39 protein-coding genes and 1 tRNA gene (2 of these 40 only partly in view) are annotated in these 57,671 nt (G+C 57.4%); 28 read left to right on the top strand and 12 right to left on the bottom strand.

Annotated features, from left to right (window positions below; all coding sequences use genetic code 11):
• Positions 1-257 carry the 3' portion of a MoaD/ThiS family protein gene (locus HDF14_RS26945; protein WP_260698510.1) on the top strand. Its footprint begins 31 nt before the window's first position, so 257 of the gene's 288 nt are visible here — the last part of the coding sequence; the start codon falls outside the window, past its left edge; the stop codon is at positions 255-257.
• A gap of 81 nt (positions 258-338) precedes the next feature.
• Entirely contained in the window at positions 339-1,562 is a 1,224-nt protein-coding gene (moeB, locus tag HDF14_RS22835) for a molybdopterin-synthase adenylyltransferase MoeB (protein WP_260698509.1), read from the top strand.
• A 50-nt stretch (positions 1,563-1,612) separates the two neighbouring features.
• On the opposite strand, the gene HDF14_RS22830 is transcribed toward moeB, so the two are convergent.
• Both HDF14_RS22830 and HDF14_RS22825 read right to left on the bottom strand, forming a co-directional pair.
• A complete protein-coding gene (locus tag HDF14_RS22830; RefSeq protein ID WP_183981063.1) occupies positions 1,613-2,929 on the bottom strand; it encodes a homoserine dehydrogenase in 1,317 nt (438 codons plus the stop codon).
• 3 nt (positions 2,930-2,932) lie between these two features.
• Entirely contained in the window at positions 2,933-3,406 is a 474-nt protein-coding gene (locus tag HDF14_RS22825) for a nucleoside deaminase (RefSeq protein ID WP_183981062.1), read from the bottom strand.
• Positions 3,407-3,462: 56 nt separating this feature from the next.
• Here HDF14_RS22825 and allB point away from each other — a divergent pair, with 56 nt between their 5' ends.
• From allB to hmgA, 9 genes are all read left to right on the top strand, one after another.
• Positions 3,463-4,809, top strand: a complete 1,347-nt coding sequence (allB, locus tag HDF14_RS22820) for an allantoinase AllB (RefSeq protein ID WP_183981061.1) — start codon at positions 3,463-3,465, stop codon at positions 4,807-4,809.
• A 13-nt stretch (positions 4,810-4,822) separates the two neighbouring features.
• The gene (gene uraD / locus HDF14_RS22815; protein ID WP_183981060.1) at positions 4,823-5,338 is read left to right on the top strand and encodes a 2-oxo-4-hydroxy-4-carboxy-5-ureidoimidazoline decarboxylase; all 516 of its coding nucleotides are present in this window, start codon (positions 4,823-4,825) and stop codon (positions 5,336-5,338) included.
• A gap of 2 nt (positions 5,339-5,340) precedes the next feature.
• On the top strand, positions 5,341-5,679 hold the full coding sequence (gene uraH / locus HDF14_RS22810; protein WP_183981059.1) for a hydroxyisourate hydrolase: 339 nt from the start codon (positions 5,341-5,343) through the stop codon (positions 5,677-5,679).
• Between the two features lie 4 nt (positions 5,680-5,683).
• Positions 5,684-6,532 (top strand): factor-independent urate hydroxylase, encoded by an 849-nt coding sequence (gene pucL, locus HDF14_RS22805; protein WP_183981058.1) that lies wholly within the window; start codon positions 5,684-5,686, stop codon positions 6,530-6,532.
• 19 nt (positions 6,533-6,551) lie between these two features.
• The gene (locus HDF14_RS22800; protein WP_183981057.1) at positions 6,552-7,802 is read left to right on the top strand and encodes an allantoate amidohydrolase; all 1,251 of its coding nucleotides are present in this window, start codon (positions 6,552-6,554) and stop codon (positions 7,800-7,802) included.
• A complete protein-coding gene (gene allE / locus HDF14_RS22795) occupies positions 7,795-8,529 on the top strand; it encodes a (S)-ureidoglycine aminohydrolase (protein WP_183981056.1) in 735 nt (244 codons plus the stop codon). The genes HDF14_RS22800 and allE overlap by 8 nt, the downstream gene beginning before the upstream one ends.
• A 50-nt stretch (positions 8,530-8,579) precedes the next feature.
• Positions 8,580-9,839 carry a M20 family metallo-hydrolase gene (locus tag HDF14_RS22790; RefSeq protein ID WP_260698508.1) on the top strand — a complete coding sequence of 420 codons (1,260 nt, stop codon included), beginning with the start codon at positions 8,580-8,582 and terminating at the stop codon, positions 9,837-9,839.
• A 13-nt stretch (positions 9,840-9,852) separates the two neighbouring features.
• Positions 9,853-11,289, top strand: a complete 1,437-nt coding sequence (locus tag HDF14_RS22785) for an NAD-dependent succinate-semialdehyde dehydrogenase (protein WP_183981054.1) — start codon at positions 9,853-9,855, stop codon at positions 11,287-11,289.
• Positions 11,290-11,403: 114 nt separating this feature from the next.
• Positions 11,404-12,696 (top strand): homogentisate 1,2-dioxygenase, encoded by a 1,293-nt coding sequence (hmgA, locus tag HDF14_RS22780; protein WP_183981053.1) that lies wholly within the window; start codon positions 11,404-11,406, stop codon positions 12,694-12,696.
• Between the two features lie 70 nt (positions 12,697-12,766).
• On the opposite strand, the gene HDF14_RS22775 is transcribed toward hmgA, so the two are convergent.
• From HDF14_RS22775 to HDF14_RS22755, 5 genes are all read right to left on the bottom strand, one after another.
• Positions 12,767-15,727 carry a TonB-dependent receptor gene (locus HDF14_RS22775; protein WP_183981052.1) on the bottom strand — a complete coding sequence of 987 codons (2,961 nt, stop codon included), beginning with the start codon at positions 15,725-15,727 and terminating at the stop codon, positions 12,767-12,769.
• 43 nt (positions 15,728-15,770) lie between these two features.
• Complete coding sequence (locus HDF14_RS22770) at positions 15,771-16,943, bottom strand: DUF5666 domain-containing protein (protein ID WP_260698507.1); 1,173 nt, start codon at positions 16,941-16,943, stop codon at positions 15,771-15,773.
• Between the two features lie 274 nt (positions 16,944-17,217).
• Positions 17,218-18,978, bottom strand: a complete 1,761-nt coding sequence (treZ, locus tag HDF14_RS22765) for a malto-oligosyltrehalose trehalohydrolase (RefSeq protein ID WP_183981051.1) — start codon at positions 18,976-18,978, stop codon at positions 17,218-17,220.
• Positions 18,971-21,670, bottom strand: coding sequence for a malto-oligosyltrehalose synthase (treY, locus tag HDF14_RS22760; RefSeq protein WP_313899668.1), 2,700 nt, complete (start codon positions 21,668-21,670; stop codon positions 18,971-18,973). The genes treZ and treY overlap by 8 nt, the downstream gene beginning before the upstream one ends.
• Positions 21,671-21,869: 199 nt before the next feature.
• Entirely contained in the window at positions 21,870-23,717 is a 1,848-nt protein-coding gene (locus HDF14_RS22755; RefSeq protein ID WP_313899667.1) for a glycoside hydrolase family 15 protein, read from the bottom strand.
• Between the two features lie 436 nt (positions 23,718-24,153).
• On the opposite strand from HDF14_RS22755, the gene HDF14_RS22750 reads away from it, so the two are divergent.
• The 9 genes from HDF14_RS22750 to HDF14_RS22710 all read left to right on the top strand — a co-directional run bounded on the left by HDF14_RS22750 (position 24,154) and on the right by HDF14_RS22710 (position 34,803).
• Complete coding sequence (locus HDF14_RS22750) at positions 24,154-25,356, top strand: hypothetical protein (protein ID WP_183981050.1); 1,203 nt, start codon at positions 24,154-24,156, stop codon at positions 25,354-25,356.
• 49 nt (positions 25,357-25,405) lie between these two features.
• Complete coding sequence (locus HDF14_RS22745; RefSeq protein ID WP_183981049.1) at positions 25,406-26,152, top strand: hypothetical protein; 747 nt, start codon at positions 25,406-25,408, stop codon at positions 26,150-26,152.
• Positions 26,153-26,458: 306 nt separating this feature from the next.
• Positions 26,459-28,207, top strand: coding sequence for a S53 family peptidase (locus tag HDF14_RS22740; RefSeq protein ID WP_183981048.1), 1,749 nt, complete (start codon positions 26,459-26,461; stop codon positions 28,205-28,207).
• A 295-nt stretch (positions 28,208-28,502) separates the two neighbouring features.
• Positions 28,503-29,213, top strand: a complete 711-nt coding sequence (locus HDF14_RS22735) for a hypothetical protein (RefSeq protein ID WP_221304842.1) — start codon at positions 28,503-28,505, stop codon at positions 29,211-29,213.
• Between the two features lie 299 nt (positions 29,214-29,512).
• Positions 29,513-30,421: a hypothetical protein gene (locus HDF14_RS22730; protein ID WP_183981046.1), complete on the top strand. Its 909-nt coding sequence runs from the start codon at positions 29,513-29,515 to the stop codon at positions 30,419-30,421.
• Positions 30,422-30,474: 53 nt separating this feature from the next.
• Positions 30,475-30,708: a hypothetical protein gene (locus HDF14_RS22725; RefSeq protein ID WP_183981045.1), complete on the top strand. Its 234-nt coding sequence runs from the start codon at positions 30,475-30,477 to the stop codon at positions 30,706-30,708.
• Positions 30,709-30,997: 289 nt separating this feature from the next.
• On the top strand, positions 30,998-33,343 hold the full coding sequence (locus HDF14_RS22720; RefSeq protein ID WP_183981044.1) for a xanthine dehydrogenase family protein molybdopterin-binding subunit: 2,346 nt from the start codon (positions 30,998-31,000) through the stop codon (positions 33,341-33,343).
• 73 nt (positions 33,344-33,416) lie between these two features.
• Positions 33,417-33,899, top strand: coding sequence for a (2Fe-2S)-binding protein (locus HDF14_RS22715; RefSeq protein WP_183981043.1), 483 nt, complete (start codon positions 33,417-33,419; stop codon positions 33,897-33,899).
• Positions 33,900-33,945: 46 nt separating this feature from the next.
• Positions 33,946-34,803, top strand: a complete 858-nt coding sequence (locus HDF14_RS22710; protein ID WP_183981042.1) for an FAD binding domain-containing protein — start codon at positions 33,946-33,948, stop codon at positions 34,801-34,803.
• 122 nt (positions 34,804-34,925) lie between these two features.
• Here HDF14_RS22710 and HDF14_RS22705 read toward each other — a convergent pair whose 3' ends face one another.
• Positions 34,926-36,053 (bottom strand): XdhC family protein, encoded by a 1,128-nt coding sequence (locus HDF14_RS22705; protein ID WP_183981041.1) that lies wholly within the window; start codon positions 36,051-36,053, stop codon positions 34,926-34,928.
• 404 nt (positions 36,054-36,457) lie between these two features.
• On the opposite strand from HDF14_RS22705, the gene HDF14_RS22700 reads away from it, so the two are divergent.
• The 4 genes from HDF14_RS22700 to HDF14_RS22685 all read left to right on the top strand — a co-directional run bounded on the left by HDF14_RS22700 (position 36,458) and on the right by HDF14_RS22685 (position 45,896).
• Complete coding sequence (locus HDF14_RS22700) at positions 36,458-41,695, top strand: MBG domain-containing protein (RefSeq protein ID WP_183981040.1); 5,238 nt, start codon at positions 36,458-36,460, stop codon at positions 41,693-41,695.
• An 89-nt stretch (positions 41,696-41,784) separates the two neighbouring features.
• Entirely contained in the window at positions 41,785-43,425 is a 1,641-nt protein-coding gene (locus tag HDF14_RS22695; RefSeq protein WP_183981039.1) for a hypothetical protein, read from the top strand.
• 367 nt (positions 43,426-43,792) lie between these two features.
• Positions 43,793-43,869: transfer RNA gene (locus HDF14_RS22690), tRNA-Pro, on the top strand.
• A gap of 284 nt (positions 43,870-44,153) precedes the next feature.
• The gene (locus HDF14_RS22685) at positions 44,154-45,896 is read left to right on the top strand and encodes a L,D-transpeptidase family protein (protein ID WP_183981038.1); all 1,743 of its coding nucleotides are present in this window, start codon (positions 44,154-44,156) and stop codon (positions 45,894-45,896) included.
• Positions 45,897-45,924: 28 nt separating this feature from the next.
• Here the strand turns inward: HDF14_RS22685 and HDF14_RS22680 are convergent, their stop codons facing one another.
• Positions 45,925-46,449, bottom strand: a complete 525-nt coding sequence (locus HDF14_RS22680; protein ID WP_183981037.1) for a L,D-transpeptidase family protein — start codon at positions 46,447-46,449, stop codon at positions 45,925-45,927.
• Between the two features lie 1,083 nt (positions 46,450-47,532).
• Here HDF14_RS22680 and HDF14_RS22675 point away from each other — a divergent pair.
• The gene (locus HDF14_RS22675; protein ID WP_221304832.1) at positions 47,533-49,542 is read left to right on the top strand and encodes a glycoside hydrolase family 3 protein; all 2,010 of its coding nucleotides are present in this window, start codon (positions 47,533-47,535) and stop codon (positions 49,540-49,542) included.
• A gap of 137 nt (positions 49,543-49,679) precedes the next feature.
• On the opposite strand, the gene HDF14_RS22670 is transcribed toward HDF14_RS22675, so the two are convergent.
• A complete protein-coding gene (locus tag HDF14_RS22670; RefSeq protein WP_183981036.1) occupies positions 49,680-50,330 on the bottom strand; it encodes a 5-formyltetrahydrofolate cyclo-ligase in 651 nt (216 codons plus the stop codon).
• A 1,642-nt stretch (positions 50,331-51,972) separates the two neighbouring features.
• On the opposite strand from HDF14_RS22670, the gene cas1 reads away from it, so the two are divergent.
• Positions 51,973-53,214, top strand: coding sequence for a CRISPR-associated endonuclease Cas1 (gene cas1, locus HDF14_RS22665; RefSeq protein ID WP_183981093.1), 1,242 nt, complete (start codon positions 51,973-51,975; stop codon positions 53,212-53,214).
• Positions 53,215-53,435: 221 nt separating this feature from the next.
• Here the strand turns inward: cas1 and HDF14_RS22660 are convergent, their stop codons facing one another.
• The gene (locus HDF14_RS22660) at positions 53,436-53,789 is read right to left on the bottom strand and encodes a hypothetical protein (protein ID WP_183981035.1); all 354 of its coding nucleotides are present in this window, start codon (positions 53,787-53,789) and stop codon (positions 53,436-53,438) included.
• Positions 53,790-54,469: 680 nt separating this feature from the next.
• Here HDF14_RS22660 and HDF14_RS22655 point away from each other — a divergent pair.
• Both HDF14_RS22655 and HDF14_RS22650 read left to right on the top strand, forming a co-directional pair.
• Positions 54,470-55,264 (top strand): HEAT repeat domain-containing protein, encoded by a 795-nt coding sequence (locus HDF14_RS22655; RefSeq protein WP_183981034.1) that lies wholly within the window; start codon positions 54,470-54,472, stop codon positions 55,262-55,264.
• A 137-nt stretch (positions 55,265-55,401) separates the two neighbouring features.
• Positions 55,402-55,935, top strand: a complete 534-nt coding sequence (locus HDF14_RS22650; protein WP_260698506.1) for a hypothetical protein — start codon at positions 55,402-55,404, stop codon at positions 55,933-55,935.
• A 993-nt stretch (positions 55,936-56,928) separates the two neighbouring features.
• Here the strand turns inward: HDF14_RS22650 and HDF14_RS22645 are convergent.
• Positions 56,929-57,671, bottom strand: the final stretch of a protein-coding gene (locus HDF14_RS22645; RefSeq protein ID WP_183981033.1) for a TonB-dependent receptor. It continues 2,551 nt past the right edge of the window; 743 of the gene's 3,294 nt are visible here — the last part of the coding sequence; its start codon lies off the right edge, out of view; it ends in the stop codon at positions 56,929-56,931.

Raw genomic sequence — 57,671 nt, 5'->3', positions numbered from 1 at the left:
CCTACACCGGAGGACTCGAAACCGTCAGCGTCGCGGGAACCACCGTCAGCAGCGTGTTTCAGCAGCTCACCGTCCAATACCCCGAACTCAAACCGCACCTGTTTACCCCCGAAGGCAAGCTCCGTTCGTTCGTGAACGTCTACCTGAACGACGACGATATCCGCTATCTCCCCAACAAGGAAGAGACCGCGGCAAACGATTCTGATGAGCTCACCATCATTCCCTCCATCGCCGGGGGAACGAGCTGTCGACTCTAAAATTTTCCTATTTGTAACCGTCAAGGCGGTTTTATGAAGTGAAGATTTTGACGCCCTCCAAGTGAGGCAGAGGAAAAGAAAATGCCAACAGCAATCGAAGAGACTGTAGAACTCCCAAAGCTCTCCAATGACGAGATCGCCCGCTACTCCCGTCACCTGATACTGCCCGAAGTAGGAATGGAAGGCCAGCAGAAGCTCAAAGCCGCGAAGGTACTCTGCGTCGGCACCGGCGGTCTTGGCGCACCCCTCGCACTTTATCTCGCTGCCGCAGGCGTCGGCACCATCGGCCTCGTCGACTTCGACACCGTCGACGCCAGCAACTTGCAGCGCCAGATCATCCACTCCACCGCAACCGTCGGCAAGCTCAAGGTCGATTCCGCCGAGATCATGCTCAAGGGCCTGAATCCCACGGTCAAAGTAATCAAGCACAACACCATGCTCACCAGCGCCAACGCGCTCGAGATTCTGAAGGACTACGACGTCATCGCCGACGGCACCGACAACTTCCAGACCCGCTACCTCGTCAACGACGCCTGCGTACTGCTGAATAAGCCCAACGCCTACGGCTCAATCTTCCGCTTTGAAGGCCAGGCCAGCGTCTTCGGCACAAAAGAAGGCCCCTGCTACCGCTGCCTCTACCCTGAGCCGCCACCGCCGGGCTTGGTCCCCTCCTGCGCTGAAGGTGGCGTCCTCGGCATTCTTCCCGGCCTTGTTGGGGTCATCCAGGCGACCGAGACCATCAAGCTCATTCTCGGCATCGGCGAGCCACTCATCGGCCGGTTGCTCCTGGTCGACGCTCTCGGCATGAGCTTCCGCACCCTGAAGCTGCGCAAAAATCCGGAGTGCCCCGTCTGCGGCCCCAATCCGACCGTAACCGAACTGATCGACTACGACCAGTTCTGCGGCATCACGCCGCCGAGCGAAGTCGGTCCCCTCGAAGTCGCCCGCGACAAGGCTGTCACCGACCTTCCCGTCGTCGATGGCATCCCACAAATCTCAGTTCAGGAACTCAAACGCAAGCTCGATGCCAAGGAAGACGTCTTCGTCCTGGACGTTCGCGAGCCACACGAGTACAAGATCGTAAATCTCGGCGCCCCACTTATTCCCGTCGGCGAGATCGCTCTTCGCACCGCTGAACTAGCTGACAAGAAGGACAGCGAAATCGTAGTCCACTGCAAGTCCGGCGCTCGCAGTCAACGAGCCGCACTCGCTCTCAAACAGGCTGGATTTACGAACGTATCGAACCTCACTGGCGGAATCCTCGCCTGGGCAGACAAGATCGACCCTTCCCTGCCAAAGTACTAAACCCACACCAGCAACGCGACAAGGCGGCGCACTCACTCTGCGCCGCTTTTTCATTCTGCCTTGTCTTCGACCTCAAGCATCTGTAGGCACAACGGCTTCTCCAGCATGCAATCCATACGAGCAACCGAAGCCAATGCACGCTCAATGGTCGAGCTCAGGCACGGCTCGGTCGTCACTACAAATGGCAGTCGATGCTTCGGGTACCCGCGCCGTTGCAGCAGCGAATCAATATTCGCCCCAACCTTCGAAAGAGCACCCGAAATCGCAGAGACAATCCCAGGCTTGTCATCAACGACAAACCGCAGATAGTGCGGCGCAAAAAAATCACCTGTCACCTCGCGTCTTCGCAATGGCAGCTCCACGCTCTTACAACCCTGAGCCACGGCCAACAGATCGGACACCACCGCGACCGCCGTTGGCTCCCCGCCTGCACCATGCCCCGAGAAAACAACATCTCCGCCGAATCTCCCACTCACGACCACCATATTCTGCGTCCCATGCGACCACGCCATAGGCGAAGCCAGCGGCACCAGCATCGGCGCCACGCGCGCATGCACGAGCTTCCCATCTAGCTCCGCTCGGGAAACCTGGCGAATCGTGCAGTTCAGTTCTTTCGCATAAGAAAAATCGATCGCCTCAATCGCCGAAATCGTCTGCATCGCCACCGCATCCGGGTCCAGTTCAGCGTGCATCGCAATGCGCGACAAGATGCAAAGCTTCGCACGCGCATCATACCCATCGACATCAGCCGCCGGATCAACCTCCGCATACCCAAGCTGCTGTGCATCAGCCAGAACGGTGCTGTAATCCGCTCCAGCTTCCATGCGGCTAAGAATGTAATTGCACGTACCATTGACGATGCCGCTCAGCCGCGTCACCTGATCGCCACACAACCCCTGCAACATCCCGGGAATCACCGGCACACCACCCGCGACCGCCGCACCGTGCAGCAGATGAACGTTGTGCTTCTCGGCGAGCTTCGCCAGGCCGGTCCCTCGGTAAGCGATAAGCTGCTTATTCGCCGTAACTACAGACGTACCCGCCGTGAGAGCTTTGCGCAACCACCCTTCCACCGGATTGAGGCCACCCATCAATTCAACAACAACATCAACATCCGACCGCAGAATCACATCGATGCTATCGGTCCACACAACTGAAGCCGGTACGGCCTTCGCGGCTGCCGAGCTACGCTTCCGATCCACATTGCGATTGAAGATATGCGTCAGCTCGACACCCTGAAATCTCGACGCAGCAAGCACCCGTGCTACCGCCCCTCCGACGGTGCCGAATCCGAGCAGCGCAACCTTCACACCAGAATTCGCTCTATTTTTTTTGACCGCAGCTCTCTTCGTTTGCTTTATCGCCATGTCTTAGTAATCGATTCTGCCGACGCGCTCACGCCAGGCCTCAAAGCTCGAAATCGCCTCCTCAGGCAGAAGTCTCACCGCCGGGATCTTGCGCTGGTCGAGCGGCAGCTTCATCTCTTCATAAAGAAAAGCGTCGTCAAATCCGGCCGCTGCAGCATCGGCTGCGCAACCGCCGTAAAAAATCGCCTCACATCGCGCCCAGTAGATTGCCGCAAGACACATCGGACAAGGCTCGCAGCTCGTATAGATATGGCAGCCAACAAGCTGAAAGCTCTCGAGTGCCGCACACGCGTTTCGGATTGCTACAATCTCGCCATGCGCTGTCGGATCATTGGTCGCGGTAACGAGATTCGCGCCAGTCGCAATGATCTCGCCGCCCCGCACAATCACCGCGCCGAACGGCCCTCCGCGACCGGACCGAACGTTCTCCGTCGCCAGCGCAATCGCTTTCTGCATGAAGATTGGGTTGCCCTGCATTCGGCTCGGTATCCTTAGGTCACAATTTTGTGGCGGAAGTGACGGAATATCAAATTATGGCACATGCCTTTCTCTCAAAACGCATCGTCACTCCACAGGGGACGCAACCGGGCGCGCTTCTCGTAGAAGATGGAAGGATACGCGCCGTCTGCCACCCATCCGAGGTGCCAGCCGACGCCATTATTAACGACTGCGGCAACGACGCTCTGCTCCCCGGACTGGTCGACACCCACGTCCACATCAACCAACCGGGTCGCACCGAATGGGAGGGTTTCCGCACCGCAACACGTGCTGCCGCCGCCGGAGGATACACCGCCCTCATCGACATGCCGCTAAACTGTCTTCCCGAAACCACAACAGTCGCCGCACTCGAGCAGAAGCGCGACGCTGCAAAGGGAGAGTGTTTCATCGACTGGGCCACCTGGGGAGGAGCCGTTGCAAACAATCAGCAACAAATCCTTCCTCTGGCCGACGCTGGTGTACTCGGCTTCAAATGTTTTCTCATCTACCCCGGCTGCGACGGCTTCACCATGATCGACCAACAGCAGTTGGAAGCCGCACTCCCATCCATCGCGCAGTCTGGCCTCCCCCTCCTTGTCCATGCCGAACTCGCCGGCCCTATCGACGCAGCAACCCAGCGATTGGCCAACGCAGACTGGCGAAGATACGAGACCTACCTCGCGTCTCGCCCGGACGAAGCTGAACTCCAGGCCATCCGCCTGATGATTCGTCTCTGCCGCCAGTACAGCTTTCGCCTGCACATCGTTCATCTCTCCACCGCGCTCGCTCTCTCCGAACTGAAAGCTGCACGCCGCGAAGGCCTTCCCCTCACCGTCGAGACCTGCCCACACTATCTGCACTTCGCCGCCGAAGATATCCCAGACGGCGCAACTCTACTCAAGTGCGCACCTCCAATCCGCAGCAAAGAAAACCAGCGCGCCCTCTGGCGCGGCCTGCACGACGGAACCATCGACATGATCGTCACGGACCACTCGCCCTGCCCGCCCGCGATGAAGCGCATCGATACTGGCCGCTTCGATCAAGCCTGGGGCGGCATCGCCAGCCTTCCTCTCGCCCTTTCGATCATCCACACCGACTCCTCTCATCGCGGCGGCACGCTCGAAGACATCACCCGCTGGATGAGCACTGCACCAGCCGCACTCGCCGGCCTCGCCCATCGAGCAGGGTCTCTCCAATCAGGCCGCGACGCAAACTTCATCATCTTCGACACCGAAACAGAGTTCGCCGTCACTCCTAACAAACTGCACTACCGCCATGCCATCTCACCGTACATGGGCGAAACTCTGCGCGGCGCTGTTAAAGCTACCTACCTGCGCGGAGAACCGGCATACCGCGACGGCATCTTCGCTCCCACGCCTTCAGGCCGGGAGGTCAAGTTATAGTAGGCAGACACGCATGAACAAAGTTCTGGCCCGATGGAACTCACTCGATCTCGTCGCCGCCGCCCGCGAAGCTCTTCCCTGCTGCGGCTCCCAGGCATGGGCAACTGCACTAGCCTCCGCGCGTCCGATCGAAGACGAACACTCGCTCCTCGAAACATCCTCTTCCCTCTGGCATAACCTCCCTGAAGAGTCATGGCGAGAGGCTTTCGACAGCCATCCGCGCATCGGTCAAAATCACGCACAGACTCACGCAACCGAAGAGTCACTACGCTGGTCGACACAGGAGCAGCGCGCAGCGCTCACGAAAGATGAAGCCGCTAAACGAGCGCTCGAAGACGCAAACCGTCGCTACGAAGAACGATTCGGCCGAATCTTCATCGTGTGCGCTTCGGGCAAAACTTCAGCAGAGATCCTCGTCATTCTGGAAGCGCGAATGCAAAACGACGATGCAACCGAACTTCGTGAAGCAGCCGAACAACAACGCCAGATCACACAGCTTCGCCTTCACCGCTGGTTGGAGTCAGAGTAATCATGGGCATCTCCACGCACATTCTCGACACATCACTAGGTAGGCCCGCCGCGGGTGTTCCAGTCACTCTTGCTCGCATGACTGACGAAGAGTGGTCCACACTCAACGAAGCAACCACCGACGCAGACGGTCGCTGCAAACACCTCCTACCCGAAACCGACGTCCTGCGACCAGGCATCTATCGTGTTCACTTTGACACTCTCGCCCACTACAAACAACATCAGCTGGACGGCCTTTATCCCTACGTAGAAATTGTCTTCACGGTATCCGAGTGCGAGCAGCATTACCATATCCCTCTGCTCCTGACCGCGAACGGCTACACAACTTATCGAGGAAGCTGACCCGATGATCGAGCTAGCCGAAAATCTTTACGGAAAATCCCGCGTCCGCTTGATGAAGGTAACCCGTTACTCCCATGGCTACGAGCTGCGCGAGTGGACCGTTCAGGTGCTACTGAAGGGAGACTTCGACTCCGCCCATCTCGACGGCGACAACAGCAAAATTCTGCCGACAGATACGATGAAGAACACCGTCTACTCTCTCGCTCGAACCTCCAAAGCAACCTCGATGGAGGACTACGCCAAAGAGCTCGTTGACTTCCTGTTAGGGCGCAATCCGCAGGTCTCATCCGCTTCAGTCCGCATCGAAAGCACTATGTGGAAACACCTGACGGTCGACGGCGAACCCCATCCCAGCGCCTTTATGCGCGGCAGCGACGAAGTTCAAACAGCCAGCATTGAGCGGGCTCAGAGCGGAGGCTTTCACATCCTCTCTGGCCTCGACAATCTCGTCCTGCTCAAGACCGCTCACTCCAGCTTCGAAGGCTACATCAAGGACTCGCTCACCACTCTGCCCGAGACCAAAGATCGACTCTTCGGAACCGCAGTCCGCGCCGAGTGGCAATACATCTCCACTGACCTCGACTTCGAAACCGTCCGCACAAAAGTTCGAGAGACAATGCTCCGCACCTTCGCCAATCACGACAGCAAATCCGTGCAACAAACTCTCTACGCGATGGCCGCAAGCGCGCTCGAAGACGTACACGAAATCGACGAGATCGAAATCACTATGCCGAACAAACACTGCCTCCTCGTCGATCTCTCCCGCTTCGGCCAGGACAATCCCAACGAGATCTTCGTTCCCACCGACGAGCCGCACGGATACATCGAGGCTCGCGTTCGCCGCAAATCCTGAATATAAACAATAAGTACCTATGCCAGTAGCAAATATAGATCGCGCCACTCGGATCATCTCCCGCTGCCGGGAGATTGCCGCATTCACCGAAGTCCCAGGCGAGATCACACGCCGTTTCCTGACCACTCCGATGCACGCTGTCCACAAGTTGCTTCGCCAGTGGATGGAGGCAGCCAAAATGACGGTCCGAATTGATGCCATCGGCAACATCCGCGGACTATTGCAATCTTCCCGTTCCGATGCACCACGCATCATCATCGGGTCGCATCTGGATACCGTCCCCAACGCCGGAGCCTTCGACGGTATCCTCGGCGTCATCCTTGGTATCGCCGTTATCGAAGAGCTGCAGGGGCGCCAACTACCATTCTCGATCGAAGTCATCGGCTTTTCAGAAGAGGAAGGCGTCCGCTTCAGTAAGCCGTTCCTCGGCAGCCTCGCAGTTGTCGGAGGATTGGACGACGAAGCACTGCAGCGCACAGATCAAGATGGTGTGAGCCTCACCAACGCGATCACGCACTACGGTCTCGATCCTGCGCATCTTCCCGCCGCAGTTTTATCCGAAGATGTCTTCGCATACCTCGAGTTTCATATCGAACAGGGCCCCGTACTCGAGAGTGAAGATACCCCACTAGGAGTAGTCGACGCTCTCGTCGGCCAGACCCGAATGCACTTCATCTTTGACGGCCAGGCCAACCACGCAGGCACTACGCCCATGCACTTGCGACACGACGCGATGGCCGCAGCCGCAAAATGGATCGTAGCCGTCGAAGAGCACGCTATCTCTCGCAAAGGCCTCGTCGCAACCGTCGGCAAGCTGGAAGTTTCACCTGGCGCTGGAAACGTGATCGCCGGAAGAGTGAAGACGTCGCTCGATGTGCGCCACGCTCAGGACGAGACGCGCCATGCGGCCGTGTCTGCACTGATTGACAGCGCAACCTCATTCGCGGCCGAACGCGGGGTGAAGATCACAACTCATATCGAGATGGATCAACCCGCCGTCCCGCTCGATCCGCATCTGACGACCCGACTGCACAACGCCGCCTCGAAACTTGGCTTCCCCAATCGGAGAATGACCAGTGGCGCCGGCCACGATGCGATGATTCTCGCACCAATCATCCCCTCCGCCATGCTCTTCCTTCGCAGCCCCGGAGGTCTCAGCCATCATCCCGACGAAGCCGTGCTTCCACAGGACGTAGAGGCCGCCCTCGCAACCGCAATGGAGTTCCTCGCACAATTGAGCGAAGATAAAACCAAGGACGACCATGCATAACCTGGGACACACTCGCAGCACCAATCAGCGCGATCATCTTCTCCACACGCCGGACACCTTCGTCCGCACCGTGCTGCCAGGCATGGAGCGCGCCACCGCCGTCGTTCACATCTCACCCGCAGGCGGCGCAGCCTTCACCCAGTACACCGCAGAGCTCGAGCCCGGCGGCAAGCTCGGACCAACCTCCAACCAGCGTTTTATCTATGCGCTCGAAGGCGCAGCCGATCTCGCAACCGACACCAGCTTCCACACGCTGATCCCCGGCGGATTTGCTTACATCCCCGAAGACGCCGCACACACCCTCACCGCACAGCAATCCACCCGACTCGTAGTCATCGAAAAGCCCTATGAAACAATCGCATCTGCTCCTGCACCGGAGACCTTCGTAGGCCACGAAGACAAAACACTCTCGGTCCCGCTCAACGATGACCCCGACCTTCAGGTTCGCAGCCTACTTCCCGGCTCGCCATCCTTCGACTTCGCCGTCAACACGATGACCTACCAACCCGGCGCAGCGCTCAGCATGGTCGAGGTCCACATCATGGAGCACGGCCTGTTGATGCTCGAAGGCGGCGGCATCTACCGCCTCGGCGACAGCTGGTACCCGGTCACCGCAGGCGACTTCATCTGGATGGGGCCCTACTGCCCACAATGGTTCGGCGCCATCGGAAAACGCCCCGCCAAATATCTCATCTACAAAGATTGGAACCGTCACCCACTGGCCTGAACTCCGCGGCAGATCCGAAACGAACTCCACGCAACCCGAGGCGAAAAGTTTTGACACACCAGATCCACATCGATCAGACGCGGCTGATAAGCGAACTCCAAACCCTCGCCACCTTCACCGACGCCGAGCCCGTGAGTAACGGCACCGCCGTCACCCGCATCGTCTTCTCCGCCGACGACCTCCGCGCCCGCGCCTGGCTGAAAGAATTAGCCACCGCTGAAGGCTTCGAAGTCCGCGACGACGCCGTAGGCAACATCTTCATCCGCTGGCCGGGAACACAGCCGGAACTACCCGCCGTCGCCACCGGATCACACACCGATGCCATCCCTCACGCCGGCATGTACGACGGCACCGTTGGAGTCCTCGGCGGCCTCGAAGCCATGCGCGCGCTTAAACGCAGTGGCCTGCACCCCCGTCGCTCCATCGAGCTCGTCATGTTCACCTCCGAAGAGCCCACCCGCTTCGGCATTGGCTGTCTCGGCAGCAGACTCATCTCCGGAACGCTCGACCCAATCCGCGCCGACGCAATGCAGGACAAAGATGAAGCGACACTAGCCGCCGTCCGAACCGACGCAGGCTTCTCCGGTTCACTCGCCTCGGTGCAACTCCCATCGAACCACTACCACGCCTGGATCGAACTCCACATCGAGCAAGGCCCTCTCCTCGAGCGAGAAGGTATCCCGGTCGGCATCGTCACCAGCATCGCCGCCCCCGCTGGCTATCGCTTCACTATCACTGGCTTCGGCGGCCACGCCGGAGCGCTCCTGATGCCCGACCGCAAAGACGCTCTCTGCGCCGCCGCCGAACTCATTCTCTCCGTCGAAAAACACGCCCTTGCCACCGGAACCATTGACACCGTCGCCACCATCGGCACCTGCGACGTACATCCCGGCGCGGTCAACAGCGTCCCCAGCCGGGTCATCCTGCAACTCGACATCCGCGACACCGACCCCGCCCGCCGCGAATCCGTCATGCAAGCCGTCCGTCGAGACTACGAAGACCTCCGTCAGCGCCGCAAAGTCACAATCACCGAAGAGCTAGTCAACGCCGATGCCCCAGCGCAGTCTTCGCCCCACATCGTCAAACTCCTCGAGGAGACCTGCGTCGCCAAAAAAATCCCCTACAAAAAGATGGTCAGCCGCGCCTATCACGACTCCCTCTTCATGGCCCGCATCGCACCTATCGGCATGATCTTCATCCCGTGCCGCAACGGCGTAAGCCACAAACCGGACGAATACGCCTCCCCGTCGGATACCACTCTAGGGGTACAGGTGCTTGCCTCGGCCCTTGCTAAACTAGCGTCGGAGTAACTCTGTATTCAGCATGGCCATCGAATCGATCAATCCCGCCACTGGAAAGCTGTTACGCAGCTTCGACCCCCTCACCGACGAAGCCGCGCGCCAGAAGATCGCTCTCGCCGCCGAATCGTTTCCCACTTACTCCCAGGTGCCGCTCGAGCATCGCTCTCTTTGGATGCGCAAGCTAGCGTTCCTTCTCGAACACGAGGTCGACGACCTCTCCACACTCATTACCCAGGAGATGGGCAAGCCTATCGAGGCCGCGCACTTCGAAATCCTCAAATGCGCCGGCGTCTGCCGTTACTACGCCGAGCACGCCGCCCGCATCCTCGCGCCCGAGTCCATCCCCACCGACGACAACTACAGCTACGTGCGTTGGGATCCGATCGGCGTCGTTTTAGCCGTCATGCCATGGAACTTCCCCTTCTGGCAGGTCTTCCGCTTCCTCGCTCCCGCACTGATGGCCGGCAACGTCGCTCTGCTCAAACATGCCGGAAATGTCCCTCAGTGTGCTCTCGCCATCGAATCCCTCGTGCGTCGAGCCGGCTTCTCACGCGGCGCCTTCCAGAGCCTCCTCCTCGAAATTCATCAGGTCGAAATAGTCCTCGGCGACGAGCGCATCGCCGCCGTCACCGTCACAGGCAGCGAGACCGCCGGTCGAGCCATCGGCGCACAGGCCGGCTGGCTTATCAAAAAATCCGTCCTCGAACTCGGCGGCAGCGATCCCTTCATCGTCATGCCCTCGGCCGATCTCGACACAGCCGTCGAAATCGCCGTCCGCGCCCGGTGCGTCAACAGCGGACAATCCTGCATCGCAGCCAAACGCTTCATCGTCGCCGACGAGATCTACGACGTCTTCGAATCCCGCTTCGTCGCAGGCATGGAAGCCATGCGCGTCGGCGATCCCATGAAAGAGGACACCGACATCGGTCCTCTCGCGACCGTCCGCGCCCTCGAACTTCTCGAAGCGCAGGTGACCGCAGCCACACACGCCGGCGCACGCATCCTCACCGGCGGCGAACGCATGCTCGGCACCGGCAACTACTTCGAACCCACCGTCCTCACCGGCGTTCCACGCACCTCTGCCGTCTATTGCGAAGAGCTCTTCGGCCCCGTCGCCATGCTCTTCCGCGCGAAGGACGTCAACGAGGCCATCGAGATCGCCAACGACACGCCCTTCGGCCTCAGCGCCTCCGTATGGACTCGCGAGCCCGCCGAACAACAGCGCTTTATCTCCGAGCTGCAGTGCGGCGGCGTCTTCCTCAACGCAATCGTCGCCAGCGACCCACGCCTTCCCTTCGGCGGCATCAAGCGCTCCGGTTACGGCCGCGAACTCTCCGCAGCGGGCATGCGCGAGTTCCTCAACGCAAAAACCGTCGTCATCTCCGCAGCCACCTCCACCAACGAGCCCGCCAGCAAACCCTATCTGGTCGACACCGCCGACCCCTCCCTCACCCGGTAGCTCTCTCAACACGAAACGCCTGTTTTCGGCTAAGCTTCTGTGTCGTCAAGAAGCCTTCTTCGCTCGTCTCGAAGCAAACATCAACCCGAGATATTTTCTACCAAGAGGATCATCATGCCCCAACTCAAGTACTTCAGCGGCTTCGGCAATGAGTTCGCCACCGAGGCACACCCCGGTGCCCTCCCAGTCGGTCAGAACAGCCCGCAAAAGGCCCCGCTCGGCCTTTACACCGAGCAACTCAGCGGCAGCCCCTTCACCGCGCCTCGCCTGCTCAATCGCCGCACTTGGACCTACCGCATCCGTCCCTCCGTCATGCACAAACCCTACGAGCGCATCGCAAACGCCATGGTCCGCTCCACCCCCTTCAACGAAGTCGAGACGACCCCAAGCCAACTCCGCTGGGATCCCCTCCCCCTCCCCACCACCCCAACCGACTTCATCGACGGCCTCACGACCCTTGCCGGCAACGGCGACCTCACCATGCACTCCGGCGTCGCCATCCACATCTACGCCGCGACCAAAAGCATGACAGACCGCTTCTTCTACTCCGCCGACGGCGAGCTTCTCTTCGTCCCTCAACTCGGCCGCCTCACGCTCCACACCGAACTCGGCATCCTCGACATCAATCCCGGCGAAATCGCACTCGTCCCGCGCGGCATCAAGTTCCGCGTCGAGCTCCTCGACCCCCAAGCCCGCGGCTATCTCCTCGAAAACTACGGTGCCCACTTTCGCCTACCCGAACTCGGCGCCATCGGCGCTAACGGCCTCGCCAACAGCCGCGACTTTCACACCCCCCACGCCGCCTACGACGACCGCGACAACGGAACCTTCCAGGTCGTCGCGAAGTTCCAGGGCAATCTTTGGGCCACCGACTTCGACCACTCCCCGCTCGACGTCGTCGCCTGGCACGGCAACTACGCGCCCTGCAAATACGATCTCGCGCGCTTCAACTGCATCAACTCCGTCAATTTTGACCACCCCGACCCCTCCATCTACACCGTCCTCACCTCGCCCAGCGAGATCCCCGGCACCGCCAACGTCGACTTCGCCATCTTCCCCCCACGCTGGCTCGTCGCCGAGCACACCTTCCGCCCACCCTGGTTCCATCGCAACTTCATGAACGAGTTCATGGGGCTCGTCAAAGGCGAGTACGACGCCAAGGCCGAGGGCTTCGTTCCCGGCGGAGCCAGCCTGCACAACTGCATGAGCGGTCACGGACCCGACGCCGAAACCTTCGACCGCGCCAGCAAAGCCGAACTCAAGCCAGTCAAACTCGAAGGCACCCTCGCCTTCATGTTCGAAACCCGCTTCGTCTGCCGCCCCACAAAGTTCGCGATGGACACCGCCGCTCGCCAGCACGAGTACTACACCTGCTGGCAAACCCTGAAGAAGAACTTCAAACCGTAAAACTCCTCCAAGACAAACATCACAGGCGCGACCTTAGTGCTCGGTTGCGCCTGTGCTGTCTTCCTTCGAACTAGAAATTGAACGAAGCCTGCAGCGTAATTCGGCGCACAGCAGTTGCAGAGCTGAAGGGCCCCGCCGCCAGCGTAGTGTACTGTCCAAATCGCGGCGAACTCAAAACGCTTGTAGGCGTTCCAAAAGGAACGACGTTGAACAGGTTGAAAGCCTGCGCCCCAAGCGTGAAAGTATACTTATGTCCCGAGCTGGCTCCCTGAGGCCCAAATCCCCCTCGAACACCGCCTGGCCCACCAGCCCGGAGACCACCACCGCCCTGACCGCCGCCGCCCGAACCGTTGTTACGCCCCGAGCCGCTTCCCTGCGTAGAGTTCGCAGCTGCGCCAGCCCGCTCCCCAAATCCAAACACACGCGAAGCACGAAGATTGAACGTGAAGTTGGTAGGTCCGTCGCAGTAGTTGATCGGCACCGGTGTCAAACTGCCAGTCTGCGTAGAGCTGAAGTCAGACGCAAGTCTGCAGCGTCCGCTATCACCATTCTCAAAGAAAGGCCGTTGATTATAGATCGACGTATTGAAAGGGTCTTGCCCGGTCGTGAGGTTATAAGGCGTTCCCGACTGCGCAATCACGAACGGGCTCGCGGAGAACCCATAAGGAAGCTGCCAGCTCCCGCCCACCACCGCGAAGCTCGCATGCGCAAACGACGCGCGTCCATAGTCCACCTTCGTGTCCGTGTTGCTGGTCGGAAAGAAAGACGCTCCCGACGTATTGGCATCCGCTAGGTTCAACGAATAAAAGCCAAACAACGTCAGCTTCTTCAACCGCGCACTCCCATTGATCAGCAGTTGATTTTCTTTATAGACGCCGCCAGATTGAAACTGTTGATCGAAGCCATTGGCAACGATGAAGTTCCTGCTCAGATACTGATGATCGCCCCGCGCATAAAGGTAGTTCACCGACATCGTGGCCGCACGCCCAAGCTGCTGATCGAACCCTACTGCCTCCTGCATCGTGTACGAACTGCGTATCCCGTCGCCGAGTCCGTAAGTCGTAATCTTGTTCGACGTCGGACTCCCGCAACTGCTCGGGCTATCCGGCGTGCAGACACTCCCCGGATTAAGAACCGTCGAGGTGATCTGATTGAACCCGTTCTCCTGCAACGTCGTCAGGTAGTTCGCCAGCGTAAATCGATCGTAAAAGATTCCAAATCCCCCCCGCAGCACCGTCGTGGGCGATTTGCCGCCGCCCCGTGGAATCCCATAAGCAAACGACAGCCGCGGCGCAAAATCATGCGCACTACTTATAACGTTCTGCGCCTCCAGCCGAAGACCGTAGGTAATCGTAAGGTTTCCCTTCGGCTTCCAGTCATCCTCCGCATACAACCCCACATCCGTCACGCGCCCGTCTACCGTAAGCTTGTTGATCGCCGTCACCGCATACTGCCCCGGCAGCCCGCACTGGTACGACGAGATGCCCGCATTCGCCGAATCGCATGGTGTCGTCACACCCTTAGCGCAATTGCTCGGTCTCTTGATGCTCGGATTCGGATCCGTGCAGGGGTCCAACAGGAACGAGTAAGTAAACGTCCCGTTCGATCCAGCATTCGAGGAGAGTGATTCATCCGTCGTCCTCACCCGTCCACCAAACCGAATGAAGTTTTTCGTTGTCGCGATCGAACTGTAGTTCTGAAACTCAAGATGAGTGCTGGTACTCTGCTGCGTCCCCAGGCTCGATCCACCCGACGTAAAAATTCCCTGCACAGAAGCTGTCGGATCAGTGCTCAACGGATCCTGCGTAGAGTAGTCCCGTTGATATTCGAACCGCGTCTCATTGATCACGCGCGGGCTCAGAATCTGCGTATCGCTGATCTGAACCGTATTCTCTGTCGCCTCCGTGTTGTAACCCGCCGTAGGCAGATTCGTGTTCCCGATGCCGTTATTGTTTTGTCCATTGACGTAATACTGGTAGCGCACCGTCAACGTGTTCTTCTCTCCCAGCGCAAAATCAACGCGGGGAGCTACATCACTTCGCGTCTGCGGATGCGACACCGCACGCGCCGCCTCAGGATAAGAAGAAAAATACGAGCAGGAGGAGATCGTCGCTACGCCAGGCGGACAAGGTGTCGTTGCATCCGCCGAAGCCGCATAGAAGCCGCTCGGATTGACAATATTGTTGTCCTGAATCGTCCGATGCGACCCTCCCACCGTAAACGAAGCGAACCGATTAATCGGCCCGCTCACACTCCCCAGAATGAAGGTCGTGTAATACGGTGGCTGTGTATTCGAGGCCCCCAAAAACGGGTTCGACGTATTGAACACATTATCCCCACCCTGCACGCTGATGTTGCCGTGAAATTTATCCGTACCCGGCTTCGTAAAAACCTCAACGCGCCCATAGCCAAGCTTGTCATACTGCGCCGAAAAGGGATTTTGATTGATGCGAATCTCGCGAATGGAAGACTTCGGCGGAAGCTGTCCGCCGGTAAAACCATCCACGTAAATCTGACCTCCATTCGGGCCCGCAGCCGGCCCCGCCAACGCAGTCAACTCCGAAGACAGCTCATCAGGATCATCCGACAGCGCATCCAGATCCTTCCCCTTAATGACCGTACTACTCGCATTGCTGTCGGAGTCCACGCTCACCTGCGCACCCTGCGAGTTGACGTTGACTTCCTGCTTCTCCTCCTCGATCGCCATCTTTGCATCGAGCGTCAAATTCTGTCCCGCCGTGACCTTCACCCCCAGCTTCACGAACGACGCGAACCCCTGCATCGTCACCGTCATCGAGTAGGTTCCCGCAGCAATCCCGCGCAGAGTATAAGTTCCGTCGCTCTGCGACTGCGTAACCAAAGCCTTCCCCGAGGCAGGAGTAAGCGTCACAGTCGCCCCTGGAATCACAGCACTTTCAGGATCCGCCACCGTTCCATGCACAATAGCGCCTACCTGCTGCGACCGCGCAACCACCGGGCTAAATGCGATGAGAAAAAACAAAACAACCTTCAGAACTGCACGAAATGACATTACCGCTCCTCAAACTTTTCTATCGTTCCACCACGGACCCCGGCTACTGCGCGCCGGAGTCACCCCCACCAAGGCTCCACGGAGACAGCGTCAACGCCGGCCCCCCACTGGGCGTTGCCGCAAGAATAGGTTCTACTCCAGACAGCAACGTCACACATGTAATCGTGCTGCTCGTCGAATCCGGTTGTGACGCGACGATCATCACCGCATCTCCCGTCTTCAGATCAGCAACCGTCTGATTCGGCAACCGGCTCACCAGTTGAGACAGATCCGCTCCAGCAGAGCGCCCCGAACCACCCGTTCGTTCCGCAGGCGAACCACCGGTCTGGCCAGCAGCGTGTGACTCCTCACCCGCCTCCGATGCCCCGCCCTTCGCCCGCGCCGCAAACCTCGCCGCAGCCTGCGCTGGCAGCGCCTTCAGGTTCGAGTTATCAGTAATCAGCACCGTCACTGTCTTCTTCGTGGCGAGATCCTTCAGCGTCACCGTCCCCTTGGCCGCGTCAATCGATGAGATCAGCCCCGCCAAGTTCTTAAACGAACCACTGACAATCTCTTCGGCCTGAATCGACGATCCATCGTCAGACTTCGCTCCCCGTACCCGCAGCTGATCTCCCGCCTGAATCTGCGCCAAAGTTCCCGGCTTCGCATCTTCAAACTTCACTGAGTCGCCCGCATATCGCCGAAACTTCGTCGTACTCGACGTATTCACTACCAGCTTCTTCGCGCCGACCGACACGGTCACCGCACCGCTGCCAGCATCCACCGAGTTCACGATGCCACCTGTCCCGCGCTTCTGCCAGTCTCCCTGCTCTGCTTCGTGCTTCTGTGCAATATCTGACGATTTCATCAGAATCACGCGCGACGCTGTAAACCCGGCGCCATCAACGGCCTTACCACTCACCAGTACACGATCCCCTACCGCGATATCCGCCAGACCAATCGTCTGTGCCGTCTTTAAATCGGTACTACCCGGAGCCAGTTGCAGAACCCGCGCACCATCCGCCACGCTTACAACAACCTCCTGCCCCGCATCGGTCGTCAGGGTCAGACTACCTCCCGCCACCGCCTTCACCGTGCCGATCTGACGCGCAGCCGCAGGTGCGGAAGCCGTTGGAGTCTGCGCCACCGAGACACCACAACAGGCAAACAATGCCACCATCGGGGAAATCACGGCACCCAATACCGCCGCCCCAAAAAACTGAGTGATCTTAAACATGTCACTTCCTCTAGCCCGAATACGTCACGTTCTCGTCGGTCGCTTGGAATTTACTCACCCAAGTCGCCATTCACTAAGGAAGACGAGCCAGCAACGCAAAAGTTTCCCTGGGATCGAGAAGCTTTGCCTTGAAGAAGGGTGAACCTCGAGCGAACCGATTCAAACCCACCGCCCCATGCTAAACGCTTTGCACTCCCGCGCCCACTGCTTAAGTTCCCAGAGAACCAAAATCAGCTCGACGCCTCACCGCCACCCAGCCGAACTCGTCGCGAAGCTAAGAACCCAGACGGCTTTGCTCCCCCGATAGAATCGCCACGCTCTCCCCAGGCAAAATAACGGAGCCATCTTTGATCTCGACTCCTGCCCGCGAAGCAAGCAGCAACGGAAGATCGCGTGGATGAGCAAGCTCCGCCACCTGCGAGCCAAAATTGCACATCACCGCCACCGCCCCGCGCTCCATCACAAGCAATCGCCCCCGCTCATCGAACCTGGCCTTCACGTGCCCCGGCGATCCATCGTTCAACGACACGGAGCCACGCCGCAATTGAATCAGCTTGCGATACCAATCCAGCATCTCTTCATGGCGTCCCTGGTGAATCTCATCCCATTCCAGCTTCGAACGCCGAAACGTCTCCACATCTTCCGGATCAGGAATGTCCTCCGGATTCCATCCAAACGCCGCGAATTCGCCCCGTCGACCGTTCTTTACTGCCTTCGCCATCTCCGGATCCTCGTGATCCGCGAAGTATAGAAACGGCGTCGAAGCCGCGAACTCCTCCCCCTGAAAGATCATCGGAATAAATGGGGCGGTAAACACAAGCGCGGCCGCCACCTTCGCAAGGTCTATACCCACCGTCTGATCCACCCTGTCGCCAACCGCTCGATTGCCTACCTGGTCGTGATTCTGGATGTACCCGAGAAAATGATGCGGCGACAGATCATCGGCCGGCCGACCGTGTGAACGTCTTCGATAATTCGAATAGCTGCCATCCTGCGCAAAATTCTTCGTCAACGCCTTCGCCAGCTTCTCGAACGTGCCGAAATCAGAGTAGTACCCCTTCCCCTCTCCCTCCGGCATCAACACCGTAAAGAGCGAATGATGAAAATCGTCGCTCCACTGCGCATCCATGCCATAGCCGCCATCTTTCGCAGCGATAACTACTCTCGGATCATTCAAATCGCTCTCGGCGATCAGCACCAGCCGCCTTCCCAACTCCTTCGACAACGCCTTCACCTCAGAAGACAGCTGCTCCATAAAGTGAACCGCCGACCGGTCGACATACTCATGCACCGCATCCAGTCGCAGACCATCGATGTGATAGTCCCTCATCCACATCAGCGCGTTGTCGCAGAAGAAACGCCGCACCTCGTCGCTTCCCTCGCCTTCGAAGTTGATGGCGCCGCCCCATGGGGTGTGATGCCTCTCCGTAATGTACGGTCCGTACTTGCCGGAGTAGTTCCCGACAGGTCCAAAGTGGTTATAGACCACATCCAGAAGCACAGCGAGACCGCGCTTATGACAAGCGTCCACCAGTCGCTTCAACCCATCCGGTCCGCCATACTGTTCTGTCACCGCAAACAACGAGGCCCCGTCATATCCCCATCCGTACCCACCTGGAAACGCAGCCACCGGCATCAACTCCACATGCGTAATGCCAAGCTCGACCAGATACTCCAGCCTCTCAATCGCCGAATCGAACGTTCCCTGCGGTGTAAACGTTCCAATGTGCAGCTCATAGATCACAGCCCGCGCCAGCGGCATCGCATCCCAGTGTTTGTCGCTCCACGCAAATGTCGTCTGGTCATACAGACGCGACAATCCGTGCACTCCATCAGGCTGCCACTCCGACCTCGGATCGGGCCACGCCTTCGGATCATCTCCCAACACAAATCCATAATCCGTTCCCGGTCCCGCCTGCTTCACCGAAGCCGTCCACCATCCATGCTCATTCGGTCCGCCCATCGGATACGTCGCATCGCCGATCTTCACACCAATCTTCTGAGCATCAGGCGCCCAAACCTTGAACTCATGCATCAGTCTTCTCCCCCACGTCCTCGCGCGCCAGAAGCGCCACGGGAAAATCCTTGAGCAACTCCTTCACCCCGACCTCACCACCTTCAATGTTCGCTCCCGTCATACGATTTCTCCATCGTCCTTCCGGCAGCGTCACCGATGTATCCTTCCAAGCTCCAGCCAACTTCATCGTTAGCCTCGGCACCACCGTCACAACATCCTCACCCCTCAGGTACGCAATCACGTGATCGTGCTTCGCCCCATCCACCATCAACGGAACGTAGTCAGCCTCCGCACCAAACGACCCCGGCCTCTCCCGTCTCAGTTGAAGCGCCTTATGAATCGTCCACATCTTCGGCAACCCCTCATCGGCCTTTGCCAGCACCTTCGCCGGCGCGTCATCGCCAGTCATCAGCTTCAACTCCTCCAGCAACCGCTGCCGAACCGCATAGTCCACAGGCCGCCTGTTGTCAGGATCGACCAGGCTCAGATCCCACAGCTCCGTCCCCTGGTACAAATCCGGCACACCCGGCGCAGTGTATTTCAGTAGCGTTTGCGCCAGCGAATTCACACGCCCCGCCTCCAGTATCTTCTCCACAAACTGCTGCAGTTCTCGCTGAAACGGCGCATAGCTGTACGTAAATTCAATAAACAAATTCAGCGCGTCTTCAAACTCCTTGTTGTTCGCAACCCACGTCGTCTGCTGCTTTGCCTCACGCATCGCCTTCGTCATGTAGGCCTTCGCGCGATCCATCGGCAGCGGCCACGCTCCAATCAAAGTCTGGTAGAAAAAATATTCCGTATTGCGATCCGGCAGCGGATCCCCCCAGGGCTTTCGCACCCGAAACGCATTATTCATTCGCGACCAGCGCCGTATCGCCTCCCCAAACTTCGCGGGTATCTCCGACAGCACTGCCAATCGTGCTCTCACATCATCGCTGCGCTTGGTATCGTGCGTCGACAGCGTCGTCATCGTCAGCGGATGCGTCTCCTGCATCTTCCTGCAGTACGAATGAAACTCCTCGACACTCAACCCATTACGCCCCGGATCGCTCCCCACCTCATTCATTCCCGTCAACCGGTTGAAGCAGTAAAACGCCGTATCCTCCACCCCCTTCGCCATCACCGGCCCGGTGAACTGCTGGAAGCGCAGCAGAAATTCGCTCTCCAGCTTCCCCTTCACCTCCATCGTCAGCACATCGCGCAGAAAATCAAAGAGTCCTGCATCGATATCCTGCCGATTCTCTTTCGCGCACTCCGTCGCCTGCGAAATGTACTCGCGATCTTCCTCGGTAATCTCCTCGCGCTCCGGCACCACATACGTTCGATAGATCGAGAAGCACGCTGCCACCTCACGAATCGCGCGCCTCCCCTCCGCTCTCGTGTAGTCACGACGATCGCGATTGGCCTCGCATATCTCCACAAAGATCGACGTCAGCCGATTCACATCGCTACCCAGCGCCTCCTGCGACACACTGATCTTCTTCTCATGAGCAATCGCGTGGAAGTCTGTCGGCTGCTCTGTAAAGCCGCTGTAGATTGAGGTCAACTCCATCAAGCCCTCAGGCGCCACCAACACGCCTGCCGCAACATTCAGAAAGTCATACCCGCTCGTTCCCTGAATCGGCCAGCTCTCTCGCAGAAACTCGCCCGGCTCTAGAATTTTTTCCCCAATCACCCAAGCATCAGGAGCGCGCTCCCGCAGTCGTTTGAAGTACTCCATCGGATCGCGCAAGCCATCCGGATGATCCACCCGCAGACCATCAAGAACCCCTCGCTTCAACCAATCCAACAGCAGCGCATGCGTCTCTTCGAACACATACTCCCGCTCCACGCGCAGTCCAATCAACGTATTCACATCAAAGAAACGCCTATAGCTCAACTGTTGATCCGCAGTCTTCCAGTAAGCCAACCGATAGTTCTGCTGATTCAAAAAGTCATCCAGCGCATCGAGATTCTCATTCAGCTCGTCCATCGACCGGTCCATCGCCCCTAAGATTTCGGGCTCCTCCGCGCACAGTCGTTGCAGCAGAGTGAACAGCACCACCTTATCCCGATGGCGAGCCAGAATCGTCCGGCGGTCCACGTACTCAGGCGCAGGCAAGCGGCCAAACGAAGCCGCCAGAAAACTCATCGTATCCGACTTCGCATACTCCGCCGCCTTCCCTAGAATCACCGGCAGCGATGGCGGCGACACCGGCAGCGACTGCTCCGAACACTCCACCTGAAACTTAATCCCGCGCCGCACCACCTTGATCCCGCCCGACTGCAACACCCGCCCATACTGATCCCCAAGGATCGGCACCAGCACCTTATCCCGCAGACGCTCCTCTTGCGGCTGCCAATCGATATCGAAGAACGAAGCATACCGGCTCGACGTCCCATTCTCGAGCACATCCCACCAGAACTGGTTCTCCTTGCCCAGCGACATGTGGTTCGGCACGATGTCCAGCACCTGCCCCAGCCCGGCTTCCCCCAGCTTTTTGCAAAACCGGTCGTGCGCCTCCGCACCACCCAACTCTTCGTTCACCTTCTGGTGATTGACCACGTCATATCCATGCATGCTCCCCGGCGCAGCCTGCAGATAGGGAGAGCAATAAACATGCGAGATGCCGAGCTCATGCAAATAGTCGGCGATCCTCGCCGCATCGTCGAAAGTAAACTCTTTATGAAGTTGCAATCTATACGTGGAACCTGGAATTCGTAGCATCATCAACCGTTCAAAAATAGCGTTCAGGAAACAAGGCAGGAAAGATTACGCAAACACCCACACAAAGAAAGATCCAGGTCTCTTGTTAGAGACGCAAAGGCTCGCGTTGGTTGCATTTGGCTCGTCAGCGAAAACAAATCACCCGGCCCGTAAAGGTTGATCCACATCGCGATACAACAAGCACGATCCAAATGGCTCGCGCCTAAGTCTTGCGACGCTTTCCAGCCTCAGCTTTCGCGTTCCCGATCGGCGTCCACAAACCCGACATCGCAAACGCCGAGTGGATCAATGCAATATGCGACAACGCCTGAGGAAAATTCCCCACCATGCGCTTTCCAATTGGATCGTACTCCTCCGACAACAAACCAACATCATTGCGCAGCGCAAGCAGCCGCTCAAACATCGCCTTCGCATCCTCCTTCCGGCCAATCAACCACAAATTCGTAACCAGCCAGAAGCTGCACGCGAGAAACGCCCCCTCACTTCCCGCCAATCCGTCGTCGGTCTTTTTCGTGTCGTAACGTTCGACGAAACCATTCTTCATCAGCCGCTTCTCTATCGCTTCCACCGTCCCGATAATCCGCGGATCGTCCATCGGCAAAAATCCCACCAGTCCAATCCGCAGGCACGACGCATCCAGTTGCTTCGACCCATACGACTGAACAAAACTATTCAGCTTCTTATCAAAACCCTTTTTGCAAATCTCCCTGTGCAACATCTCGCGATTCTTCCTCCATCGCTTCACATCTCCCTTTCCATCAAACTGCTCATGATGTCGAATCGCCCGATCGAGCGCCACCCACGCCATCACCTTCGAGTGGGTAAAGTGCATCGCACCTCCGCGCGTCTCCCATATCCCTTCGTCCGGGTTCTCCCACATCTTGCACAGGTGATCCGTCAACGAAGCCTGCATCGAAGTTGCCGAAACGCGAATCTCGTCCTCGGCCTGCGGAATTCGCGACAGAGCCGAAGACACCTCGCCGAAGACATCCAGCTGAAACTGATCCACAGCCGCGTTCCCAATCCGAACCGGACTTGAACCTTCATAACCCGGCAGCCAATCTGCCTCCCACTCCACCAACTGTCGCTCACCGCAAATTCCATAGATCGTCTGCACCTGGTCGGGAGCCCCTGCGATAGCGCGCAGCAACCATTTGCGCCACTCCACCGCCTCGTCCATATAGTTGGCCTGCATCAGAATCAGCAAAGTGAAAGCAGTATCCCGCAACCAACAATAGCGATAGTCCCAATTCCGTGGCCCGCCAATCTTCTCCGGCAGCGACGTCGTCACCGCCGCCACAATTCCTCCCGACGGCTTATACGTCATCGCCTTCAGGGTGATCAGAGAACGTTCCACCGCCTCCTCATAGGGTCCGATATAAGCATTCCTCTTGCTCCACTTAGTCCAGAATCTCTCTGCCTCTGCATAAGCCTTGTCTACCGAAAGCTCCGGCGGAGCCTTTTCAAGAGAAGATGAGCCCGTCAACGTAAAGGTCATCGTCTGGCCTTTACGCACTGTGAAGTCACTCCGCGTGGTCATCCCTTCTCCACGCAACTTCGCCTTCGTCCTCAGCGTGATCATGTCCATACCCGCGATCGCGCGGATCCCATCGTCGGTGCTCGTCACCCACGGAGTCGTCCGTCCATAATCAAACCGGATCGCAAGATCCATCTGCATCGCCACCCGCCCGCGAATACCCCGCACCGTCCTCACAACGTGTGAATGCTTCTCTCGCGGCGGCATAAAGTCGGTCAGGCAGACCTCTCCCTCCCTCGTCTCAAACGTCGTCTCCACTATCAGCGTATGCCCCACATACTGCCGGCGAATCGCCTTCACCTTACCTTTCGGCGCAATCTGCCAGAACCCATGATCGCGGGTGCCCAGCAGAGCTGCAAAACACGCAGCGGAGGAAAACGTCGGCCAGCACAGCCAGTCGATCGAGCCCTCCTTCGACACCAGAGCTGCCGTCTCACAGTCCCCAATCATGCAATAGTCTTCAATTCTCGAACCGTGCAGCGGCCCGGTCTCTTTCTTCTTCGGCTCTGCCACAAACGCCTCCAAGAGATGTTGCCTGTATTGCCGTTGCCTTTCTTGTTGTCATCCCCGAAGGGGATCTGCTGTTGTCGTCATCTCTCCCACAACAAGCCCATCTTTCCTCCTAACCCATCCCAAACGCCTCCGGCCTTCCCTCGTATTTACAGCTCCAGCAACCACATACACCACAAAATGCATCTCTCAATGAAGCCGTTTCAGATATAGGATGCGCAAACCACGAACTTAGGGACACGCAGAAAACATGCCACAAAAAAATCACCGTTTGACAACGAAGCCGCCCGATTTTCCTGAAGTCAGGTCTCGTCCGCTCGCGTCCCCTGAAAATCGGCAGTACACTCACGGCAGCACGCATCTGCACTGAGCATCCCGAAACCAGAGAAGCCGGAATCTGAGCCTCCGCTAAACGAACCGAGAAAGTCCAGATCGCACGATGGCCTCCGCCCAGACAAATATCGACCCTAGTTCGAACGCAGTGAACGCGCCAAACCCGGCCAGCAGCCTGCTCATCAGCCTGGGCTCCCTCCCGCAGGAAGCCTTCGATGCCACGCTCGCCAACCTCGCCCTGGCGTTTCCCAACGACACCGTCCTGGTCGCCACACCGGACGCCGCCCCTCAGCTCTCCTCCGGCGGCCCACTCCGTCTCATTCCCTACACACCGACCTCGGTCTCCGCCACCCCCTGGGTCCTCACTGCAGCCGACTACCTCAACGCTTACAAGCTCGCTCAGGAGAACAACGCCGCCACCTGCCTCCTCCTCGGCGCCGAGTGCCAGTCCCTCCACCCCGAAGCCATCCGGGCCCTCGCAAAATCCGCACTCACCTCCGACCTCGCCGTCGCCCACTACCATCTCGGCCCCCGCGAAGGCCTCGCAAACTCCGCCATCCTTTACCCTGTCACCCGCGCCCTCTTCGGCACACGCCCCCGCTTTCCTCTCGCCCTCGACCTCGGCCTCTCTCTCCGCATGGCCGGCCGTCTCGCCGCCGTCGCACAACGCTTCACCGCCACCTCGCAGGACGACTCCTTCCTCTGGCCTCTCGCCGAAGCGGCCACCGCCAACTTCACCATCGCCGAGGTAGAGGTCATCCCACGCACCCTCCCTCAACCCAACGCCCGCGATCTCAACAGCCTGCTCGCTCTCATCGCCGGCTCCTTCTTCTCCGACATCGACACCAAGGCCTCCTTCTGGCAGCGCGCCCGCGGCACCCAGCCAGCACCCAGCCTTCCCCAAACCGTCTCCGTCACCGAGCCGCCCGACATCGCACCCATGCTCGAAGCCTTCCGCCTCGCCTACTCAAACCTCCACGAGATATGGTCCCTCGTCCTGCCGCCCAACTCGCTCCTCGGCCTTAAAAAGCTCTCCATCTTGCAGCCCGAAAACTTCCGCATGCCCGACAATCTCTGGGCTCGCATCGTCTACGACTTCATCCTCGCCTACCGCCTGCGCACCATCAATCGCGGTCACCTTCTCGGAGCGCTCACGCCCCTCTATCTCGCCTGGGTTGCCTCTCATCTCACCCTCATCAGCACCGGCACTGCGCCGGAAAAACACATCCAGGATCTTGCCCTCGCCTTTGAAGCCGACAAACCCTATCTCGTATCACGCTGGCGCTGGCCAGACCGCTTCAATCCATAGAAATCGAGCGGCAAAATAACAGGCCAGCAACCCGTAAGGAGACTCTCCCATGTGGCAACAAGTCGAACAGGCACTCCGCCAATCCGCTCAACAGGTCCTCTATAAACTGGCGAGCTTTCTCCCGGCCCTTATCGCCCTTCTGCTCGCGCTCGTCGTCATGACCGCCATCGGCATGGGCCTCGCCGCGCTCCTCCGACGCAGCCTCACCGCCGCCAAGTTTGACGAGCGTCTGGCACGCAACTCCTCGGCCACCATCTCCGACTGGTCCCCCGCCCATAGCCCCACCGCGCTGCTCGCCCGTGTCGTCTTCTGGGGCTGTGTCGCCATCGGCTGTTTCATCGGCATCTCCGCATTCGACGCCGCCTTCCCCGGCGAATCCCAAATCTCCCTCTTCGTACTTCCCTACCTCACCCACTCCATCGGAGCCGTCCTCCTCCTCATCGCCGGCACTCTCATCGCGCGCTTTCTCGAGCGCTCCGTCCTCATCGGCGCCGTCAACGCAAAGCTCCAGTACGCCCGCTTCCTCTCTCTCGGCATCAAGTGGCTCGTCCTCGTCCTCACCGCCGCTATGGTCCTCGACCACCTCCAGATTGGCGGCGCCGTTGTCGAACTCGCCTTTGGAATCCTCTTCGGCGGCATCGTCCTCACCCTCGCTCTCGCCGTCGGCCTCGGCTCCCGCGACATCGTCAGCCGCTCTCTCGAACGCAGCGCCGATCTCCGCTCCAACCTCGACCCCATTCCCGGCGACCCCGACTACAAAGCCTCCACGACCTCCGAACCCCTGCGCCACTTCTAGGCCAGTTCAAGGCTTCAGGGCGAGTGAAGCCTTGAAGCCTTCGCACTTGAATTTCTCTGCTTCGCAACAACAACTGCCTTTCTGGTTGTCATCCCCGAAGGGGACCTGCTGTTGTCCTAGTCTCCGCTGTTGCCGGCATCGGATACGATCTCTCACCTCCGCGCACTATCCCTACAGGCGAAGCGAATATTTGTCTTACTCTGCTTCCATCCTCAACGACTCAGGCATAGTATGGGTCTTCGCGAACATCGCTCTGCGGCCCGGCCCCTCATACAAATTCATCCCCAAATTTAGAGGACCACATCCATGGCTACGAAAAAGAAATCCACTCCTCACATCTCAGCCTCCCCCCGCACCGTCCTTCCCGGCAGCGAGAAATCTGCCTTCGTTCAAACCGCCGGCGAAAAGCCCGCGCCCTCCGGCACGAAAATCACCGTCTCGGTCGTCGTCCGCCGCAAGACCCCTCTCAAGGCCGCCAACCGCCTCGGCAAGCAGCGCCTCACCCACGCCGAATACAGAAGAAACCACGGCGCTGATCCCGCCGCTGTAAAGCTCGTCCGCACCTTCGCCAAAGAGTTCGGCCTCACCGTCGCCCCCGACACCCCCGGCCCCGAACGCCGCACCGTCAAGCTCTCCGGCACCATCGCCGCCATGCAGAAGGCCTTCGGCGTCACCCTCGTCCACAAGAATCACGAAGGCACCACATACCGTGTCCGCGAGGGCAGCATCACTCTCCCCAGCGACCTCGTCGGCGCAGTCGAAGCCGTCCTCGGCCTCGACAACCGCCCGCAAGCCAAGCCCCACTTTCGCATCGCAGGCGAAGCCGGCGACATCACCGCCAACATCGCCCAGGCCGGAGGCTTCGCCCATCCCCACGCCAGCGGCGCCAACACCTCCTACTCGCCCATCCAGATCGCGCAGCTCTACCAGTTCCCCGCGAACGCCTCTGCCGCAGGCCAAACCATCGGCATCATCGAGCTAGGCGGCGGCTACAAAACCGCCGACCTCACCACCTACTTCAAATCCCTCGGCCAGAAAGCCCCCAAGGTCACCACGGTCTCTGTCGACGGCGGCAAAAACAGCCCCAGCAACGCTAACAGCGCCGACGGAGAAGTCATGCTCGACATCGAAGTCGCCGCCGCCGTCGCCCCCGGCGCCAACATCGTCGTCTACTTCACCCCCAACACCGACCAGGGCTTCATCGACGCCATCGCCACCGCCGTCCACGACACCACCAACAAACCCAGCGTCATCTCCATCAGCTGGGGCGGCCCCGAATCCAGCTGGACCGCACAATCGCTCAACGCCCTCGACGCCGCCTGCCAATCCGCCGCCGCCCTAGGCATCACCATCACCGTCGCCGCAGGAGACAACGGCTCCACCGACGGCCTCACCGACGGCCAGAACCACGTCGACTTCCCCGCCTCCAGCCCCCACGTCCTCGCCTGCGGTGGAACCAAACTCACAGCCAGCGGCTCCTCCATCAGCTCCGAGGTCGTCTGGAACGAGCTCACCAACAACGAAGGCGCAACCGGCGGCGGCGTCAGCAACTTCTTCCCGCTCCCGTCCTGGCAGGCAAACGCCAACGTCCCTGCACCCACCAACTCAGCAGGTGGCCGCGGCGTCCCCGACGTCTCCGGCGACGCCGACCCATCCACCGGCTACATCATTCGCGTCGACGGAAAAAACATGGTCATCGGCGGCACCAGCGCCGTAGCTCCTCTCTGGGCCGGCCTCATCGCCGTAGCCAACGCGCAGAACAAAACCTCCGCCGGCTTCATCCAACCCGCCATCTACGCCGCCAAAGGCAAAGCCGCATTCAACGACATCACCTCCGGCACCAACTACTCCGGCTCTCCCACCGGCTTCACCGCCCGCCCCGGCTGGGACGCCTGCACTGGCCTCGGCACCCCCATCGGCACAAAGCTCATCACCGTCGTCAACCCCTCCGGCTCAACGTCAGCCAAATCCAAAGGCAGCAAAAAGAAACCAATTAGAAAACGCGCCGCAAAAAAATCCCCCATCAGCAGAGGCAAGCCTTCAAGGTCACGATAGAAAATAAACCGCAACCAAAGCCCTCACTCGGGAAGTGACCGCACTTTCCGCAAGGCGGCTTATCGTTACTAGTCGCGTTGTTTTGGGACACAACTCCTTCAGCATGGTTGCCATCTACACCAGAGATAGCACGTTGGGAGGACACATGCGAAACCCGTTCTCCTCCGGCCCGTTTTCTGGTTTCTGGCCTATAAACATTCTTTTCTTGAAACGCCTTCGAATTTGTTTACTCATCCTCCTGCCGGTCTGGGCATTGCAGTTGACCGCAAAGGCGGATCCGATTCCCGTGCGTTCTATGCAAGGCACCATTCACGGTTTCCTTGAGCTGCGCTCTGAGGATGGGCAAGTGGTCGCCTCAGGAGACAGCTTCCAGGTCGTACGGGGCAACCGCGTCACATCGCGAACGATCTTTCATTTCAAAGACGGCTCGATTGACGATGAGACAACAGTCTTCTCGCAACGCCGAGTCTTCCAGCTGATCAGCGATCACCACATCCAAAAAGGGCCTTCCTTTCCTCATCCGATGGATGTGCTGATTGACGCCCATACCGGAGAGGTCACGGTGCATTCCACAGGAAAAGATGGGAAGGAAGAGGTCAAGACGGATCATCTCGATCTTCCGCCGGATCTGGCAAATGGAATGGTGCCCATCCTGCTCCAAAACCTGGGCCCGAACTCCCCGACGCCAACCGTCTCCATGGTGGTAACCACCCCGAAGCCGAGGTTGGTAAAACTAGTTATCTCCAACGTTGGTGAAGACAAATGCTTCGTAGCCGGCTCTTCGCGGAAGGCGATCCACTATGACATCAAGATCAACCTGGGCGGAGTGGCGGGCGTGGTGGCCCCTATCATCGGCAAGGCGCCTCCCAACATTCAAATATGGACTATCGGCGGCGAAGCCACAACCTTCGCCAGAGAACAAGGTCCTCTCTACGCGGAGGGTCCCATGATGACGATCCAACTGGCCAGCCCCACCTGGCCCGATACACCCACGCCCGGCCATTAACGGCTCGGCCATAGCTTCCAGAATCAGTAATAAAAAACGCGCTTCTCGTCAACACCGCGACAGGTAATGCAAAGATCAACCCGGAGGCTGAAGCGCCAAGAGCCTTGCCAAACCGTTTTCCGATTTGAGCTTTCCTACATAGTCTGCTCAATTGCGACGATCCACTTTCAACCTAATGGCCGGGAAAATTTTCTTCTTGTTCTCGAAGTAGCATTGTTCGCCGGTCTCGTGGGTTGCGTGCCCTCAGGAAAACAGCCCTTCGGCAATTTAGAAGAAAATCGAAAACTCTCCCTCCTCCGATGAGTACACTAACTCACATGAAGCCACGAGCCCTCAACCTCCTGCTGCTTCTCTCAACACTCCCAGTTTTCGCGCAGAAGCCCATCATCGGCATCTTCGAGTCCACCTCCTCCGGCGCAGGCGACAACCAGGGCCAGCCCGGAGTCCGCGTCCTCTTCTATCAGTCCGGCCGCCAGTGGCGCTCCTACAACGCCATCTGCCAGGACGAAGCCTGCCTTAAAACCATCGTCCACCTCTATCCGCCCGTCACCACCTGGACCCTCTTCAAACAAGGCAAACCCGTTGCGAAAGTAGCCGCAACCACACCCACGGCCTATCACTCCTACTCCGAGATCGGCGTCCAGACCATCACCAACCCCGCCGCCGTCCTCCACCTCGAACGTCGCTCAACACCCGACTATCCCGACCGGCCCCACGCCATCCTCGCCACCAACCTCTCCCACCTCACCGACCCGGACAACTGGCAACCCGCCGCAGTCTTCCCCCTCGACCTCACCCACGTCATTCAGGCCTTTCACAAGCTCTACCCGCATCCAAAGAACTGCACGCAAAACACCACCAACTCACCATCGAACTACCACGATTCCACCTACCCAGACTCCCAGATCAAGATGGACTCCTCCTACCTCTCGAACAAAACCAACTGGCGCATGCTCCAGATCACCCTCGGCGGCTACCTCTGCGACGGCCCACCCGATGACGCCTACGTCGACCACTGGTTTGCCATCTCCCCCACCGGCGAAGTCCATCATCTCGGCCGCCTCATGCACCTCGCCGGCGCCGCCGACTTCGCCCGCGAAGGCCACTCCGAGCTACTCTTCCAGGTCCAGGGAGGCAACGAAGCCGGCTACAAACTCTTCTACGACAACTTCACCCACCAGGCCCAGGACACAGTCACCTACCACTGATTCCCTTCCCCTTCGGTTGCGCTCAGGGTCAGGATGACGGGGAAAGAGAATGTATGGCGGCAAAGGATCCCTGTATTGCCGTTGCCATTGCAGTTGCCTTTCTTGCTATCATCCCCGCAGGGGATCTGCTGTTGCTGTCGCAGTCGCAGTTGCGTTTCTTGTTGTCATCCCCGCAGGGGATCTGCTGTGCAGTTGCAATTGCTCTTCTTGTTGTCATCCCCCGCCCGTCTCACCAGCGAAAAGCTGTCAAGCCCCACAATCGCAAAACCCCACGCCAATCGAGCTAAATCGCATGGCGTATGAGTTACCTCCAACCTTCTATACTGAATACAGCGTCAGAAGTTAAAGATTAGGCGTGACCGGCTCGCTTTTGCGATCCGCCGGCATCTCCTTGAAAACAAGTATTTTGCACGCAACCCCTTTCGATTGAATATTTTGCAGACACAACCCACCTGCAAACCACTCAAATAAAAGGATTTGCTTCCAAAATACCTTAAAGGGGGGAGGGGGTACCCCCGACCGAACGATCCTCTCCTCACCTGCGAAAACTTGGTCTATGCTTATGCAACACCTTCCATGACCAACCGCCCCCAGACCGTTGGCAGCTCCCCCATCCGAAAAGAGGGAAGAGACAAGGTCCTCGGTCGCGCCCAGTACATCGACGACATCACCCTTCCCGGCATGTGGTTCGGCGCCACCGTTCGTAGCTCCATCCCTCGCGGACGCATCACCTCCATCTCCTTCGACCCCGCCATCCCCTGGCACGAATACACCATCGTCTCCGCCGCCGACATCCCCGGCGAAAACACCATCGTCCACCTCACCAAAGACCACCCCTGCCTCGCCGTCACCCACGTCAACCACTGCCAAGAGCCCATCCTCCTCCTCGCCCACCCCAACCGGGCCGTACTCCCCGCCGCCGTTGCCGCAGTCCACATCACCTACGAAGAACTCCCCGCCATCTTCACCATCGAGGACTCCGAAAAGAAAGAACAGATCATCTGGGGCGAAGGCGAGAACGCCAACACCTTCAAGACCTACCTCATGCAGAAGGACCAGAAGCCGATCCCAGACGAGGTCTGGCAGACCGCTGACTACATCGTCGAAGGCGAGTACCGCACCGGAGCGCAGGAGCAGCTCTACATCGAGAACAACGGAGTCATCGCTGAGTACGACCCAGAAAAGGGAGTAACCGTCCGCGGCTCCATGCAATGCCCTTTCTATCTCGTCCACGCACTCGAGCTAGTCTTCAACCTCCCTGCCGAGAAGTGCCGCGTCATCCAGACCGAGACCGGCGGAGCTTTCGGCGGCAAGGAGGACTTCCCCTCAGTGATCGGCAGCCACGCAGCACTGCTGGCCATGAAGTCAGCCCACCCGGTCAAGCTCTGCTACGACCGCGCCGAAGACATGGCCGCCACCACCAAGCGCCACCCATCCCGCACCCGCCACCGCACCGCAGTGAGCAAGGACGGCAAGCTCCTCGCCGGTGAGATAGACTTCGCCATCGACGGAGGAGCCTACGCCACCCTTTCACCGGTAGTCCTCTCCCGCGGCACCATCCATGCCCCCGGCCCCTACCACTGGCCCCACCTCACCGTCCGTGCCAAAGCAATGGCAACAAATATTCCGCCCCATGGCGCCTTCCGCGGCTTCGGAGCGCCACAAAGCATCTTCGCCCTCGAACGCCACATGGACAAGATCGCCAAAGTCGTTGGCCTCACCCCCGAAGAACTCCGCCGCCGCAATTTTTTAGGAACTGGCTACCGCACCGCCACCGGTCAGCTCCTCAAAGACCCGGTCGACATGCAGCATCTCCTCACCCGGGCCCTTGAAGAATCGAACTACCACGCCAAACGCAAACAATTCGACGCTGAAAACCCTATCAGCACCATCAAACGCGGCATAGGCTTCGCAACCTTCTTCCACGGAGCAGGCTTCACCGGCTCCGGTGAGCGGCGCCTCAACTCCCTCGTCGAGATCGAGCTGACAGCTGAAGGCCGACCTCGCATCCTTGTCTCCTCCACCGAGTTCGGCCAGGGCACCAACACCATCCTCTGCCAGATCGCCGCCGACGCCCTCAATCTTCCCTACGAAGAAGTCCTCATCGCACAACCCGACACAACTCTGGTTCCAAACTCCGGACCCACGGTCGCCAGCCGCACCGCCATGGTCGTCGGTAAGCTCGTCGAGCGTGCCGCCGAATCCCTCCTAGCATCTCTCGCTCCCTTTCTACCTCCTCTCCTCAACCGTGCCCGATCCAGAGCAGCTCAATACACGCGGACCCAATTCTGCCATGCTGCCCTCAAATATCTCGCCCAGCACGGCTCCCTCAAAACCGAAGCCCGCTACCAGTCCCCCGGCGACATCTTTTGGGACGATAATACCTATAGCGGTGAAGCCTATCCAGCCTACGCCTGGGCTGTTTACGTCGCCGAAGTCGTAGTAGACACCACCACCTACTCAGCGCAGGTCACCAACTTCTACGCATTACAAGAAGTTGGCAAAGTCCTCCATCCCATCCTCGCCGCGGGACAAATTGAAGGCGGTGTCGCCCAAGGCATCGGCTACGCCCTCTATGAAAAGTGCCTCTGGCGCAACGGACATCTCGCCAACAACCAGATGACAAACTACATCATGCCCACCAGCGCCGACCTCCCGTCGATTCATGTCAGCTTCGAAGAAGTCCCTTCGCCACACGGCGCTTACGGAGCCAAGGGCATAGGTGAGCTCCCCATGGACGGCCCCGCCCCCGCGATTCTTAACGCCATCGAGCACGCCACCGGTCTCGCCTTCAACGAAATACCTCTCCTCCCCGAAGACATCTTCGAGCGCATGACCCGCATCCCGACCTCTAGCACAGAGGACCTTGATCCCATCATCGACCGCGACACGCAAGTCGAAACGTCAGAGGTGTCGGCGTGAACGATACAACATTCGCCATCATCAGAAGTATTTTTCAGGCAAATTGGTGCAAGCAGACCGCGGTAAATTTGAAATGACCCGAGTCGCCCTCACGGTCAACGACGAGAAAAGAATCGTCGAAACCCCGCCAATGAAGCGCCTTCTCGACGTCCTGCGTGAAGATCTGCATCTCACGGGAGCCAAAGAAGGTTGTGGCGAAGGCGAATGCGGAGCATGCGCTGTACTTATGAATGGTGACCTCGTCAATTCCTGCCTGGTCCCGATCCTGCAAACTCAGGGCGCCGAGATCATCACAATCGAAGGCATTGCAATCGATAAGAAACTCCACCCGATTCAGCAATGCTTCCTGGAACAAGGCGGAGCCCAGTGCGGCATCTGCACTCCCGGTATGATCCTCGCCACGTATCACCTTCTCGAAAACATTCCGCAACCAACACTGTTACAGATACAGGAAGGTCTCAACGGAAATCTCTGCCGTTGCACGGGCTACATGCGAATCTTCAACTCCGTGCTTGCCGCAGCTGCAAAAGCAACTCCACAATCGGAGACACAATAGTTGTCGTGCGTGTACCAACAAACTCACTTCGACAATAGGGAAAACGATGCGCTCCAACGTCACCGAATACGAGCTTACGGCCCCAAGGTCTCTGGACGCCGTACTCCAGATCCTCGCCGACTCACCCGACCGCTATACGCCAATCGCCGGTGGCACCGAGCTGATGGTGGCACTAGGCGCGGGTCGTCTTCAGCCAAAAAAACTCATCTCTCTGTGGAATCTCAAGGAACTCCGATTCATCGAGGTCACGCCTGATGCTGTAATCATTGGTGCCGCAACAACCTTCACCGACATCCGCAAGCACCCAATCGTCACCGCTGAATTCTCCATCCTTGCCCAGGCTGCAAGTTGGACCGGAAGCATCGCAAACCAGAACCGTGGCACACTCGGTGGCAACATCGTCAACGCAAGTCCCGCAGCAGACTCTCCTCCAGTGCTCCTCGCTTATGACGCAGCCGTCACTCTCGTCTCCACTCGCGGGATCCGAACTATCCCCTACCGCGACTTCCACATCAGTTACAAAAGAACCGATCTTGCCCAAGACGAACTTCTCCACAGCATTACGCTCTCACGTAACATGCACGGTTACACAACTTATGTTCGCAAAGTGGGCACACGCAATGCCCAGGCCATTTCAAAGGTTGCCGTCGCCATAGTCGCCAGCAGCAACCACGGCGTCATTGAAAGCATCCGCATCGGAGCCGCGAGCCTGCGCGAAACTCCCGCGCGCCTGGTCGCCACCGAACAGTCCCTCCTGAAGCAGAAGATCACACCGGCGACGATCGCAAAGGCGCGGGCCGCAATTCTGAGCGAAACGATTCCCATCGATGATATTCGCAGCACCGCAAAATACCGCTCCGTCGTGGCCGCCAACCTGATCGAAGAATTCCTACAGACCCTCTAGTATTTCTCGGACAGGAACCTCAATCTAAAAAGCGTGCGCCAGTTCCGCATCCCTCATCGTCTCTACCGGTTTTCCGTGGCTGCCTCCAAGCGCCGCTACAAGAAAATCACGCCAAACCCGCCTCAGGCGCGATCCAGCGCGCACTGGGCTTGCAGATAGCGGCCCGCATCACCCTCCGCCAGATGCCTCTCGACATCTTCCGACGACAACCTGCGCGAAGCACCGAGCTTGCCCATGCAACACGCCTGAACCTCGGCGATCACGGCAAGAGCAATGGCCTCCGGTCCGTCGCCACCCAGGTCCAGTCCAACCGGAGCAAAGATTCGGTCGCAGCATTCACCGACCGTCCACCCTAGTGTCGCTGCCGCCTCGCTCACCAGCAATGAACTTCGGCGGCGCGCACCCAGAAGCCCCAGATACTTGGGACGCAACGGCAGCACCGCAGCCAGTAGCTCCCTGTCCTGTTCGTAACTATGCGACATCAAAACCACTGCATCATCAGGTCGGATGGCCAGCACTTCACGCGAGACGGCCGATGCCACGATAACCTGTTCCGCCTCCGGAAATCGCTCCGCGCGAGCCATGTGCGCCCGTCCATCCATTACTGAAACGCTCCAGCCCAGCAACGCCGCCATACTCACCACCGGCTTCGCATCATCACCCGCCCCCAAAATGAACAACCGCTGCGGGGTTGCAATCCGCTCCACAAAAACCTCGGTGCCCACACTCTCAAACTCACCTCGGGGTAGTACGGCCGCCGCCCTCGCCTCCACCAGTTCGGCTTCAGTCAGCCCCGCGCTGGCATATGCAAAATCCCCGTTCGCCGCGAGCACTGCGCGTTTCAATCCCCTACCCTCACGTGGCAGCCAGGTCAGCACCGTCACCTCATCCCCGGCAAGCGCGCCTTCCAGAGCTTTGAGGACCGCATGACATTCGGGAGTATCGGCTGGCTCGAGAAGCAGATCGACCACGCCGCCGCATCCTAATCCGAAGGGTATCTCTGCCGTATCGTCAAACATCGTCGAGTACCGTTCCATCACGGCCCCTCCCCGGACTAGCCATGCTGCTTTACGCACGACCTCAGCCTCCAGGCATCCTCCGCTGATTGTTCCGGCGTACTCACCTTGCTGCCCGAGCAGCAGGTGAGCCCCGGGTCGGCGATAACTGGATCCCTCGGTCCGCACCAGTGTCACAAATACGGTAGCCGTATCCTGATGCCAAAGTCGAACGATCTGTCGAATTTCTCTCACGCCAAAGTCCTGTCTTGATCGCCGCTGATTCCCATTGTCCCGCCCAGAGTCTCATCTGTCCACCGAGGCAAGGCCCCTTCAAAATCGCTGGAGAGGCCTTTCGCAGACAAGATTTGTGCCTAGCAACGAAAGTTTTCTTCCTCCGCCTCCTCTTACCAGTCCTTTCTCCGGAATTGCTAACTTTTCCGAAAAACCAGTTCTGGCCTCTAATTTCAACCGTTTTGGAGCGTATTCGACTGCCACTTTATAGGTAGTTCCTTCAAATCCTCTACATGCAATACTTTTGGCGCAGGAGACCGGATACCTACTTTCAGCGGAAGGGTCAAAACTCCGCAAGAACCGCTTTACCTGCAACTTACGTCTCACCTGCTTCACTTTGCGGCACGAACCTAGGAGCTTCACCCATGCATTTCAACCGCCTCTCTGGTGTCCAGGCCCTCTCTGCTCTGGTCGTTCTAGTTGCATTCGCCATTCTGCCGTCTCTCGCATCTGCCCAGGTGCTGACTCTGGTGCAGAGTGGCACCCGATATGCCGGGACCATTACGCCAGGCTTTAACGGGGACTTCGGGCCAGCGACGACGGTTAGTCTCAACACCCCGTCCTACATCGTCTTCGACTCAAATGGAAATCAATATCTATCGGACACACTGAACAACTGCGTCCGCAAGATCGATACCACGGGTTCCATGAGCACCCTGGTCGGACTAGCGGTCTCTGGCAAGGGCGATACCTGTTCCACTGCGACCAACAGTACCCCGACCCCCAGCCAAGGCCTGTACCAACCCACTGGTCTTGCCGTGGACAACTCTAACAACCTCTACATCGCTGACAGCAGTCATAACTGCGTCCGCAAGCTCCCCTTCGGAGCGTCTGGAGTCGCCTCTCTCATCACGGTCGCCGGCACCTGCGGCTCCGGAGCATCTGCCACACCGAACCCGAACGGTCTCGTCCTCGACGCCAGCAACAACCTCTACATCGCAATTCAAGATACTGAGGTCCCTTCATCGCTCAGCACTTATCAGGTCTTGCTTCAAGCTCCTAGTTCGAGCCTGTGCGTCGTGGCAGGCGCGCCTTCCACGCTGGTCCCCACGAGCTGCCCCGGTATCACCGGCAGCGTCACGCTGAACGCTCCTTCAGGTCTCGCGATCAATGGCGCAGGCGACCTCTTCATCGCAGATACCGGCAACAACTGCGTTCGCCGGGTCGTCGGTTTCTCAACGTATCAAACAGCAGTCGGCGAATGTTCTAATGACAATTCGGGCACGATCGCCACGCCGCTAAACAAGCCTTATGGTCTGACTTTTTCCCCGACGCAGTTGCTCTATATTACTGAGAGCAGTCCAGACGTCGTCGTCAGCTATGTCCTTGGCTCAAGCAACCTGACCATAGCCGCGGGCCTGCCCAATGGCGCCTCCGGCCCGTACAGCTCAACTCAGGACGGAACCTCCACTCTCAACTTTCCACTTAATGGTCCACGCGGCATTACAGTCGACGATCTTGGCAACTTCTCCCTCGCCGATTCCGGCAACAGTATCCTGCGCAAACTCAGCAGTAATATCATTTTTCCCACCACTCCAGTCGGTAGTGTCAGCGCTGGACTCCCAGTCACTTTTGTCGTCAATCAAAAGGTAAATCTTTCCGTCATCTCAGGACCCGACTTCAACATCATCACAAACACCTGCACGGGTATTCTTAGCCCTTCCACACCAGGAACCCCACCTGTCACCTGCCAGGTCTTCGTCCGTTTTACGCCGACTCTTCTCGGTCTTCGTAGCGCCCCCATCAAGCTTACGGACTCAATCTCCGGAAACAAGGTTTCCCAAGGGCTTGAGGCCCGAGCGACTGGAGCACTGGGCGTTTTCACCCCTGGGACAGTCAACACCGTTGTCAAAGCTCTGGACGCGCCTTCTGCCGTAACGGTAGATCCGGCAGGCAACGCATACATACTTGATACGGGCGCGACCCCAGGCTCTGGTAATCTCCTCGAACTTCAGGCTGGTGGCGGTGCACCGGTCCCAATCATCCCGGGGGGATCTGGTCTGCTTACCTCGTCGGCCGTCACCATCGACTCTACTGGCAACTACTTCATGACCGACGCCGTTCACGGCACCGTCGCCCGATTTGGCGTCGACGGCAGTCTCAATAATGGCTACGTCAACGGACTGGACACCCCCACGTCCATCTACGTCGACGGCTTTGACAACCTCTTCATTGCACAGGCCGGTGCGACGCATAACGTGATTGAGGTCTACGCCGCTGGCGGAAGCCGTATCATCGCGGGTAGCGGCAGCAACTCCTCCGCCGACGGCGTCCTCGCCACGACCGCGAGCTTAATCTCACCCGGCGGCCTTATTCTCGACGCAACTGGCATCCTTTACATCGCCGACACCGGTGGTCACCTCGTCTACGCAGTCGATAAATTCGGCATCATTCATGAGATCGCCGGTAACGGAACCACCACTACCACCGTCCCCGGCCAAGCAACCGGCACCGCACTCATCGCTCCTTCTTCCCTCGCCTTCGACGCCGCCGGAGACCTCTACATCGCCGACGCCACCGCCAACGTCGTGTACACCGTCTTCGTCTCTACAACCAGCAACGGAAGCAACATCTCGACCATCCTCGGTACCAGCACCGCTGGAAACTCGGGCGACGGAGGCCTCGCCAATCTCGCCCAGATTGACAATCCTCTTGGTATCGCTGTTGAAGGCAACGGCGATCTCTTCGAGGTCGACAACGGCAACAGCTCAATCCGCGAGATCACCTATCCGAGTCCCACCCTCGCCTTCGGTACAGTTCTTGTCGGCCAAAGCTCAGTCATCATCCAGCAAAGCCTAAGCAACTTTGGTTCTGCTCCCTTCACCCTCAACGGTGCCATCACCACCTCGGACCCTCACTTCACCATCGATCCGGGCACCACAACCTGCGGCACCACTATTATCGCGGGCTCAACCTGCAATCTGGGCTTCACCTTCACTCCGACCGCCAAGGGCCCCCTGACTGCGACTGTTAATATCCCCTCGAACGCTTACAACAGCCCTCAGACTCTCACGCTTACCGGAACAGGAAAGGTATTTATCCCGCTTCAGTTCACGCTACCGCCAGAAACCGAGGTCTACGGCCAGCCCTTTTCCGAGAACGTCAGCGTAACCAACGGCAGTCCGTCTCCAACCGGAACCATCACCTTCAGCTTCGGCACACGGATTTTGTGCACTGTCACCGCGACTTTGGGAACCGGATCAACCTGTAACGCTCCCAATAGCGACCTGGCCGTTGGCTCTTACGGTGTTACCTTCACCTACTCCGGCGACACTAACTACTCGCCCGCCACTGGCAACGTAACACTCACAGTCATTCCAGCCCCACTCACGATCACTGTCAACAACTTCACTCGGCCGTACGGAGCAGCAAACCCCACCTTTACCGGCACCATTATTGGTATAGTCTCGGGCGAAACCATACTCGTCGCCTACTCCAGCACCGCGACAATCACATCCCCTGTTGGCAACTACCCCATCATAGCGACTCTTACGCCAGTCGGAACGACAAAGCTCTCCAACTACACAGTCATCAATACGCCCGGGACCCTGACCATCACTCGGGTCGCTATCACCGTTACAGTTCTCAGCGCAACTCGTCAGTACGGTCAAGCCAATCCTCCATTTAACAGCACCACCCTGGGTGTCCTCAACGGGAACACCATCAGCGGGGGCACCGTCAACGGCGACGTGCTCACCATCGCCTATTCCTCTCCGGCCACCATCACGTCGCCGGCCGGCTCCTATCCCATCAACGCGACCATCTCCGGAGTGAACGCAGGCGACTACAACATCACCGTCATTCCCGGCACCCTCACCGTCACCCAGGCAACACTCACCATCACAGTCGGCAATGCAACTCGCACATACGGAACACCGAACCCTCCCTTCACCAGTACGGTTACTGGTGCCCTTAACGGCGACACCTTCACCAACACCTACTCCACTCCCGCCACCATTGCATCACCGGTCGGGTCCTACCCCATCAACGACACCATCGGAGGCCTCGCAGCTTCCAACTACACCGTTAACGTCACCCTTGGAACCCTGACCATCACTCCGACCTCCGTCGCTGTAAACATAACTGCGAATAATGCCACTCGACCCTACGGCGCAACAGAGCCCACATTTACCAGCACTGTAACCGGCGCTCTTAACGTCGACAAATTCACAATCACCTACACGACCAACGACACTCCTGCCTCACCCATCGGCACCTACACCATCATTCCCACCGTGTCCGGCCCAGCCGCCGCCAACTACACCAACATCACAACAACCAACGGAACCCTTACCGTCACGCCGGGTGTGCTTACCGTCACAGCGAACAACGCCACCCGTGCTTACAACAGCGCAAATCCAACCTTCACAGGCACAACCACCGGTCTGTTCAAGGGAGACATCGTTCTCACCACCTTCACCAGCCCCGCCGTCCTCAGTTCCGCTGTGGGCACTTATCCGATCATCTCCGCCGTCTCCGGCGCGGCGCTCTCCAACTACTCTGTCAATCTCGTCAATGGCTCGCTCACCATCACGCAAAACCAGGCCGCTTTGGTCATAAACGTCAACAGCGCCAGCCGCCTCTACGGAGCACCGAACCCCGCCTTCACCGGCACGGTCACTGGCATTGCCCCCGGTGACGACGTGGTCGTCAACTACACCACTACAGCCACGCCTGCCTCACCCGCAGGCCAATACGCCATTGGCGCCAGCGTCTCCGGAACCTCCGCCGGCAACTACGTCGCGACCATCCACCCAGGCACACTAGATGTCAGCCCCATCGCCACTACCACCACCATCACTAGCTCCGGTTCGCCAGCAACCGCGTTTGCCTCGGTCACCTTTACTGCCACCGTCACCACCGCAAATGGAGCACCAACCGGCACGGTGAACTTCTCCGACGGCGGCAACCTCCTCGGAACCGGCACCCTAGACAGCAACGGTATTGCAACATTTTCCACCACCACACTCACAGCCGGCAGTCACACAATTACCGCGACCTTCCAGGCCAACACCAACTTCTCTACCAGCTCCGCCACGCTCACCCAGGTCATCAACACACCAGTGGGCAGTTTCAAAATCTCCGCCACGCCCCCGACTCAGCTCATCCGCGGTCCCGGTACGACGACCTACCAGGTTGTTCTCACCTCAGTCGGAGCCTTCGCAGGTCAGATCAATCTCTCCTGCTCCGGACTCCCTACTGACGCCACCTGCACCTTCGCCAGTAACCCGACACTCACCGCTGGAAGCACCGCCACCGTCGCCATGACCATCAACACCACCGCAGCCGACGCCAGACTTCGCAATCCCGCAATCCCCTCTTTCAATGCAACAGAACTCGCGCCCATCACCGTTGCCGCAGTCTTTCCACTTGAACTAACCGGCCTGGGAGTCTTCTTTGCCGGATTCCGCCGCCGCAAAAAGCCAGGTACTCCGAAGATTCGCCTTCTCACCGCGATCCTTCTTTCTTTCGGTATCCTTGGCCTGGCAGGTTGCTGCTTCAACACCACATTTAAGACGTACACCGTAAACATCACGGGCACCAGCGTCAGTTCCACAACGCCGGCTCAATCCACCTCGGTCTTTCTGTCGGTCGGTCAGTAGCAGCATTGTCACTCGTCTGTCCTGTCGATCTCACAGGGAACAGGAGTTAAGAAAAATCAGGAAGCACCGCAGTTGGAGGTTTCATCCTTATGCATCTCCGCCCCGTGAGCGCCGAAAGATCGAGCTCCCACACCGTGCGCCTCGCCGGTGGCCTTCTCAAATTCGGAACTACGCTCCTCGTCGCCCTGTGCATTGCAGCTTCTCCATTGTCCGCTCTAGCGCAGGCTCTCAAAACCGCCTCGACGCCTCTTCCCGAATTCTCACGCCTCGACCTCTACGGCGGCTACGCCTACTTTCATCCCTTCAACAGTGAAATAGGTCCCTTCGTCTATCAACCCATCAACCCCGGCGCGGTCGCCAGCGCCACAGCCTACTTCAATCGCTACCTTGGCATTCAGGCTGAAGGCAGCTTCTTTCCTGACGGCCCCAATGATTGTTACTTCACTGCACAGGCAGGCCCCATCCTGCGTTATCAGAAGGGCCGCCTCATCCCCTTCGCCCACGTTCTCGGCGGAGGAGCCAGGGCGGGAGGCCCAGCTTTCCAACCGTGCACCTGGGGCTGGGGCGTTACCGCCGGAGCGGGTCTAGACCTGGTTCTCCCCTACTTCAACAACCACGTCGCACTTCGCCTGATCCAAGCGGACTTCAACTACTCCCACGTCGATTACGGTCCTCTCGATGCCGCTCAGGTAACCGGAGGCGTTGGCGAGATCACCGCCTACCGCCTCTCCGCCGGAGTTGTTGTGCGCCTCGGACAGCAAAAGCCGCCTCCACCCGTCCAGCTCGGTTGTACCGCTCAGCCGACCAATGTGTATCCTGGCGACCCCATCACCGTCACAGGCACCGCAACAAGTCTCGAACCAAAGAAGAAGCTTTCCTACACCTGGACCGCCAGCGGCGGCGCAATCACTGGCAACAATGAAATCGCCAACATCAACACTGCAGGCCTCGCTCCAGGCGACTATACCGTCACCGGCCATATCAGCGAAGGTAACCGTCCCGGTGAGAGCGCCACCTGCACAACCGGCTTCCGCATCCACAATCCCGCACCGCCCACCATCACCTGCTCCGCGAACCCAAGCACTGTCATGCCAGGCGACCCTTCAACAATCACAGCCGACGCCAATAGCTTGGAAGGCTTGACTCTGAGTTACTCCTACTCTTCCACTGCCGGCCAAGTTTCGGGAACCACCCCCACTGCCACACTTGTCACCAGCGGCGCTCCCTCAGGCACGGTCACTGTCACCTGCAACGTCGTCGACGATCTCGGCAAACACGCCTCCGCCGACACCACTGTCACGATCGTCACTCCTCCTCCACCTCCGGTCCCCAAGGTCCGTCCCCTCTGCAGCGTCTCGTTTGAACGCGACATGAAGCGTCCCGTCCGCGTCGACAACGAAGGAAAGGCCTGCCTTGACGACATCGCCCTCACGCTTAACCGCGACACGACCTCCAAACTCGTGATCGTTGGTAGACATTCTGACGACGAAACCGCCGACGCCGCAGCCCAACGCGACCTCAACGTCGAGCAGTACCTCGTCGACGAAAAGGGCATCGACCCGGCACGTATCTCTATGCGAACCAGCGGTCAACCCGGCCGTATCCTCGATAGCACTCTGGTTCCGGACGGAGCCGCCTTTATCCCTGGCGACACTTCCACCTTCGACTCAGATTCGGTGAAGCGAGTGGGCCAACCTTACGCCAAACCAAAAACCACTACGAATCACTAACCACCAAATCAATCAACCTTCCATTCCTCATTGGGGAGGATCTCCACAGATCTCTCCCATTGTGCGAGTCACAGTTGACCTTGAACCACTATTGAGCGAATGCACCAAGCAACATCGTCGTCTTGCCTTAACACCGGCTCAGACTAGCGCCTCGCCTCTGGTCTTCGCTGTTGGCTGCTCGTTTTCTTGAACACGCTAGACTCGCGAACAACCCTGTCCATACGAAGTCCCCGCTTCCCGCACCCCTTCGCCGCCCCGTCACGATATCTGCTAAACTATCTCAGTCGGTATAGCGATCCAGCAAGCCTTCCCGCGCGCTTGAGTTTTACGGAAAGCACCACTCATCGACATCTCACCGCAGTAGATTCGGGGCGTAGCGCAGTCTGGTAGCGCACCTGGTTCGGGACCAGGGGGTCGGAGGTTCGAATCCTCTCGCCCCGACCAATTACTTAACCTTATCGCCAGTTGATCAGGTTCTTCGATCTTCATCCCCGTTGAACCTCAGCTTTTGCAGATGACCTGATCGTAAGAAGTGCCGTCGGTCGGAAAATGTCAGGTGACATAGCAACTCTTAGCCGGACGAAATGCAAACGCGGACCGCACACAAAAGAACTTCGCTACGTATGGTGGCGGATCTGCCTTTCATTGGCTTTTTCCATTCCCGCCAGTTTCATACCTCTGTGGTGATCCCTGTTTATCATTGCGAAATACTCCGGGAGGAATGACCTGTGCGTTCTACACGACGGCTTGAGATTGCCATTCTGCTTCTTTTCGCATCAATGCCGTTCAGCGGACAGACCTCCGCGCAGAACGGAGAGAATTCACCTGTCGCGGCCAGCGCCAAAGTTAGTTCCACACAAAAGCCAGGCGGCACAGCAGCCCGGTTGAGTGCGATTGTCGCCTCCGGACGCCTTGAGGATCTTCGCTGGCCCAATTTTTCAGACTATAGGTTGCACCTCGTCAACTTTTACCGGCCTTCCGGATACAAACTGGCATGGGTTCGCGACGGCGAGCCGACCCCCCAAGCTCTTGAAGTGATCCAGATATTGCAGGGCGCCGATCGGGAGGGCCTTCGCGCCGAAGATTACGACGCCTCACGCTGGGCAGATCGGCTGAAATTGCTGCAGGGGTCGCATGACAGCGCTGACGAAGCACTCTTCGATGCCGCTCTCACCGTGTGCATCATGCGCTACGTCTCCGACGTGCATATTGGAAGGATCAACCCTGAAAACCTTGGGTTCGAGTTTGATGTTTCGCACAAGAAATTAGACTTGCCGCACTTTGTCCGTGAAAGACTGGCCAATGGCTCCGATCTACATTCGGAACTGGCCGGGATCGAACCACCTTTTCCGAGCTACCAACGACTCCGCACAGCTTTGTTGCACTATATGGAACTGGAGAAGGGGGGTGACGGGGAGAAAGTGCTTGACGTCGGGGGCGTGTCTCCAGGCGGGCAGTACGCGGGGATCGCAGGATTGACAAGCAGATTGCGACTGTTGGGCGATCTACCGGACAGCGTCAAGATACCGCCTGACGCGAAGGTCTATGAGGGACCCCTGGTCAATGCAGTCAAACATTTTCAAGAGCGATTTGGTCTACGCCCAACCGGGGAACTTGATTACAAAACCGTCGTTGAGATGAATGTGCCGCTAAGCGATCGAATTGAGCAGATGCAGTTGGGATTGGAAAGGTTCCGATGGTTGCCTTACCAGTTCAAACAGCCACCCATTGTGATCAATGTTCCAGAGTTCCGCCTCTATGCGTTCAACGACAAAAATGAAGTGGGCCTCACGATGAGAGTGAACGTGGGCGAGGACTATAGCCACCAAACACCTATGTTTGAAGGCAATATCCAGTACCTTGTCTTTCGCCCTTATTGGACCCCCACGCCGAATATTTTGCGCGATGAGATCATCCCCGATATGGAAAAAAATCCTTCTTTACAGGACCAAAATCTGGAGCTGGTCAGCTCGAGCGGGAAGGTCATCAGCTCCGGAAACGTCACTCCTGCTATGTTGCAGCAGGTGCGAGCGGGACAGCTAATAGTTAGGCAGCCACCTGGTCCCGAGAATGGGATGGGGCTGGTCAAATTTATGTTCCCCAACCAACACGACGTCTATATTCACGACACTCCTGCGAGCCTGGATATGTTCTCGGAGGCAACGGAGGGGGAAGAGGGAGAGTTAAAACGGGTGGCAAGCCATGGGTGCATCCACCTGCAATATCCGGATAAGTTCGCAGCGTGGCTTCTCCGCGACACTCCGAGCTGGGACTCGGATCGAGTTGAGAAGGCAATGCACGACGGCCGGGATAACCTGCAGGTGAATCTTGCTCCGTCTGTTCCGGTTCTGATCTTCTACATGACTGTTGTCGTAGAAGAGAACGGAAACGTTCACTTCTTTCACGATATCTATGATCACGACAGAACTCTCAGGCAGGAGTTGGCACTGGGTTATCCGTATCCCAAATGAACGACGCTGCGGCCGTAGATGATCGCGATTAGGGTTTGATCTCGATCGGCGTGCCGTCTGGCACGACTCGCCAGATCTCATCGATCTCCTCATTGGTCAACGCGATGCAACCGTCGGTCCAATCGCTCTGCTGCTGGCTCGGCCCTTTGAAATCATTTGGCAGTCCATGGATGAACAGATCGCCGCCGGTTGGGACACCTAGTTTTCTCGCGCGTGCTACATCTTCCGCGTTCGGATAAGAGATGTGAATGGACCTGTGATACAGGCTATGCGCGTTATGCCGATCGAGCACGTAGTTGCCTTCTGGCGTTTTGCGATCGCCTTCCCTGATTTTAAGGCCGACTGGATTGCCTCCTAGCGACACCGTGTAGGTTTTCAGAACTTCGCCGCCCTTCATCAGCAGAAGCTTTCTTTCCCTCTTTAGGACTAACACCTTGTCGGCCATGGCAGAGGCTGGCAAGGTGGGATTGTCCGCTGAAAGTGCACGCGCCGAAACGACTGGAAGCGTAAATAGCGCTACAACAGCCAGCTTCGTGATCTTTCCCAGCCACATTCTGCTCGTACTCCGTGTTACCAGTGAGAGATTACACAAGAGGCGCAAAGCACCCTATAGTTAGCCAGGACTAGCTGAGCCGTCAAGGAGTACAACTCACTGGCCAATTGCTTTATAAAAGGATACTCGAGACTCGCCAATCATACGAAGGTGGGCTATAGAACTCGTGTGCTTTGCATCGACATGTGCCCTTAGCATCGATACTGATTCGACGGATAGATAGAGCTAGCTTTCTAAACAGGCTGCCTGAGACTGGGCTTCGCTGAGTTGCTTTCAGCGGGTACAGTTTTGTTTTAATCCGCATTCATTTTTTTTGGCGTTGCTCTGCCGAAATCCGGCCGTCGCGTCTCGCTGCCTCATGCCTATACCCAATCAGTTCCTTTACGTGGATCGTTCTCCCCTCGCATATCGCGGACGACGCAATACTAAGTGGTCTCAAGGGTTTTCTACAGTGGATGTTAAGTCCAGGCCAACGGCAGGCGGCCACGCTGGGGTATCTCCCGCTTCCGAAGGATGTCGTCAGCAAAGAAGCGGCTACTATCGTTAGGATTCACTAGCTCCCTCTCCCGAAGTACTTGTCAGCCAACTCTATCGCACCCTCGAGTTCTCTTGAGAAAGGAGAGATCCCACTCTCGCACAAGTGATGGCCGCAACACACGGAGCATGCATCGTGCTTCATCGAGTGAACGTGATCTTCGCGGTCCTTCAACCAGAGCGAGGGTAGCCGTGGACGCAGCACCACGCAGCATCGCATGACACTGAATAGGGTAATTAATGACGAGGAATCGGTGGGCATATCGTTCTCGCAGGCGCACTCACCCGCATTCGTGGGAGCGTGCCGCGTGCCCTCTTGATGGGGAGGCAACAAACTCTGCAAGCTTTCGCCGTGGGAAGCAGAAGTCGCCAGATGGAGGTGATCTGACCGTCGGAGGACGTCGATTTCTCCCAGTGATCGATGCATGTTACCGTTCATGAGAATCGTGGACGCGTTTCAGTTTCAGCAGGGTAATCAGCATTTTGGGAAGGCGTGCGGTTTTGATGGATGATTTTGCAGCGACCCTGTAACTAGGGGGAGGAGCTTTAGTGAAAACAAAGACGCTTGCATTGCTCACGTCGGTTTGCTTTGTGGGCGCTGGTGTTGTCGGAATTGGGCAGTCGTTTGGGCACGGCACCACGCAACGCGTGCTCGGCCATCGCTCCGTTGCACTGCTGACCGTCGACGGATTGACGTTCAAGGATCTCGATCGGAACGGCCGTCTGGATCCATATGAAGACTGGCGTCTGCCGGTGAAGACTCGAGCCGCAGACCTCGTCAAGCGCCTGAACGTAGAGCAGTTGGCCGGCCTTATGGTGCATGGAACGCTACCGGGTTCAGGAACTCTCGCGGCTATCGGCACCGGGAATCAATACGATCTGGAGAAGTCGCGTGATCTGATCGTGAATCGGAATATCTCCAGCTTTATTACTCGTATGGGAGGCGATGCGAAAGGCCTGGCCGAGCAGAACAATCGAATCCAGGAGCTGGCGGAATCCTCGCCGTTCGGCATTCCAGTTACGATCTCGACCGATCCACGCCACCATTTTCAAAGTATTCTGGGAGCCAGTTCAGTGAATCCCGCGTTCTCCCAATGGCCCGAGACACTCGGCCTTGCCGCCATCGGCGACGTTGACTTAACCAGACGGTTTGGAGACGTTGTTCGCCAAGAATATATGGCGGTGGGTATACGGGAATCGCTGGCGCCCCAAGCCGACCTGGCAACAGAGCCCCGATGGGCGCGAATCGACGGGACTTTCGGTGAAGATCCCGAGGTTGCGAGCAAGATGACTGCGGCTTACATCGAAGGAATTCAAAACGGAAAGGACGGCCTAAATCGCAATAGCGTTGCCGCGGTCGTAAAGCACTGGGTGGGATACGGCGCGGTGAAGGACGGTTGGGACAGCCACAATTTCTACGGGAGGTTCGCTGCACTCGACGATCAGGAATTCACAATGCACATGATCCCATTTGAGGCGGCCTTTCGGTCGCATGTAGCGGCGGTGATGCCGACTTACGCGATTCTGCAGGGAGTGACTCTGAACGGAACAGAGTTAGAGCAGGTGGGAGCAGGCTTCAGCCAGCAACTGTTGACCGATTTGCTAAGGAACAAAGAAGGGTTCGCTGGTCTGGTACTCAGCGACTGGGGAATCACGGAAGATTGTTCGGAAGCTTGCAAGAATGGAGAACCTGAAGGCTCTAAACCGACTCCCGCCGATATCGGGATGCCGTGGGGCGTGGAATCGTTGAGCCGCCAGGAACGATTTGCCAAGGCGATTAGTGCAGGAGTTGACCAAGTTGGCGGCACAAACAATCCAGATGCGATTGTGGCCTGCATCAAGAGCGGAACCATCTCGAGGGATCGAGCGGAAATGGCGGCCAGACGCATCCTGGAACAAAAGTTCTCGATGGGACTGTTCGAAGATCCGTATGTGGATGATGTCGCTGCGGGCGAGATCGCGGGGAATGGTGACTTCGTTAAGGCCGGCCGGGACGCGCAGGCGCGTGCGGTTGTCATTCTCGAAAACAAGACCATCGCGAACACGGGTAGAAAGTTGCTTCCGTTGCCATCAAGTAAGCTCCGCCTTTATGTGCGAGGCATCGATCCGGCCGTTGTAGAAGCGGCTGGCTTCACCGTGGTTTCGGAGGTCAGCAAGGCGGATTTGGCGGTGATCCACGCAGCACCTCCGTTTGCCAGCGAACATCGGGGGTATTTTTTTGGCGGTCGTCAGCATGAGGGTAGGCTGAATTACATCGAATCCGATCCGGACTATAAGGCACTTGTGACGGCGAGCAAAGCTGTACCCACAGTGTTTGTAACTACCCTCGAACGTCCGCTGATACTGACGAATGTAAAGGACAAGACCACTGCGCTTCTGGGAGACTTCGGCATCGATAGTAAAGAGCTGCTGGAGGTTTTGCTGGGTCGCGCGAATCCTCAAGGTCATCTGCCTTTTGAGCTACCCTCATCGATCAATGGAGTGATGAAGCAGAATGGCGCTGAGCCACATGACTCGGCGTCTCCGCTCTATGCGTACGGCTACGGCCTTAGCTACTAAACTCAAGATCGTAGTCAGGAGGAGGAAAAATCGGCATCTGGTAGGTTTGCTAGAACTGGAACTCGAGACTGGCAAGTGTGCGAGCAAATCGATGAAAGGTTCGACAAACAAAGAACGCGGGACGTCACAGGAGCGTTTTAGGCACGTCGTCGTATCGTTTCGGCCTCGGTAACGACGTAGTCCATTGGCACATCATACTGCTGGGGCCAAATCGTTTCGAGTCGCAATGACGCAAAGCCTATACCGATACTAAGAGGCTTCGGCTCAGCCACTGCCAACGTTCTGTCGTAATAGCCCCCACCGTACCCCAGCCGATAACAGCAATCATCATAACCAACCAGCGGGACTACCAAAGTATCGGGGACCAAAACGCGAGACTCTGCGGGATAAGGAATACCGAACGCACCGGCAACCATAGGGCATCCTGGCATCCAGAGGCGGAAAGTAAGTGGTCGCGATCGCCCAACAACCATCGGCAGTGCGGCAGTTCCTCCTTCAGCAAGAAAACGATCGATTAAAGGAAGTACTTCGATCTCGCCCCGAAAGGGCCAATAGAAACCTGCAATCCTTGTCCCTTGGGCTTGGAATATAGAATGCACCCTGTTGAGAACCATCTCGCTTGCGCGGTGTTGTTGCTCTTCAGAAAAGGATGTGCGCAATTCGAGAAGCTCTGACCTTCTTTGTTTTCGCCAGGCGATGAGTTGTGCTTCCTGTCCGATCTCTGAAAGCCCAGGTTTCATTGGGTCATCCATATTATTCTCGACGTCGGTTGCATCCGTGTTTTGCATAAAGGACAGTGTAATCCCGTGCGAATGGGTCAGTCGGTGAACCTATATGCGCATTCGTTACAGACACTTGTCCCATCTTCATCAGTGGCGAAGAATGACGTCGCTCGATGGATCTTTTTGATTACTACGATAGCAGCTCGGACCCACGAGGACTACGTGAGGTCCGTCGACCAATGCCAGATCACGTACCCTGGATCATTCTAGGTTCCTACAGAGCGGAGCCTTGCTACGTCGTTCATTTTAGTTCGAGGCTGATTCTGAATTTCTTGGCATCGTCTGCTCGGTGGGCATCAGTGGACACCGAAACACATCCGGGCAGCGTTCCGCACACACTGGAAGGGGGCCCGGCACCGACCATGCATAGGCAAAGACGGCACTCGCGCAGAAGTGATCCGTCTACTGGGAAGTATTCGTTATCTTGGTGCCGGGAGGGGGGGGGGCGAACCCCCACGAGGTTGCCCTCGGCGGATTTTGAGTTTCCGTGCATCGCTGTAGGTCTATGAAAACAGACGAAATGCTAACCTGGTTCGGCGTAGCCCTAAGTAGTTGAGTGACCGTAGCTTAGCCAAATTTACCGTAAACCGGTAGAGCTGACGAGTGTACCGCCACTGTACCCGAAATGAGGAGGATAGCTATAGAGAGGGAAAAATTCACCCCCTGCTCCAAAAACTTCCTTGAGTGATTACCAGTGTGAATTCAGGGAAATTTTTCCGTCGATTTGTCGCAAGGATCCCATTGACCAAGGGAGGCGGTCGACTCTCGGTTAGAACCGTTTCGTCTATCAAGCTAATTAAGTTAAGTCTTCGTCCGGCGCAATTTACACCAGTCGCTGCTCCAGGGCAACTAACTCGTCAAGAACTCTTTTCCCCAAAACCGACAAGCCGAATCGTCTAGTTCGTTTCCGGCGCGCAACATAGGGTGACCTCCACTCGTCAACCTCTGCGCAACCTGTAAGAGCCACCTGTTCCGCGGTTCGGGAAAGATCTGGCTCAAGGGCGAGAGCCAAGTTCCGCACAATATCGAGTGAGCTGTCAGTATTCGGCAAGAGCGCGTTGCCGCTTACGAAACGAATTAAGCGGGCTCGAAAAGAATTAAGGTTATACAACTCTAGCGTCCTCAGAAAGTCAGCCGGCGCGAGTTCCTGAAGGACACTTCGAAATCGTCGTAACCTGTTCCAGTCCCGGCACCATATAAAGGCGGCCCACCCAACAATTCCGCCATAGAACAGAATGCCAGTCACAATTATAGGACCCATTGGCACTGTGGACGCTCGCTGACCGCTCCGAAAAGTTTTATACAACCACATGACGAGTAACTCAATTCCGAAAAAACCATAAAAAAATGAGTACCTCGTTAGATGTTGGCCAATGGCTCGAACTGAGGCGATAGGCCTCGAAACTAACTGAAGAAAAGGATAGAAGGTTAGCCACGGCCACCACCTGAGCGCGGTAAAGCGAGCAACCAGTACTGCTACGGTAGCCATGGGAGCCCATAGAGAAATAATGATCGCCACCCAGAATGCGTAGTAACCGAGATTGTTGTCGGATGGGAAATCGAAGAATGCTGCAGGGGTACCGATACAGTAAGATCTGCGTTGGCTTGCGGACCGTGATGCTTCCTTCGCGATGCTGGATCGTGACGGATCCGTCTTGGTAGCCACAGGTCCAGTCCAGTCCACTCGTCAGACGTCAGACTTCGGAGAGCCCAGGCTTTGGCTCTTCAAAATGGAACAGCGCTGACCATCAGTCGCGAACTTAGAGATAGAAAATTGGCGGCGCAAGAGCGGGCGGTAAAAAACGGATTTTGCAGCGAATCAGCTGCCCTGGCAATTCGAAAATGGCTGTCTGAACTTGCCGAAGCTTCGTCTATTGAGGCCGTTCGGTCAGTCGAAGCTAAAGGGCCGAAAGTCTATTGGGCTACGTGGCGTGGCTTAGGGGTCATGTTTCCTCGGCAAGACTTGCAGCGTGTACCTGAACATTGGCGCACCTTTGGATCGCGAATCTCATCGCTGACAGCTTCACCGCGCCGCGCCACAAATCCAGTCAATGCCATTCTGAATTACCTCTATGCACTTCTTGAAGTACAAGCACGACTAGCAGCCGCAAAGCTGGGGCTCGATCCTGGGCTTGGGGTTCTCCATGCTGATACCCAATACCGTGAAAGCTTGGCATGTGATTTGATGGAACCGATCAGACCTGAAGTGGACGCATTTGTACTCGATTGGCTGCAACGTGAACCCCTACTACGTAGTTATTTCTTTGAAGAGCGCGATGGAAATTGTCGACTAACGTCGTCCTTCGCATTGAAGCTGTCAGAGACTGCGCCAATCTGGGCTCGCCTCGTTGCACCGGTTGCCGAATGGTTCGCACAGCAGATCCATAAATCTAGAGCTTCCCAGAGCCGCGTTCGCCTGCTCGCCCGACCTACCTCTGCAGCTCGTCGGGAAAAGAAGATAACCTCCCATGTCGAACGAAAACTCAGTTTCAGGCGAGCTAAAGTATGTGTCACCTGCGGGAAGAAAATTCACAGCCCTTCTACGACTTGCGACGAGTGTGCAAAGCAAAAAAGTCCTGAGCGGATCATCGAAGTTGCACGTCTTGGGCGTATCGTCACACTTGTTCCCGAAGCGCAGGCGAAGAGGTCAGCCACTCAAAAGGTTAACACTCAGGCTGTGTGGGATTGGAATCCTTCAGACCATCCGAAATTGGTTACTAGTGATGTTTATTCGGCGCAGATTAAGCCTCGCCTTATCTCGTTGTCATGTTCCTTAGTAGGAAAGCGGCTCGGTGTCTCCGTCGGCTATGCGGACCAGATTAGAAAGGGACGAGTGCTACATCCAAGGCTGTGGCAGGCTTTGGCAAAAATCGCAGGTGTGTCGGAATAGGCGTCGATTCAGTTGGTCGGTTATCCATACACTCGCCTACCCGTCATCGGTCCGCGCGCTATAAAGTGTGTATCGCAATCCACCTTCGGTTTCGAAGATTAGACGGGCCACAAAACAAGATTTTCACGACTTCGATTTCTACCGGTTCGAATTACATTTCATTGAAGGTACGGCGAATACCCATGTAGTTCAGTGAGTTCGACATTCCATGGGGAAAGTCTTTAGCGCTTGAGGGCTAATAATTGTGCGGCAAATTCGTCTTTCTCTGTCCTATGTTGGTGAAGAATGCGAAAGGTGTGAGTGAAGATCAAATTGCACCTGTCGAAAATCTGCAGGCATTCTTCCTCGGTTTTTCCATGGAGTCCGTTGCTGGTCACGTCGTGCAATGCAGTGAAGCTATCACGTCCTTGGACGAAGACCTTCGAGGGCAAAATCTTACTAGCTGCGAACTCCATCCTCTGGGAATACTGATATGTTTTTCGAGCTTTTTCGAACTGGGTCTGTTCTTCGACCATCCACTCCTCCCATTTATCTTCTTTCAGTAAATCCATCAAGCCTTCGGTGGTGTCTTCCACAATTCGGCGAAGATAGCTTACTGCTCCGATACCAAATCCGAGTTTCGGGAACGAATTGCTTTTCTATAAAGGTTTACTGATTTTCCCAACGCGCTTTTCAGCTTGGGTTCAATTGGATCTTCCAATTCGGGAACTTGTCCCACCTTCCAGAAAGTCGCTTTGTTCCAAACGTACCAATACTTCTGTGGCGTTTTTTGGCAGTTACGACAACGATAAGCTACCATTTTTCCCCAGCCTCGATCGTTATCACTCCCCCTGCCAGTGTGTCGATAGGTACACTCGAACGTCTGTTCTTTTTTGACATTCTCCTGAACAGAACAACTGAATCGTTTCTGGAAACTTGCTTATCGAGGTAGCGATTTCTTCGGGAAATTGTGAAGGGTATACAACGGCCCGGTGGCGAGAAAAACGCCTAGTTTCCGAACCTCTTCAGGAACACTGGGTTGTGCTGCTAGCATCTCCAGTCGTGAAATATCTTGAGAGGGATTCAAGTGCGCTTTCGTTCAGGTCTAGCAATTTCGACGAAAATATTCACCAATTACTGTATGACCCAATTATTGAGCAGTGGAGGCAAAATATCCTGAAACTATCCCGTTGTGCCTGCACAGTCACGTTTTTGGGCGTGTTCGATTGAACTTGCCGAAAACCCCGTTTTTCACGAGCTTGTATGATCGTGAACGATGACCGCAGAACGTATGCACGAGTTGTTTGATCAGACTCTACTCGGCCAGTACGAGGATGAAGTGCCTTGGGATGCGGTTTCAGAGCTCCGGAGCAACGGAAATCGTGAGACCTTCGAGGTAGCCGCTCAATGGCTTATGGACAATGAGCCACTGAAGAGGGCGAGGGGCGCCGCGATCCTTTCTCAGCTGAGAGAGCCCTCCGAGGATCCGAAGGCCGAGCCGAAATGGCTGTTTCGCGCAGAAGCGTTTCCCCTCGTAGCAAACATGCTCAAATGTGAGGACGATCCTATCGTTTTGGCCAGCGGCATAGCGGCACTTGGGTTCCTCTACGACTCGGCCGCAATTCCGATCATCGCCGCGTACACAGAACATCCGGATGAGAATGTCAGATTTTCTGTCGCCTGTGCTCTGGGGCATTTTCCCAACGATCCCGACGCGGTCACACGGTTGCTCACACTAACTCGGGATGTTGATTCGGACGTTCGAGATTGGGCTGTGTTTGGCCTTGGCGTGCAAGGCGATGTAGATTCGCCAGAAATTCGTGACGCGCTCTTAGAACGAGTGACTGACAGTGATGAAGACGTACGTGAGGAAGCCGCTGTGGGACTAGGCAAACGCCGCGATCTCAGGTTGCTTCCCGTGCTCCGAGGCCTGCTAGATGCCCCTACACTCAAGCTCCGAGTCGCAGAGGCCGCATCGGCGTTGTTGGGGTTCAAAGAAGACCCTGAAGAATGGGAAGCCGATGACTACAAACGAGCGTTGGAAGAGACGTTTGGGCCTCCCCCGGCCTGATCTGACTAGTGGTGGTCTCCAGCCCCAAAAGTAAGGTTTGCGGCAATGTCGGATTCCCGGACGACCGGTTGAGAGACGAAGTTGGTCATAACCTCGTTTCTCGGGCAAGTCGGTTCCAACTTCGCTAAACTGCTTCTATGAATCGCGCAGACTTTTCGGGAAATGTCCGGAACTACAACGGAGAGGGCAACTGGTCCGTGGAGGCGATTCAAAAGCGTTATCGCGAATATTGCGCTGCGTTTGACGTTCAGACCAATCGCCCACTCGCCCCTAGAGAAGCAAGCGAGGGCGACGTTCACTGGATATACCCCATCATGGACGAGGTCATTCTTGGTATCGAGGAGAACGACGTCGCATGTATCGCGTTGGGGGTTGATTTCGTAGAAGAAGATACGCTTTTCCCTTTTGGAGCGACGCTAAAGTCAAACACCGCCCGAGCTTTGCGTCGAACCAACTTGACTGAATTACAGAAGTCTCGATTGAGAGAGCGCATCTCGACCATGTTGGTGTCGGGGATCATTCCTCGCGAAATGCGGGAATATGCAAAGCTGTTGCGGACGGTTGGTATTGCGGAGCACTGGCCTCGGCTGGACCGTGATATTCCACGAGACAATCCTCACGCCATGCGCTTCTACAGGAGCCTCCGCGCTGCGGAAGGCCTGTCGGTTTGACTCTCCCTGAAAGTCGCGTTATCGGCAACTAAGAATTGGGGCTGATACCCGTGATCGGATTGGCTGCACCGGAGAACGCCATCACCGACTCGCACGACACTTGTCCGGCTTGTGTACGGGAGGGCCCAGCCCCGGCGGCCCCACCACAATTTTACAAGCTCCCGCAAAGTGGGGTTATCGGCAAGTTCGATTCGTGGGATCGGTAATGAAAAATGCGCTTTGGTCGTACTTCCAGAATTGTCTCCAAGCTGGCAGAGTAGCGCTCAGTTCAGTTGGATCGCGGGGGGGTGAATTTTCCCCCGCCTATAGCTATCCCCGTACCCGAAATGAGGCTGCAAGCATTCTGTGTTCTGCCCTATGCAGCTGCCCGTGCTCTCGCATCTTCCCGTTTCGCAATCAAACGGGCATTGCATCAGGCCCCACGAAGCCTGGAAGCAACCGGACGTTCGCTCTCTCCAAGCCAAGACCCAAACCGTATCCGCCTTACACCGGCACAGAACTCCCGTTTCGACTTCAACTATCACCACACGGCAACAGAACCCTCGACAAGGTAGACAAGCACCACCTTACCGAGAACGCCACCGTGATCGCGGTAACCGCGTACGGTATAGCTGATGTCAAAACCACGGGCAAAAATGAAGACATTATAAGGCGCCGGTCTTTCGAACTGAGGCCGCCCACCAAACGCCCATAAGCACCGTTTATGGGCGTTTGGTGGCGGGTAACTTCAATAAAAACCTGATTATGCGTCTCAATGGCACGCGAGCAATGGAGAGCTAGCTTTCTGATTCTCTAAGAGTGAGCGACCACTTCCTGGAACCGGATTATCAGCCACGGTATTTGGATTTCACGGCCGGACCGTGATCAGACGACAGAATGCTCCCCGTCTACCAACGGTAGTAAGGCAAGACGAGCAACAAAGAATGATGGCAAATCTGCACCCTTGCCGCTGGCCCAAGATGCAGATTTGTAATGACGAGCGTAACCCGTTCTTTAGAACAGCAGCTTGAGGGCGAACTGTATCTCTCGAGGGGTGTAGTACGGTGCGTCGCCACTAATTGAACCTACGCCGTTTGTTCCGAGAGCGGAGTTCGGGACGGAAAAACTAGCCGTGTTGGTTAGATTGAAAATCTCTGTTCGGAACTCGAGATGGATATTTTCACGCACGGGAAACTGCTTGAATGCCGAGAAATCGAAGTGGCGGGAGTGCGGTCCATGCAACGGATTGCGCGGTGCGCTACCGGCAGTCCCGAATTCCTGTGGTTGGAAGGCTGCGACATTGAAGTACTGCGTGTTGGTAGGGTGGCTCAGTGTTGGATTACCTACCAGGTTGGGCCGGTCATCCCCCGCACCGGTATTAATCTGCGGCACATTGTTTTGCACGGTGAATGGCAGGCCCGATTGCCAGACGAGAATACCGTTTGTGCTCCATCCGCCTGCAATTACCTTCTTATAGCCAGTCAGGCTTTTGCCGAAGGGTAGCTCGTAGTTGAATGAACCAGCGAGACGGTTGCGTATATCTGCGTCGCTGTTGCCGTAGTCGTAGGTGGAGATCTGCGAGGGAATCAGGCCATAACCAGCTTGATTGTCCTGGTTCAGATCGGCAGCATTGTCCAGCATATGGGCGAAAGTGTAGTTCACATTGAAGGTAAGACCTCGGTTAATGCGGCGCTGAAAGGCGACCTCGGCGGCGTTGTAATATGAGACGCCGTGGCTGTAGGTCTGCGTGATGCTGG

Source organism: Tunturiibacter gelidiferens (assembly GCF_014201335.1).
Classification (GTDB): Bacteria; Acidobacteriota; Terriglobia; order Terriglobales; family Acidobacteriaceae; genus Edaphobacter; species Edaphobacter lichenicola_E.
Note: the sequence above shows the minus strand (reverse complement) of the source record. Positions and strands in the feature narration are given on the sequence as shown.

Coding starts and splice junctions, on each gene's coding strand:
- treY (WP_313899668.1), bottom strand. CDS start 21,670: ATGATGCTACGAATTCCAGGTTCCACGTATAGATTGCAACTTCATAAA.
- HDF14_RS22655 (WP_183981034.1), top strand. CDS start 54,470: ATGACCGCAGAACGTATGCACGAGTTGTTTGATCAGACTCTACTCGGC.
- HDF14_RS22770 (WP_260698507.1), bottom strand. CDS start 16,943: ATGTTTAAGATCACTCAGTTTTTTGGGGCGGCGGTATTGGGTGCCGTG.
- pucL (WP_183981058.1), top strand. CDS start 5,684: ATGATCGAGCTAGCCGAAAATCTTTACGGAAAATCCCGCGTCCGCTTG.
- HDF14_RS22700 (WP_183981040.1), top strand. CDS start 36,458: ATGCATTTCAACCGCCTCTCTGGTGTCCAGGCCCTCTCTGCTCTGGTC.
- HDF14_RS22800 (WP_183981057.1), top strand. CDS start 6,552: ATGCCAGTAGCAAATATAGATCGCGCCACTCGGATCATCTCCCGCTGC.
- HDF14_RS22750 (WP_183981050.1), top strand. CDS start 24,154: ATGGCCTCCGCCCAGACAAATATCGACCCTAGTTCGAACGCAGTGAAC.
- moeB (WP_260698509.1), top strand. CDS start 339: ATGCCAACAGCAATCGAAGAGACTGTAGAACTCCCAAAGCTCTCCAAT.
- allB (WP_183981061.1), top strand. CDS start 3,463: ATGGCACATGCCTTTCTCTCAAAACGCATCGTCACTCCACAGGGGACG.
- HDF14_RS22825 (WP_183981062.1), bottom strand. CDS start 3,406: ATGCAGGGCAACCCAATCTTCATGCAGAAAGCGATTGCGCTGGCGACG.
- HDF14_RS22720 (WP_183981044.1), top strand. CDS start 30,998: ATGACCAACCGCCCCCAGACCGTTGGCAGCTCCCCCATCCGAAAAGAG.
- HDF14_RS22785 (WP_183981054.1), top strand. CDS start 9,853: ATGGCCATCGAATCGATCAATCCCGCCACTGGAAAGCTGTTACGCAGC.
- HDF14_RS22715 (WP_183981043.1), top strand. CDS start 33,417: ATGACCCGAGTCGCCCTCACGGTCAACGACGAGAAAAGAATCGTCGAA.
- HDF14_RS22710 (WP_183981042.1), top strand. CDS start 33,946: ATGCGCTCCAACGTCACCGAATACGAGCTTACGGCCCCAAGGTCTCTG.
- HDF14_RS22775 (WP_183981052.1), bottom strand. CDS start 15,727: ATGTCATTTCGTGCAGTTCTGAAGGTTGTTTTGTTTTTTCTCATCGCA.
- HDF14_RS22670 (WP_183981036.1), bottom strand. CDS start 50,330: ATGCAAAACACGGATGCAACCGACGTCGAGAATAATATGGATGACCCA.
- HDF14_RS22735 (WP_221304842.1), top strand. CDS start 28,503: ATGCAAGGCACCATTCACGGTTTCCTTGAGCTGCGCTCTGAGGATGGG.
- HDF14_RS22740 (WP_183981048.1), top strand. CDS start 26,459: ATGGCTACGAAAAAGAAATCCACTCCTCACATCTCAGCCTCCCCCCGC.
- treZ (WP_183981051.1), bottom strand. CDS start 18,978: ATGCATGAGTTCAAGGTTTGGGCGCCTGATGCTCAGAAGATTGGTGTG.
- HDF14_RS22730 (WP_183981046.1), top strand. CDS start 29,513: ATGAGTACACTAACTCACATGAAGCCACGAGCCCTCAACCTCCTGCTG.
- HDF14_RS22725 (WP_183981045.1), top strand. CDS start 30,475: ATGGCGGCAAAGGATCCCTGTATTGCCGTTGCCATTGCAGTTGCCTTT.
- HDF14_RS22695 (WP_183981039.1), top strand. CDS start 41,785: ATGCATCTCCGCCCCGTGAGCGCCGAAAGATCGAGCTCCCACACCGTG.
- HDF14_RS22680 (WP_183981037.1), bottom strand. CDS start 46,449: ATGTGGCTGGGAAAGATCACGAAGCTGGCTGTTGTAGCGCTATTTACG.
- hmgA (WP_183981053.1), top strand. CDS start 11,404: ATGCCCCAACTCAAGTACTTCAGCGGCTTCGGCAATGAGTTCGCCACC.
- HDF14_RS22745 (WP_183981049.1), top strand. CDS start 25,406: ATGTGGCAACAAGTCGAACAGGCACTCCGCCAATCCGCTCAACAGGTC.
- uraD (WP_183981060.1), top strand. CDS start 4,823: ATGAACAAAGTTCTGGCCCGATGGAACTCACTCGATCTCGTCGCCGCC.
- allE (WP_183981056.1), top strand. CDS start 7,795: ATGCATAACCTGGGACACACTCGCAGCACCAATCAGCGCGATCATCTT.
- HDF14_RS22830 (WP_183981063.1), bottom strand. CDS start 2,929: ATGGCGATAAAGCAAACGAAGAGAGCTGCGGTCAAAAAAAATAGAGCG.
- HDF14_RS22650 (WP_260698506.1), top strand. CDS start 55,402: ATGAATCGCGCAGACTTTTCGGGAAATGTCCGGAACTACAACGGAGAG.
- uraH (WP_183981059.1), top strand. CDS start 5,341: ATGGGCATCTCCACGCACATTCTCGACACATCACTAGGTAGGCCCGCC.